Here is a 55,247-nt window from a genome sequence, read left to right as displayed (position 1 = left end):
GTCCGGGAGGCCCTCGGCGTCGGTAACGTGCGGCGACGTGCCGATCTCCATCGACCCGCCGGCCGACGCCGAGGCGCCGCAGAAGCACCCCAAGGCGCCCGGGCCCGGTGAGCGGACGTCCTCGCACTACGCGGGCTGCCGCGGCTGCGGCGACGTCCCGGGCAGCCTGCGCCTGCGCACGTGGGTGGGCGACGACGGTGTGTCCGTGCACAGCCGGTTCGACGTCCTGGAGGAGCACCAGGGAGCGCCGGGGCTGCTGCACGGCGGGATGCTGATGACCGCGTTCGACGACGCCCTCGGCACGGCCTACACGCAGATCGCCCGCTCCGCGGTCACGGCGCGGCTGGAGACCGACTTCCGCCGCCCGATCCCGGTCGGCAGCACGCTCTGGCTGCGCTCGCGCGTCGACGCCGTCGTGGGCCGCAAGATCTACGTCTCGGGGGTCGCCTTCCTCGGCGAGCTCGACGGGGAGCTCGCGGGCACGGCGCGGGCGCTGTTCCTCAAGGTCGGTCCGGAGCACTTCCTCAAGCACGGCAGGCCCGAGGACCTCGAGGCGTTCGGCGCCCCGCGCGAGATGATCGAGGCCGCGCGCGCCGGGAACTAGCGTCCGGCGTGACCGCGTTGTCCCGGGTGGAGACGTCCCCGAGGAGGAGAGCACGGTGCGCAACGGCCTGAAGACCGCGGTGCTGCTGGGTGTGCTCAGCGCGATCGTGCTGGTCATCGGTTCGTTGTTCGGACGCACCGGCCTGCTGATCGCCCTGGTCGTCGCCCTGGGCGTCAACGGCTACTCGTACTTCTTCTCGGACCGGCTCGCGCTGCGGGCGATGCACGCGCGCCCGGTCAGCGAGGCCGAGCAGCCGGTGATGTACCGGATCGTGCGCGAGCTCGCGACCGACGCGCACCAGCCGATGCCGCGCCTGTACGTGAGCCCGACCGAGGCGCCCAACGCCTTCGCCACCGGCCGTAACCCGCGCCACGCCGCGGTGTGCGCCACCGAGGGCATCCTGCGGCTGCTCGACGAGCGCGAGCTGCGCGGCGTGCTGGGCCACGAGCTCTCGCACGTCTACAACCGCGACATCCTCATCTCGTCGGTGGCCGGCGCGCTCTCGAGCGTCGTGACCTACCTCGTCATCGCCGCGCAGATCTTCGGCGGCAACCGGAACTTCCTCGCCGTGCTGGCCGTCGCGATCATCGGCCCGTTCGCGGCGGCGATCATCCAGATGTCGATCAGCCGCTCCCGCGAGTACCAGGCCGACGCCAGCGGCGCGACGCTCACGCACGACCCGCTGGCCCTGGCCTCGGCGCTGCGCAAGCTGGAGTACGGCACCGCGGTCGCCCCGCTGCCCCCGGAGCCGCAGCTCGTCAGCCAGTCGCACCTGATGATCGCCAACCCGTTCCGGCCGGGCGAGGGCCTCTCGCGGATGTTCTCCACCCACCCGCCGCTCTCCGACCGCATCGACCGCCTCGAAGCCATGGCCCGCAACGGCGGCTGAGGTCGTCGAACACGGGGTGTTCGTCGAACACGGGGTGTTCGAGCAATGCGGCTTTCCTGGCGTCTGACGCCAGGATCGCCACATGCTCGCCGCGGCGACACGCCGGCCTTGACGGTCGTGACGGCGGGCGGTCGGATGGCGCCAGCGTCGCGTCCGGGCCGGTGTCAGACCGGCGGACGGCGGTGCCAGGAGATGACACCACCCCATGGCCGTTCGCCTCGACCACCTCGCGCTCGCCGCCCACGACGCCCACACGTCCGCCCAGTTCCTCGCCGACGTCCTCGGCCTGCCCGACCCCTACCCGTCGGGGCCGTTCCTCGCCGTCGACGTCGACGACACCTGCACGATCGACTACGCCGCCCCGCCGTTCGAGTTCCCCGGCCAGCACGTCGCGTTCCACGTCGGCGACGACGACTTCGACGCGATCCTCGCCCGCCTCCGGCAGCGGGACATCCCGTTCTGGGCCAACGTCGGCCAGCGCGGTCCCGGGGAGTTCAACACCCACCACGGCGGGCGCGGGCTGTACTTCGACGACCCCGCCGGCCACCACTTCGAGATCCTCACCCGGCGCTACGGCTCCGATGGGTGAGGTGCGCCGGGCCGGCGCCGACGACGCCGCGGCCGTGGCGGGCCTGCTGCACGACTTCAACACCGAGTTCGACACCCCGACGCCCGGCGTCGCGGTGCTGATGCGGCGGCTGCGCACCCTGCTGGGCGACCGTGACGACGACGACCTCGTCGCCCTCCTGCACGGCGACCCGCCCGACGCCCTCGCCGTTGTGTCGTTCCGCCCCAACGCGTGGTCCGACGCCCCGGTCGCGCTGCTCGACGAGCTCTACGTGCGCCCCGACCGGCGAGGACGCCGGATCGGCCACGCGCTGCTGACGGCGGTCGAGGCCCTCGCCCACGCGCGGGGCGGCCGGCAGCTGGAGATCAACGTCGACGGCGAGGACCACGACACCCGACGGTTCTACGAGGCCCACGGCTACCGCCACACCGAGCCCGGCAACAGCGAGCCGAGCTACTACTACGCCAGACAGTGGTGAGACCCCGAGACGGACCGGGGGCCGACCCCGAGGTGCGGCGGCCACCGGCCCCCGACGGTGGACCGATGAGCCTCACGTCGCGCCAGACCGAGCGGGTCATCCGCGTCTTCCTCCTCGCCGACCGGGAGGCGGCCCGTGCGGGCGAGGCCCGGCTCGGGACCGCCCACCTGCTGCTCGGACTCGCCCTCGACGAGCGCGACCACGGCGGCCGGGTCCTCGCGGCGCTCGACATCGACAGCGCCCGCGAGGAGACCCTCCGCCGGCGGGCCGGGCGGGGCGATCCTCCCGCCGGCCACCGCCCGTACACCCCGGGTGCCGTGATGGCGCTCGAGGCCGCGGGCCGCGCCGCCGACGAGGCCGCCGACCCGGGCCTCGGCGTCCGCCATCTCCTGCTGGGCGTTCTCGCCGACCGCGCCGAGGACGCGGCCCGGACCCTGGCGGCCCTGGACGTCGACCCCGACGTCGTCGTCGCCGACGCCCGCCGCGACCTCGCCGCCGACCGCAGTGCGCGCCCCTACGCCGCGACCGCGCCCCTGATGTCGCAGCTCGACCGCGTCCTGGAGCTGCTGCGCCGGCTCGACCACCGCCTCGACGCCCTCGAGGGCGCGGGCTAGAGCCGGGCGATCGCCTCCCGGACCTGCGTCGGGCCCAGGTAGTCGTCGGTGTGCTCGAACTCCGCGAGGCGTCCGCTCGCGCCGGTGAGGAAGCCCAGCCGGACTGCGCTCGCGCCGTGGAGGGCGCCCAGCACCCAGTTGCTGGCGACGCGCGTCATCGTCGCGGGGGCCCGGATCGCCCACAGGTGGTAGGCCTTCGTCACGGCGGCGGCCACGCCGCCGGACAGGTCGATCCCGAACGGCTTGGCGACGGCGTCGGAGCCGCCGAGGTCGACGACCATCCCGAGGTCGCGGTGGCGGTACTCGCGCGTCGGGCGGCCCGCCAGGCTCGCGGCGACGTTCTCGGCGGCCACCGGCGCCTGGCGCGTGGCGTGCTGCGCCGTCGGCGGGCAGACCGCGCCGTTCCCCGTCGCGAGGTCGGGCGCGGCCGCGGCGTCCCCGAGCGCGAACACCTCGGGACGGCCGGGGACCGACAGGTCGGCGCCCACCACCAGGCGCCCGTGGTCGGTGTCCAGGCCGAGATGGCTCACCAGCGGGCTCGGGGAGACGCCGGCCGTCCAGATCAGGGTCGAGGTGGCGAGGCGACGGCCGTCGGACAGCGTCACCGACTCGTCGTCGGCCGCGGTCAGGCTGATCCCGAGGTCGACGTGCACGCCGCGCGACTCGAGCACGCGCCGCGTGTCCTCGCCGAGCCGCTCGCCCAGCCCGGGCATCAGCCCGTCGTGGTGCTGCACGACGTGCCACTGCACCATCGCCGGGTCGAGCCGCGGGAAGCGGCGGGCGAGCGCCGTCGTCATCAGCTGCAGGTTGGCCGCGGTCTCGACGCCCGCGTAGCCGCCGCCCACGACGACGAAGCGGCAGCGCCGGGCCCGTTCCTCGGGATCGTCGGAGGTGTTGGCGACCTCGAGCTGGGCCAGCACGTGGTCGCGCAGGTACGCGGCCTCGGCGAGCGTCTTGCAGCCCCGCCCGTACTCCCGCAGCCCGGGGATGTCCATGACCTTGGTGACGCTGCCGGGCGCGAGCACCAGCCGGTCGTAGGCGAGCGCCTCGTCGTGGCCGGTGATGCTGCGGACGAGCACCCGGCGGGCGTCGAGGTCGACGCCCGTCGCCCGTCCCGGCACCAGCACCGTGCGCCGCAGCCCGTGCGACAGCGACACCACCGCGGCCGGCGCCGGCAGCAGTCCCGCCGCGACCTGGGGGAGCAGGGGCAGGTAGAGCATGAAGTCGTCGGGGCAGACGAGCCGGATGTCGGCGTCGGGCAGCAGCTTCTCCAGCCGACGCGCCACGCCCGATCCGGAGAAGCCCCCGCCCACGACGACGATCCGCTCGCTCATGCGCCCTGCCTACCCCGCCGGCGCCTCACGGGATACGCCACGGTGGAGTGCTCACCGGAGCTCGACGTAGACGCGCCGCCAGGGTTGGTCGTCGATCAGCTCCCAGCGATGGCCACCGCCGGCGGTGTCCTCGGCGAGCAGGACGTCGCCGGGCCGCAGGACGAAGCTGCTCCCGTCGCGCGTGGTGAACCGCAGCGTGCCGGTGAGGGTGACGACGTACTGGCGGCACGGCGCGTCGTGCCAGTCGAGCGTGCTGCCGGCCGGCGACTCCTCGGCGTGGACGCGACGCGCGTCGGCCGCCGGCGGCAGCCCGTCCTCCTCCCGGAAACGGGACTGCCCGTCCTCGGTCCAGAGCCGGACCAGGCGGCTCACGTGACCACCGACGTCGTGCTGCCCGGGGCGTCGGTGCCGAGCCAGTCCCGGCCGAGCCGGGTGAGGGTGCCGTCGGCGCGCAGGGCGTCGAGGGCTCCGTCGATCTGCTCGGCGAGCGCGGCGTCGTCCCGGCGGACCGCCACGCCGAGGTCCTCGTGGGTGATGCCGGTCGCGACGACGGCCAGCCCGCGGTCGCGGGTGAGCCAGCGCATGACGGGCTCGAGCTTCATGAACGCGTCGATCGTCCCGGCCTCGACGTCGTCCAGGGCCGTGAGAATGGCGCGGTACGCGTAGCGCCGGACGCCGGCGACGCGTCCCGAGCGCGCGAGCTCGTCGGCCACCGGCTCGGAGGTGTTGCCGTGCTGGACGCCGACGGTCCGCCCGGCGAGGTCGTCGACGCCGTGGACCTCGCCCGCGTCCTTCTCGGCGACCACCAGGCTCTGCCCCGACCGGACGGAGGGGCGGCAGAAGCGCGCCAGCGTCCGGCGATGGTCGGTGATCGTCGCGCCCGACGCCACGACGTCGTAGTCGCCGCGGTCGAGCCCGGCGAAGATGCCGTCGAAGTCGTCGGCCTCGTAGCGGACGAGCACGTACTCCCGGCCCAGCTGCTGCGCCACGGCCCGCATCACGGCCGGGTCGAAGCCCTCGACACCGTCGGCGCCCTCGAGCTCGAACGGCGGGTCGGGCAGCGCCGACCCGACGCGCAGCGCCCCGTCGCGATCCACAGCGGCAGTCTGCCGCCGGCGAGGTCGCCTGGCTACGGCCGTGATCCGGCGTCCTCGCAGGAGATCAGGACGCAGGAGCCGGCTCGGGGTTGCGCGGAACGGGCGAAGTACGTCCGCGCGAGTGGTACATGCGGTTGGTCCTAACGAACGCGCACGCCCGGACGACGGTCCTGCCGACACCCCTCGTCGAACCAGGAGACCGAGACCGTGCCCGCTCATCGTGCCACCCGCCGTACCCGCCGCGCCCGTGCCGCCGCCCTCGGGTCGCTGACGCTGCTGAGCGTGGTGGGGCCGGGGACGGGGATGGCCTTCGCGGCCGGCAACGACGTCCACAACTGCGGTGACTTCCGGTACCAGGAGGACGCGCAGGAGGTCTACGACGCCGACACCTCGGACCCGAACCAGCTCGACGACGACAACGATGACGAGGCCTGCGAGAAGCTGCCCCACCGGCCGTCCTCGTCGTCGCCGATCACCGACGTCGACCTCGGCGATGGCTCGTCAACCGGGAGCTCGTCGGGCTCTCGTGCGCACGAGGGCAGCCGTCCCGCGGTCTCGTCGGGGTCCTCGCACCGTGCGGCGTCGGCGACCTCGCCGGTCACCACGGATCGCGACTGCGCCGACTTCGCGTCCCGCGACGACGCCCAGGACGCCCTCGACGCGGACCCGAGCGACCCCGAGCGCCTCGACGCCGACGACGACGGGCAGGCGTGCGAGTCGTTCGACTACGGCGACTCCGACTCCGACGACGAGACCGACACCGACACCGACACCGATCGGGTCGCGTCGGACTCCGACCCCGCGCCGGTCGTGGCCCAGACCGCGTCCGACTACCCCGTGGGCGGCGTGGCCGCCGGCGACGGCAGTGCCCCGTCCGGGGCATCCGACGTCCTGACCTACGGCCTGCTCGGCGCGGCCGCCGTGGCCGGGGCCACCGGCGTGCGCTACGTCGGCCGCCACCGCCGCGCCTGACCCCGGCGCGCGTCGCGGCTCAGCGGTAGTTGACGAACTGCAGCGCGATCTCGAAGTCGCGGTCCTTGAGCAGTGAGATGACGGCCTGGAGGTCGTCCTTCTTCTTGCCCGTGACGCGGAGCTGGTCGTCCTGCATCTGCGCCTGGATCCCCTTCGGGCCCTCGTCGCGGATGACCTTGGAGATCTCCTTGCCCTTGTCCTTGCTGATGCCCTGGACCAGGGAGCCGGTGACCTTGTAGGCCTTCCCCGACAGGGCGGGGTCGCCCACGTCGAAGGCCTTCATGGAGATGCCCCGCTTGATGAGCTTCTCCTTGAAGACGTCGATCGCCGCCTTGCAGCGTTCCTCGGTCTCGGCGCTGATCGTGATCGCCTCCTCGCCGGCCCAGGAGACGTCGGCGCCCGTGCCGCGGAAGTCGAAGCGCTGCGACAGCTCCTTGCCCGCCTGGTTGAGCGCGTTGTCCACCTCCTGGCGGTCGACCTTGCTCACGACGTCGAACGAGGGGTTGGCCATCGTCGTCCTCCCTGACGTGTCGGCCCGGCGATCAACCGGGGCCCCGCCTGCACGGAGGGTAGGCCCCGGTCTGTAGTCTCTCCGACGCCGTCCTGCGGGGTGGCACACGCCCTGGCGGGTTGCCCGAGTGGCCAAAGGGAGCGGACTGTAAATCCGTCGCGCAAGCTTCCCAGGTTCGAATCCTGGACCCGCCACACCGGCCCATCGATTCGCTGACCAGCGACGATGGGCCTTCTTCATGATTGGCACCATGTTCCGCTCCGTCCGGCTGTGACCGGTCGTGCGCCGGTGTCCACGGACGATGCACGGACGAGTTGATCTCCGCACGTGCCCCGGGCGGTCGAAGCGCGACGCCCCGCCACGTAGGGCCGGTGCAAGGTTGAGTCGGGCCGTCGCAACCCCTTGCCGGCTGGACGATGCTGATCCGGTACCGTGAGCACTACATGCTGGAGTTACGCCCGTGTAGTTACCCCACATGTTGGGGTAAGACGGTTGGAGGATGTCATGGGGCCGGTACTCGATCAGCTCAAGACGGCGGGTCCGGTCCTGCTCGCCATCGCCTCTACGATCTACGGAATGCTCCGAAGTGGTCGGAAGTCCGCTCGGCTCAGGCATGACCTCAAGGAGAACCTCGAGCTGGCAAAACTCGCGACCGAGGCCGATGCCGAGGACGCACAGGCGAGGTTGCGCGAGCTCGTGAGCGCCCAGGCCACCGCCCTGGCTGTTCTTGAGGACACAAAGGCCGGTCGCACCCGGGACACGCAATCGCTTGTCACCGTTCTTGTTCTTGTCGTGCTCGGCGGCGCGATCATGGCGTTCTGTTGGTGGATGGACTCGGTGGTCACCGACGTCCTGCTGTGGCTTGTGGTGGCGTTCCTCGCACTGTTCGTCCCGGTCGGTCTCGTCAGCTGGTGGCGGGGCGGCACCGCTGACGGTTCGGAAGTGCATGCGAGAGGTTCGGAAGAGGAGTAGCCCGCTCATCGGCCGCCCTCCGGCTCCCCCTCACCAAGGGCCTCGGCGATCCGGCGTCGGGCGGCGTCCTCTTGGCCGACGATGCACTTCGCGTAAACGCGCAGGAGCACATTCACGCTGTGGCCGGCCCACTCGGCGACCTGCGGTGCCGGCACGCCGGAGTTCAGCCAGGTCGACACGGCGGCGTGCCGGAGGTCGTAGGGCCGGCGGGCGAGCGGTGAGGCGACCTCGGAGGGCCGTCAGGGCCTTCTCGCGGGCGTCGCGCCACACGCGTTGCTAGACGCTGCCGGCCAGCGGGCCGCCCCGAGCACCACGGAACAGCCGGCCCTGCCGGTCGACGCCGAAGCTGTCGAGGTGGTCGCGCAGCAGTCGGACCAACGGCGGGGGACAGGGAACGATCCGCACGTCCTGACGGCCCCGGTGCTTGAGTCCGCGCGGCTCCCGGCGGGTGGCGAGCCCGGTCCACACGCGGCCGGTCTCCGGGGCCGAGCCGGTGAGGTACAGCTCGCCCCAGCCCTCCTCGGGCAGCGTCAGCGCGTCGCGGCGGAGCTCCACGGCCTCGGCCGGGCGAAGGGCTGCGTAGTACATCGCGGCGAAGAACGCGACCAGCGCCGGCCCGGCCTTGCCCTGCACCCTCACCGCCTCGAGCAGCGCGCGCGCCTGCACCGGGTTGACCACCGCCCGCGGGTTGACAGTGTCAGCGAGCTTGGGGGCGCTCCAGCGGATCGTGCGCAGCGGATTGGACGGCAGCAGCTCCCGCTCGACGGCGTACTCGACGATGTTGAACAACGTGGCGCGCTTGCGGGTCACGGTGCTCGCACTGGCCGGCGTCCCGTCGAGCCGCACCGTGAAGCGGTCCAGCACCGCACGCACGAGCACGGTGTCGGACAGCGCCGCCGCCGGCACCGTGTGCTGAGCGAGCCAGCGAGCCGCCGCGGCCATGTCGTCGTCAGCGGGCGGGCCGGCGGCGCGCACCGGCGCGTTGAAGGCCCAGGCGTAGAGCGTGGCGCGGAGGACGTCGTCGTCCGGTCGGCCGCGGTCGGTGGTCAGGAGCACCGGGGTCGTGGTGGTCAGCGACTCCGCGATGCCGCGCCGGCTCTTACCGGCCTGCCGGGACCACTTCATGTCGACGTAGTCGCACGCCAGCTCGAACCACGTCACCGCCGCGACCTCGGGTGTCGACGAGACGGGCCGGCCGGTCGCCAGATCGAACGGCTCCCCGCGCCGGATCGCACCCACCAGCTCGGAGCGGAACCCGTCGGCCTGCCGGCGGTGCGGGAACGAGTCGTGCCACTCGTGACCGGCCACGATCCACCGCACCCGGTACGTCGTGCCCCGCGCGCCCCCGCGCTTCGTCACACCCCAGACCCGCACGTCGAGCGTCGTCTCCCGCTCGGGCGCCATCAGGCCGGGACCTCGCAGCCGTCCGGCCACGCGTCGAGATCGGCCCGCCGGACACGGATCGCGCCGTTCGGAAGCCGGATGCACTTGGGCGCTTTCCCGAGCTGGCGCCACTGGTAGAACGTCGAGCGCGCGACCTGCAACTCGTCACAGACCTGCTCGACGGTCAGCTTCTCCACCGGCCGCCGCGGTGCCGGAACCCGGGCGCTCACGCCGCCGCCCCGCTCGTTGCCGAACACGGGAGGTCCCCCGAGGCCGCGAGCTGGGCCGCGGTGTACTCCGCGCGCCATCGCTGGCGTTCGGCGATCGCGGCTCGCGGCTCGCGGCTCGCGGCTCGCGGCATTGAGCCATGCGCAGGGTCCGGGCCTTCACCGCGCACGGGCCGCAGACGTCCTGTCGCGTCGACCCGCACGCGACGGGCACGACCTCGGTGCGGCCGGTCTCGGTGTCGATCCGCCGCAGCGCCACCGGCCGGATGCAGACGCCGTGCTCGGTGGCCATCGCCCGGGCCACGTCGGCGGTCATCGGGAGCGCGGACCGCTTGGCACGAGACGTCGAAAATCGCGCTTCGTCGAACCGCTCGTCCACGTCACCCGAATGGTGTGCACTCGTCGAGGCTGGGGAGCGCTCGACGAGCCTGGCGTCGGGTGACCCGGCGGGGGGCCACGGGTCCCTGACGCCGCCCTCTGGGGTCCTTCCCGCCTCAGCCGGCGGGCTCACGGCCCCGTCGGCGTAGCGTGGACGTTCGGCTCCGGGAGCGCATCCCCCCGTGCTCCCGGAGCCCCCAGCTGGCGTCACCGCCTCAGCGCTCACGAGGACTCACCGCCCTTCGTCGGAGCGCTCTTGGCCTTCTTGCGTGGAGTCGGCTCGTCGCGCTGGACCGGGATCACCGACCCGACGTCCTCACGGGTCGGGCTGGGGTAGGTGCGGGCGAGCCAGCGCATCTGCTCGTCGTCCACGTAGACCGACCGGACCTTGGTCAGGGTCTGGTCCTCGTCGTCGACCACATAGCCGATGCCCGGAGTGAGCGCGCTGATCTGGTCGCACCGCGCACCGCGATCCCGGGCGCCGTCCCCGAGGACCATCGCGACCTCGGTCTTCTCCGTCATCCGCAGGCCGACGCGCGTGGTGAACAGCCCGCGGAGGTCGACGACCTCCTTGCGCGGGTCCTGCACACACCCGACCACCGAGACGCCCGGAGCGCGGCCCTTGGTGAGCAGCTGCCCGAGCGCGGCCTGAGCACGGCTGCGCAGCGCGCGATCGGCGATGTAGGTGGTCAGAGAGGCCACCTCGTCGACGAGGACGACGTAGAACGGCTCGGCGGTCGTCGGCACGTGCTGACGAGTTCGGGAGCGCAGTTCGCGGGTGCGCTGCGCGGTGAGCGCGGCCGCGGCCTCCAGACCGACGACGAGGTGTTCGTCGCTGTCGGCGGCCAGAAGGTGGAACAGCTCGGCGCACATGCCGAACTCCATGCCGCCCTTCGGGTCGATCCCGATGACGCGCGCCAGGTCCTCGCGGATCGCCGGGGCGAGCGCCAACAGCAGACCGGCGACCATCGACGACTTGCCCGAGCCGGAGGCGCCGGCCATCAGGACGTGCCGCCCGAGCAGCCGCAGCCGCCACGGCGAGCCGTCCTCCCGGCCCGAGCGGGAGCGCTTCGAGATCGACGGCGTGCGCCGAGCTCGGCGGCGCGGTGGGCTCCATCAGCGTGTCCGCGCAGATCACGCGCAACCACACCCAGCCGCGGCGCCGGTGGGCGAGCACCCGGACGTCGAGGGCCCGGAACTCGGAGCGCAGCTCGTCCGACCGCTCCTCGAGGTCCTCCCGCGTCACGCCGGGGCAGAGCTGGACGGTCAGCAGATCGGCGTGCGGGCCGAGGCGGCACCACAGCAGCCGGGGCACGACGAGACGGGCGGAGGCGTCGCGTGCCTGGAGGCCGGCCGACGCCATGAGATCGGCGAAGCCGCTCCGGTACCGGATGCGCCGGCCGAAGCGGAACACCCGCGAGGAGATCAGGCGCTCGAACGAGGAGCCGTGCGACCACCGCCACGTGACGCCGGCCTCACGTTCTCGATGGTGCGCTGCCGCTGTCCGCGACGATGTTCGCGGGGAGCTCGCCGGGTCGGTAGTCGGGCAGGCGGCTGGCGGGCAGGATCGCGAGGGCGCTGACCCCGGCGAGGACCAGCAGTCCGAGCCGCAATGCACGCAGGCGCGCTTCCTCGTTGAGGGCGACGGCGGCGTCGATCTGGGCGGGGGTGGCGGTGGTGCCGGCGAGCACGGTCTGGAGGCGTTCATTGCTGATGAAGTTGGTGTTGTCGAGATCGACCTGGGCGACGAGCTCGGGTGGGAGCTCGACGGTGCGGGCGAGGGCGGTGGCGACGTTGGCGCTGAGGATGCCCACGAGCAGCGCCCCGGCCACGGCGGTACCGACGGCGGAAGCGAGGTTCTGCACGGTGCCGCGCACCGAGCCGACGTCACCGGAGAGCTCCTTGGGCGAGGCCGTGACCAGCACATTGAACACGAGCGTGACCAGGGCGCCCTGCCCGACGCCGAACACGAAGAGCCCGAGAATGGTGGGCAGGGTCTCCCAGTTGTTGGTGACGACGAACGAGAGCCATGTCAGCGCGACGGTGGTGAGCCCGAAGCACGCCATGCCGATGGTGCGTGGGCTGAACCGCCCGTAGACCCGGACGACCAAGATCGCGGTGACGAACACGGTCAGGTTGAACGGCAGCATCGCCAGCGAGGTGTCGAAGGCCGTACGGCCCTGCACGATCTGGATGTAGAGCGGCACCGTGAAGTTCAGGGCCGCCTCGAGGGCGACCACGACGAACATCGCGTAGACGGCGGCGCGTTCGCGGCCGGAGCCGAGCACCGACAGGCTCACCAGCGGCACCCGGCCGGCCTCGGTGCGGCGCCGGGTCCACAGGAAGAAGCCCTGGACCAGCACGATCCCCAGTACGATGAGGACCGGAGCGGGGGAGACCCCGAGGACGGTGAACGGGGCGTCGGGTTCGGCGAGTAGCAGGCCCCAGCTGTTGAGGTTGTTCACCCCGAGGGTCAGCATGACGATCGCGGCGCCGATCAGGACGGCAGCTACGACGTCGATGCTGATCTCGGGGTTGCCGCGGTCGGAGCGCAGCCGGAAACTCAGTACGAACACCGCGACGGCGATGACGAGCACGACGACGAAGACCTGTCGCCACCCGACGTAGGTGGCCAGGGTGCCGCCGATGAGGAACGCGCTGACCCCGGCCAGGGCACGTGCTGATCCGAGGGAGCCGATGGCGGTGGCCTGCTGGTCGCCGTGGTAGTTCTCGGCAATCAGCGCCACGAGCGACGGCACGATGATCGCGGCTGACGCGCCGGCGAGTGCTTGGGCGAGGATCACCCAGCCCACCGACGGCGCCAGGATCATGGTGAGCGCGGAGAGCGCGAACAGCACCACCACGGCCCGGAACACCACGACCCAGCCGACCCGTTGGCCGATCTTCGCGCCGACCATCACCAGGGCGGCGACGACCAGACCGTAGGTGACGATCGCGGTGCTGACCTCGGTCGGCGCGACCTCGAAGGTGTCGACCATGCCGCCGAGGGAGACCGGCAGCGCGGCCACGTTGTAGGACATGAGGATCTGGGCCAGGAACAGACCCACCATCGGTGTCCACGACGCCCGCACCGCTGCACCCGGATCGGGGGTGTCGGTGATGTCGGTAGCGTCGGTCATCGCGGTCTCTCCTCGACGTGCGGGTTTGAAGCGAACACGTGGAGCCCGAGCGCGCGGGACAGGTGCGCGGTGGCGATCTGACCGCGCACGCTGTTGCCGGCCGCGTCGAGGCGAGGGGCGTAGCAACCGATACCGGCCTTGCCCGGGGCGACGGTGACCAGGCCGCCGGCAACCCCGGACTTGCCCGGCAGCCCGATCTCGAACAGCCATTCCCCGGAGCGCTCGTAGAGCCCGGACGCAGCCAGGACGGCCAGGGTGTCGCGAGCGACGGTGGCGGCCACGACCCGTTGCCCGGTGACGGGGTTGACCCCGCCGTCGGCCAGGGTCGCGCCCATGACCGCCAGGTCGTGGGCGTCGACGCTCAGCGAGCACTGACGGGTGTAGACCTCGACCACCCCGCCCGGGTCGCGCTCGATGCGCCCGTAGCTCTCCAGCAGCTGCGCGATCGCCCGGTTGCGATGGTTGGTCGTCGACTCCGACCGGTAGACCTCGTCGTCTACCTCGAGCGCGCGCCCGGCGAACCGTGACAACCCCTCACGGATCACCGCCCAGCGGTCCTCGGTGGTCTCACCGGGAATCAGGGCGGTGGTCGCGAGCGCGCCCGCGTTGACCATTGGGTTGCGCGGGTGGCCGTCGTTGAGCTCGATCGCCACCACCGAGTTGAACGCCAGCCCCGTGTTGTTGACCCCGACCATCTCGAACGCCCGCTCGTGCCCGAGCGCGTCGCACAGCAGGGCGTACACGAACGCCTTGGAGATGGACTGGATCGAGAACGGCACCCGGGTGTCTCCGACCTCGTGCAGACCCCCCTCGACATCGGCCAGGCACACCCCGAACACCTCCGGGTCGGCGGCGGCCAAGATCGGGATGTAGTCGGCCACCGCCCCCTCAGCGTGGCGGGAGGCGTGCTCATGGGCTTCGGTCAACAGCCGATCGGTGTCTGGACCCGACGGCACTGCCCCGGTGACCGCGACCTGGGGCACCCCGGACGCGTCAACGTCCATCCCCCACCCCCTTCGGACCCCGACCCGGCGTGGCAGTTCGGGCACGCATCATGGTCCACGCGGCCTCGCCCGAGGAAGTCTCTCGGGCACAGTGAGTGCCTCGACTTCCTCCCATCCGTGATGTCTTGGGACCGCTGCCGAATCGTCCTCTAGAGGATCAAGCGCGCCGCCTGCGGCGGCGCGGTGCTGCCCCGGTTGGGCGGCCGAGGCACGGCGGGATCGCAGGGCCGGGCTCGTGGCGCTGCGCGCGGCTGGCGCCGTGCTCGACCACGGCCCGTCCCCGCTTCCGCCGGCCTCCGCCGCCGGTCCGGAACGCAGGCGCCGCCGCGGGCGCGTTCGATCTCCGGGAGGACTACTCAGCCGACGGACCCGCAGCCCAGCCGGACGAGATTGCCGCTCGGGTCGGTGACACGGAACTCGCGCATGCCCCACGGTTCGTCCACGACCTCGGAGGCGGGGACGCCGGCATGCACGAACTCCCGCCGGAGGTCGTCGACCGCGGTGACGTGCAGGTAGCAGCCGGCCCGGTTCGTCGACGGATCGACGTCCGGAAAGTGCCCCAGGTGGATCACCTCGGCGCCCTGATGACGAACGAACGCGTAGCCGCCCCCGGCGTACTCGTCGACCGTGAGGTGCGGGACTCGGGACCAGAACTCGACGACCTCCGCCATGTCCCGCGCCGGCAGGATCGGCACCGCCACCACGTGATCGGCCATGGGCCTACCTTGCACCCGCCGTCAGACCTCACGCGAGCAGGAATGAGCGGGGCGCTCGCCGCCCCCGCACCCCAGGCGACCTCCGGGGAGGGGTGGGTCTCCCCGCCGGCCACCGCGAGGGCGTAGCACACCAGGGGCCGGGGCCCAGGTCGTTCAGCGCGTCGGGTGCTCCACCTGGACCCCGGCCCCTGGCGCGCTCCGGGAGGACCTGGCCGACGGGGAGACCAGGGACCCGGCTGCGCGTACGCGGACTATTCACGGGCGAGCGCCAAGATCGCTGACGTCGTGGCAGGTCAGGCCCACAACGGGCGCGCACTGTGAATCCGTCGCGCAAGCTTCCCAGGTTCGAGTCCTGGACCCGCCACACCAGGCCCGTTCCCTCGCTGACCAGCGAGAACGGGCCTTCTTCATGATCTGGGTCATGTTCTGATCCCAATCGAGGCGGTGCTCGGGGTTGCCACGAGGGGCCCGGGACGAGGACAGTCACGGGGCAGCTGGATCGCCGCCGTCGGTCATGCGGACCTTCGGCTTCAGTGCACGACCCGATCAGGGGCTTGGGCACTCCTAGGAATGCGACCTGCACACCCATCCGGCTCCACCGCGACACCGCGCTGAGCCGTGCACCCAGTCGCCGTCACGACGTTGCTCCTCGGCGCGTCGGGACGGTTTCCCGAGCGTGTGGCATCGACCGCGACGCTCGGGACCGTCGTGCCCACCACTGCCCGCAGGGGGATCGGTGGTGGGCACGACCGGGCAGGCCCCACGAAGGCAGGACACCATCACCTCTCCCGCACCCGAGCCCACACTTTCCGAGCACGTCGATCGCCAGTGGCTCGACCGACTCGTCGACCTCCAGGTGCTCGCCACCCACGGCGACACGGCCGCGGCGCTCCACCTGGAGAGTTGGCTTGCGCACGACCAGGAAGCGCGCGAGTTGTGGAACAGCATCGCGCAGGTCTGCCAGCAGCTCCGTCCCGACGGCGGAGCGGCCTGATCGCGGTGGACGGCCGACACGTCGCCGCCGACCTCCTCGATCTCGTCGGTGAAGGAGTCGGTGCGCTGCTCATCTCGTCGGTCGCGCTCCTGGACACCGCTCTCGGTGGACACCGGGGAGGTCCGCAGCTGCGGGCGGTTTCCTCACGGGGGGACGGCGAGACGTCCGGTTCCCGCCGCTCGCGCCGGGAATGCTCCGTCCCGTGCCCTGCGTGGCGAGACCCGGCGACGTCGTGGCGATCGAGCAGCTGATCGCCCTGCACGGACACCTCGTCGACGACCGCGAGCTGCACCGGCTCGGCGAGCTCTTCACGAACGACGCGGTCTACGACGTGTCGGCGCTCCGCGCTGACTCACCGCGCGCCGCGACGGGGTGCCGTGGCTCGTAGAGCCCCAGCGATGCTCCGCTGGGCAGGCGGATGGTCGTGAGCAGCCCCCAGCCCTGGTCGCTCACGCCACCCTCGACCGCGATGCCGCGCCCGCCGAGGTCGGCGACGGTGGCCTCGATGTCGTCGCACATCAGGTACAGCTCGTGCTGCGGCGCACCGTCGGTGGGGTGCACCGCCACCTCTGCCGGCGGCAGCCCGAGGATCAGCCAGCCGCCCCCGGCGTCGACGGACGGCGCTCCGCGCAGGATCTCGGCGAGCGCCGCCCGGTCCGCCTCGGCGTCGGCGGTGTAGAGGATCGCGTGCGCACCGATGATCATCGCGGGAGCTCGGTGAGCGAAAGGTTGTTGCGGTCCGGGTCGAGGAACCACGCGATCTTCGCGCCGCCGGGCGCGATCCACACGCCGCGCTCGTCCTGGCCCATGCCCTCGTAGCGGGTGAACGCCACGCCGCGGGCGGCGAGCTCGTCGACCGTCGCGGCGATGTCGTCGACCGCCCAGCCGAGCACGGTGTAGGGCGCAGCGGCCGGCTCGCCGACCGCGGTGATCCGCAGCATGGTGCCGCCGACGTCGGCGACCAGGGCGAACGGGCGCTCGTCGACGAGCTCGAGGCCGAGGACCTCGCCGTAGAAGCGGTGGGCGGCGTCGAGGTCGGCGACCCCGACGAAGCCCATGAGCCGGCCCGATGCCGACAGCGTGGTCATCGGGTCAGCATGCTCGGCGGCGCAAGCGGGTCTTCGTGATCTCGGCCGGACGGTCCAGCCCAAAGGTGACGTGCGGGGAGGAACCGCTCGGATCACGGAGGATCTCTGGTCGGCGGTGTCCGGCGCTCGCATACTCCCCGTCATGACGCCGGGGGAAGCTCGCTGGTTCGAGCTGCCGGTGTCGCGCTGGTCCGATCATGTCGCCGCGGCCAACCTGCAGGTCAGGGCACGGTCGACGCGGCGGGAACTGGTCCTCGCGGCCGCCCGCCGGTTCGCCACGCAGGGCTACCACCTGACCACGCTTGCGCAGATCGTCGCCGATGGCGGGCGCACGAAGGGCGCCCTGTTCTTCCACTTCGAGTCCAAGGCCGCCCTGGGCCGGGCCGTCGTGGACGAGACCCTCGCGTCCTGGGACGACATCGCCGAGCGCATCGCGGCCCGCGATCTCGACCCGCTGCGCGCGCTGCTCGTCGTCTACGACGCCCAGATCGCGCGCCTCATGCACGACCCCGTGGTCCAGGGCGGTGTGCGCGTGCTGCGGGAGGACCCGGGCCTGCAGACCGACCGCCACAAGTGGGTCGAGGTGTGGCGCGCCGAGAGCGAGGTCCTGCTCGAGCGCGCCCGCGCCGCCGGGCTGCTCATCGAGGGCGCCGACCCGGCGGCGACCAGCGCGACGCTGCTCTCGACGATCGTCGGGCACCACCTGCTCGCCGAGGCCCAGCCCGACGGGCCGACGGTCTGGGAGCGCATGTCGGCGACCTGGCTCGGACTCCTGCCGACCATCGCCGCGGGTTCCTGGCTCGGGCGCTGGGTGACGTCGGGGTGGACGGAGCGCCCCGGACCGGACGGCGACGCCTACGCGCGGGCGCGGCGCCCCGCGGGCTAGCTCCGGGCGTCTCAGGTCGCGGCGAGGCGCGTCGCCATCTCGTCGACGGCCGAGCCCTCGAGGGCCGCGAGGCCGCTGGCGCGCCCGGTGGTGACCAGGAGCAGGTCGCCGGACGGTCCGCGCAGCTCGCGGTCGCCCGCGCCGGAGGACCAGTCGGCGTCCGTGGCGACCAGACGCAGGCCCTCGAGGCGCTTCGGCGCGCCGTAGAAGGAGGCCCCGACGGCGTACTCGAGGGCCGGCACCACGTGCGCGGGCGGCATGGGGTGCGCGATGGCGAGCGGTCGGGTCAGGTCCTGCCCGTGGACGAGGATGTCGACCAGCGGATCGCGCGGCTTCGCGCCGAACGGCCGCCGCGTCCAGTCGGCCGACTCGCGGAACTGGGCCGCGAGCTCGGCGGGGGAGTAGCGCGCGGCGTGCGCCCGTGCGGCACGGTCGATCATCTTGTTGATGTCGAAGCCCGCGGTGACGACACCCCACATCGCCTGGATCGGGGTGATGCGCGAGGTCAGCGCGAGATGTGCCACGAGGATCTTCACGGTCCAGCCCGTGCACAGCGACGGCTCCCGCCACTGTTCGGGCTGCAACGCGTCGATGACGTCGGCGAGCCCGCGGCGCTCGGCGGTGATGTCGGCCTGCAGCTCGGCGGCGTCCACGACGTGCTCCCGGGGGTCGGCGGGAGTCGCCGACAGTAGCGCTACCGGTGGTCCAGGTACATCGTCATCCGGACCGTCGTCCCGCCGTCCCGCGTGCTCTGCATCCGGACCAGGTCGCAGAGCCGGTGGGTGAGGAACAGGCCGTACCCCCGGCCGTCCTCCGGCCCGGGCGGGTGGCGGCCGACGAGCGGGTCCGCGATGTAGCCGGAGTCCTGGACCTCGACGACCACGCGGTCATCGGTGTGCCAGAGGGAGAGGATGCCGGGCCCCTCGGTGTGCACGACCGTGTTGACGGCGACCTCGTGCACGGCCAGGCACAGGTCGGCGAGACGGTCGGCCCCCAGCCCGGCGGCGGCGGCGTGCTCGGCGACGGCCCGCCGGACGGTCCGAGGCCCGTGCGGGGCGGTGTAGACGAGGGTCTCGCCCATGTCGGGCGCGTCGGGGAAGGGGCCGGCCACGGCCTCGGCCAGCTTGAGCGGGTCGGCGAACGTCGCGTTCGGCACCGTGTCGCCGGCCTCGACGAGCAGCGGGTGCGCGGCGCGCACGTCGGCCGCGGTGTCGGTGTCGAGGCGGCGCGTGTCGTAGGGACAGAGCATCGTGACCGGACGGTCGGCGAAGGCCACGTTGGTCAGCGCGTCGTGCTGGAGGTGCGCCGCGAGCTCGTCCTCCGGCCGGCCGGGCCACAGGCCCTCGCCGACGGCGCGGATACGGCGGCCGGGATACTGGTCGGCGAACCCGTGCAACGCCGGCACCAGCCGGGCCGGGTTGCGCCCGAGACGCCGGGCCTCCTGCAGGACGACACCGGGGGCGTCCCCGCCGAGCCCGTCACGGACGAGGTCGAGGTGCGCATCGGGCAGGACCACCACGACGACGTCCTCGGCCTCGAGGCCCGCGCGCACGTGGTTCACCACACCGGCGACGAGTCCCTCGTCGTCGTCGTAGAGCAGCGCCGCGTGCTCGAAGCCGGACTCCGTGGAGCCACGGCGGTGACGCCCGATCGTGTCCGACGACCTCACCCCCACCACCACCCGTACCGATGGTGTCTCACCCCGCGACAGATCGATCCTGTCCTGGCGGTGCGCTCGCGGGACAGCGGGTTCCGCCGAGCGGGGCGGGGTGTGCGGCGGGCGGTCGAACGAGGTGTGGGCGAGGGGTCACTCTGCGTGGACGACGGTGTCAGACGGCGTCCTCGCCGCGTTCTCCCGTCCGGACGCGGGTGACGAGTTCCAGCGGAGCGACCCACAGACGCCCCTCAGGGTGGACGGCCGTCGCGACCTCGGTGAGGACCCGTTCCACGAGATCGTCGTGGACGATCGTCTCGATCCGCAGGCAGGGTGCCAGGTCGTCGAGGACCACGGCGCCGCGATGCACCTCGCGGTGACCGTCCGTACTCGGACCGCGGACCTCCGAGATCGTCATCCCCAGCACCGCGTGCCGCTCGAGGGCCCGGCGCACGCCGTCGATCGCGTGGGCCGGCACCATCGCGTGCACCATCTTCACGGCGTGCGCTCCCTCGTCCGGGTCGGCGTGACGCTACGGCCCCGCGAGCTCCGGGGCGAGCGCTCCCTAGGCTGCCGCGGTGCCTGCGCAGAGCTCCCCGGTCGTCCTCGTCCTCGGCGGTCGCAGCGAGATCGGGGTGGCGCTCGCGTGCCGGCTCGCGACGACCGGCCGCGCCGGCACGGTCGTGCTCGCCGCCCGCCGCGCCGACGACCTGGCGGCCGAGACCGCGGCGGTGCGCAGCAGCGGCGCCACGGTGGCGACCGTCGAGTTCGACGCCGACGACCTCGCCGCCCAGGGCGCCGTGCTGGACGCCGTCGAGGCCGAGCACGGAGCGCCGGACACGGTGGTCGTCGCGTTCGGCGTGCTCGGCGACCAGGCCCGGGCCGAGCGCGACCCGGCCCACGCCGCGGCGGTCGTGCACACCGACTACGTCGCGCAGGTCGCGGTGCTCACCGACGTCGCGGCGCGGATGCGGGCCCGGGGGCGTGGCGAGATCGTCGTGTTCTCGTCGGTGGCCGGGGTGCGAGTCCGTCGAGCCAATTATGTCTACGGTTCGGCGAAAGCGGGCTTGGACGGCTTCGCCTCCGGGCTGGCCGACGCCCTGCACGGCAGCGGGGTGCACCTCACGCTCGTGCGCCCGGGGTTCGTCGTCGGGCGGATGACGGCCGACAGCGGGCTCGACCCGGCGCCGCTGTCGTCGACGCCGGGTCAGGTCGCCGACGCCACCGCCGACGCCCTGACCGCGGGCCGCGACGTCGTCTGGGTGCCCGGCGCCCTGCGCGTGCTCTTCACCGGGATGCGCCTGCTGCCCCGCTGGGCCTGGCGCCGCCTGCCGCGGTAGCGCACCTCAGCGGTGGGTGATCCCCGCCGAGGCGCCGGGGGCGAGCCGGGGGCCGGTGGCCGGGACGTCGCCCAGCGCGTCGTCGATCGCGGCGAGGGTGTCGGCCGAGAGCTCGATGCCGGCGGCCGCGGCGTTGGCGTGCACCTGCTCGGGGCGGGACGCGCCCACGATCGCCGACGCGAGCTCGGGGCGCCGCAGCACCCACGCCAGCGCCATCTCGGCCATCGACAGCCCCGCGCCCTCGGCGACCGGGACCAGCCGCTGCACGGCCTCGAGCGTGTGGTCGGTGAGCTTCTGGCGGATGAAGCCGTTCATCTCGTCGCTGGCCGCCCGCGAGTCGACGGGGACCGGCTCGCCCGGGCGATACTTCCCGGTGAGCACGCCCTCCGCGATCGGCGACCAGACGATGTTCGAGATGCGGTGCTCGGCGGTCACGCCGAAGACCTCGGCCTCCGGTGCGCGCCAGAGCATCGAGTACTGGGGCTGCGATGACACGATGGTCACGTCGTCGGGGCACGCCTCGAGGCCGGCGCGGATCTGGTCCGGGGTCCACTCGCTGACGCCGAGGTAGCGGGCCTTGCCGGAGCGCACGACCTCGGCGAGGGCCTCCATCGTGTCCTCGATCGGCGTCTCGGCGTCGAAGCGGTGGCACTGGTAGAGGTCGACGTGGTCGGTGCGCAGGCGGGCGAGCGACGCGTCGATCTGCTTGCGGATCTGCGCCGGCGACAGGCCCCGGTCGGTGTCCGACATCGGGAAGTAGACCTTCGTCGCGAGCACGTAGTCCTCGCGCCGGTAGTCGGCCAGGATGCGGCCCCAGGCCTCCTCGGCGGCGCCGCGGCCGTAGACGTTGGCGGTGTCGAAGAACGTGATGCCGGCGTCGAACGCGGCCCGCGTGCACGCCGCGGTCGCGTCGGCCTCGACGCCGCCGGAGTAGGTCAGCCAGGAGCCGAGGGAGATCTCGGAGACCTGGAGGTCGCTCGAACCGAGCTGGCGGAAACGCACGTCCGCCACCGTAGGCGCCGACGTCGGTGACGGCGTGCGCAGAGATCGACACTACCGGTGACCGGAAGCGCAGATCCGATCGGCGCACCGCATCGACCGGTCGAAGCACGTTCCTGTGGCCGGCGTGTGAATTCCTGCGACACCGGGTTCCGCCGGTCGGTACCACTGGCACGATGGTGGCACGAGCTTGCGAGAGGCCCCGACGCCGGACGGCACTGCTGCCGCGGACGTCGTGCGGGTCCTCGCCGTGTGTGAGCCATGCCGACCGCCGTAGGGGTTCCGTGAACGTGTTGCTGGCGCCGTTGCGCCCACTGGCCGACGTTCTCGACCTGACCGCGGAGGCCGTCGCCGCCGTGGGCACGGTCTCGGTGACCGCCCTGGGGCTCGCCCTGGCGCGGCACAGCGAGACGTCGGAGCAGCGCCAACGCCTGCAGGTCGTGGCCCGGCCCGGGGAGCGCTGAGGGCGCTCAGGAGTCGCGGCGCGCGCGCAACGCCTCGTTGAGCGAGCGGAGCTCGTCGCGGATCTCGGTGAGCAGCCCGGGGATCTCGTGGCTGCGCTCCCAGTGCGGGGTGACGTCGATGCCCAGATCGCTGATCTCGCGCTCGTAGAGCTCCGCGAGCAGTGTGCGGTACGGCTCGTCCGGCACGGTGCCGTTCTCCCAGCGCGAGAGCTGGCTCTTGAGACTCGAGGCGCTGGCGACGTCGACGTTCCCCTGGTGCGCGAGCTCCTTCAGCCGCGCGACGGCCGTGGTCTGTGACCAGCCTCGATCACGGCGGGCCTCGCGGAGTGAAACCACGTCGTCACAGTAGACGACCGCCCCATCGCACGGGCCTCGTCGACGCAGGTCTCAGCGTTGCCGCGGCGAGCGCGACGCCCGTTTGGGGGCCGGCAGCCGGGACGAGCGGCGGACGGGACGCGGCGTCGCGGCGCCGCCGGCCTCGGGAGCGGGCTGGTCCGCGACCGCCTCGGCTTCGACCCCCTCCACCACCGCCTCGTTCCGGGGGCGCGCCTCCTCGCGGGGTGCCGACACGAGCGGGCGGATCGGCTCGACGGTCGCCCGGGCGCTCGACCGCGCCGGGCGCAGGACGCGGCGGCTGCCCGGCGAGCTGCCCTCGACCGTCGCGGGGGCGTCGTGACGGTCGAGGAACGCGCACAGCCGCGCCCACGTCGTGTCCTTCGCGGACCGTCCGGTGAGGACGCCAAGGTGGCCGCCCGGCGCGGTCGTCAGGCGCGTCTCCGTGCCCCGCAGGCGCCGCGCCCCCGCCCGCACGGCGCGGGGCGGCACGACCCGGTCGCTCTCACCGGCCACGAGCAGGACGGGGCGGTGCACGTCGGCGAGATCGACCACGCGGTGCCCGACGGGGATCCGGCCCGCCGCGAGGTCCTCCGGCGCGACCATGGCGCGGAAGAACGTGCCGACGAGGCGGGCCTGGTCGCCGATGAGCGCGCGGAGGTCGTCGACCGCCTCGAGCTGGGCCAGGAACTCGCGGTCGTCGAGCCGGACCACCATGGTCAACGGCGCGGTCAGCAGCTCGTCGAGTGACCCGAGACCCAGGGCCTTCAGCAGGCGCGGCAGCGGCATGAGCGCGAGCAGGGTCTGCGCCGTCGCGAGCACCGGTCCGCCGGCGGCCACCGCCAGCGGGCGCGCCCGCACCACCGGGGGCACCTCGTCGAGCTCGAACGGTGTCGCGATCGCCGTCACCGAGCCCAGCGGCAGGCGCGGGTGCGCGGCGGCCGCGAGCACCGCGTGCAGCCCACCCATCGACCAGCCCACGAGGTGCACGGGCGCGCCGTCGTGGTGCTCGCTGACGGTGCGCACGACGTGCGGGAGGATCTCGTCGACCCAGCGCTCGAGGTCGGCGGGCCCGGGCGAGATCGAGCCGCCGTGGCCGACGAGATCCTCGTCGTCGATCTGGTAGACCGACCGCCCTTCCCCGACGAGGTGCTCGACCAGGCTGTTGCCGCGCCGCAGGTCGAAGCCGACGCCGCACGCGCCCAGCGGTGAGACCAGCACGACCGGCGAGCCCCGCAGCCGCGCGCTCGGGTGCACGGCGTAGCGGTAGGTGCTGACCGACCCGGCCCGCACGAGGCCGTGCGCCCGGCCCAGGTCGCCGCCGGGGTCGCCGGGACCGGTGTCGAACGCCGAGCGGGGCATGCGCCGCAGGTCGGCGAGCGGCCCCTCGAGGACCCGGGCGCGCATGTTGCCGACAGCGCGCCACGCCCCGGCCGGGGTCAGGATCACGGGCCCTCCTCGTGCGTCCGCCGAGCGCTCGTGAGCCTAGGTCTGGTGGACGACGCCCGCCTCCTGCAGCTTCGCGATCCGGTCGCGGTCGAGGCCCCAGTCGGCGAGCGCCTCGGCGGAGTGCTGGCCCGGCGACGCGGGCGGGTTCGGCGTGCCGCTGGGCGTGCGGCTGAACCGCGGCGCCGGGGCCGGCTGCCGCACGCCGAACGCGTCGACGTGCAGGCCGCGCGCCACGTTGTGCGGGTGCGCGGCGGACTCCTCCATCTCGAGCACGGCCGCGACGCACGCGTCGGTCGGCTCGAGGTCGGCGGCCCACTCGTCGCGGGTGCGCGTCGCGAACACCTCGGTGAGCCGCGCCCGGAACTCCGGCCAGCGCGCCATGTCCCACTGGTGCGCGGCGATGTCCTCGCCGTCGAGCCCGAGGCCGCTCATGAGCGCGGCGTAGAACTGCGGCTCCAGCGCGCCCACCGCGACCCATCCGCCGTCCGAGCAGCGGTAGCTCTGGTAGAACGGCGCGCCGCCGTCGAGGATGTTGCCGCCGCGGGGGTTCGGCCAGGCCCCGCCCGCGCGCAGCCCGTAGACCATGGCCATCTGGATCGCGGCGCCGTCCACGATCGCGGCGTCGACGACCTGGCCCCGGCCCGAGATGCCCCGCTCCACGAGCGCGCCCAGCACGCCGACCACCAGCAGCATCCCGCCGCCACCGAAGTCGCCGACGAGGTTGATCGGGATGGCGGGCGCGCCGTCCGGTCCGGCCATGTGCGCGACGACCCCGGCCGTCGAGAGGTAGGTCAGGTCGTGCCCGGCGCGCGAGGCCTGCGGGCCGTCCTGGCCCCAGCCGGTCATGCGGCCGTAGACGAGGCGCTCATTGCGCGCGTGGCAGTCGTCGGGCCCGAAGCCGAGCCGCTCGGCTACCCCGGGCCGGTAGCCCTCGAGGAGCACGTCGGCGCCCTCGACGAGGTCGAGCAGCACCGCGAGGCCCTCGTCGCTCTTGAGGTCCAGGGCCACCGACCGCCGGCCCCGTCCGAGGACGTCCTTGCGCGGGTCGCCCAGCGAGAGCCCGCCGCCGGAGGGCCGGTCGACGCGCAGCACCTCGGCGCCCATGTCCGCGAGCATCATCGCCGCGAACGGCCCGGGGCCGATCCCGGCCACCTCGATGACCTTGACGCCGTCCAGCACACCCATGGGGCCCTCGTCCTCCAAGTCGTCTCGGGATCGACGGCGAGCCTACGAGACAGTCAGGGCTGACGGTATGGGTGCGCGCGGGTTGGGGGCGGCGAGGCCGTCCGCCCCGGCCCCGGAAACACGAACGGCGCTCTCGCTGCTTCGCAAGCAGCGAGAGCGCCGTTCGTTCCGAACAGGCACGCGCAGCCGGACGCGCCGGCTACGCCAGCGGGGTCACTCGCCGCGCAGCGACTGCCCCTTCTCGGCCTTCTCGACGAGCGAGGCCGGCGGCTGGAAGCGGTCGCCGTAGGCCTTGGCCAGGATGCGGGCGCGCTCGACGAACCCGGGCAGGCCGCCGGGGTAGCCGTCGATGTACTGCGCGACGCCGCCGGTCCAGGCCGGGTAGCCGATGCCCATGATCGAGCCGATGTTGGCGTCGGCGATGGTGTGCAGGACACCTTCGTCGAAGCACTTCACGGTCTCGAGGGCCTCGGCGAAGAGCATGCGCTCCTGCATGTCCTCGAACGGCAGGTCGCCCTTCGCGGCGCCGAACTCCTCGGTCAGGCCGGGCCACAGGCGGGTGCGCTTGCCCGACTCGTCGTAGGAGTAGAACCCGGCGCCCGAGGAGCGGCCCTTGCGGCCGAGCTCGACCATCCGGTCGACGATGGCGTCGGACGGGTGCCCGACCCACGTGCCGCCGGACGCCTCGACGCCCTTGCGGGTCTCCTCGCGGATGTGCTGCGGCAGCGTCAGCGTGAGCTCGTCCATCAGCTGCAGCGGCGGGGCCGGGTAGCCGGCCTGCGACCCGGCCTGCTCGATCGACGACGGCGCGGCGCCCTCGCCCAGCATCGCCACGGCCTCGTTGATGAACGTGCCGATGACGCGGCTGGTGAAGAACCCGCGGCTGTCGGAGACGACGATCGGGGTCTTCTTGATCTGCAGGGCGATGTCGATCGCCTTGGCCAGTGTCGCGTCGCTGGTCTTCTCGCCCTTGATGATCTCCAGGAGCGGCATCTTGTCGACCGGCGAGAAGAAGTGCAGGCCGACGAAGTCCTCGGGCCGGTCGACGCCGGTCGCGAGATCGGTGATCGGCAGCGTCGAGGTGTTCGAGCCCAGCACCGCGTCCGGCGCGAGGTGCGGCATGATCTCCGCGAAGACCTGCTTCTTGAGGTCCGGGCTCTCGAACACGGCCTCGATGACGAGGTCGGCGCCCGCGGCGTCCTCGGGCTTCTCGGTGGGCGTGATGCGGGCGAGGACCTCGTCGGCCTTCTCCTGCGTCGACTTCCCGCGCGAGACGGCCTTGTCGAGGATCTTCTTCGAGTAGTCCTTGCCCTTGTCGGCGTTGGCCTGGGCGACGTCCTTGAGGACGACCTCGAGGCCCGCCATCGCGCACGAGTACGCGATGCCCGCGCCCATCATCCCGGCGCCGAGCACGACGACCTTGCGGGCGCTGTGCAACTCATAGCCGTCGGGGCGCGAGGCGCCCTTGTTGATGGCCTGCAGGTCGAAGAAGAACGCGCGGGTCATGTTCGTCGACACCTGGCCGCAGGCGAGCTCGGCGAAGTAGCGCGACTCGATCTTGCCGGCGTTGTCGATGTCGACCTGCGAGCCCTCGACGGCCGCGTCCATGATCAGGTACGGCGCGGGCATCGGGGCGTTCTTGAGCTGCTTGCGCAGGTTGGCCGGGAATGCCGGGAGGTTCGCGGCGAAGCTCGGCGTCGACGGCGTGCCGCCGGGGATCTTGTACTTCTTCTCGTCCCAGGGCTGGATCGCCTCGGGGTTGTCCTTCACCCACTGCTTGGCGCGGGCGATCAGCTCGTCGGGGCTGTCGACGACCTCGTGCACCAGGCCGGCCTCGAGGGCGGCCTTCGGGGCGCGCTGCTGACCCTGCAGCAGCACGTTCATGAGGCCGTCGGCCAGGCCGAGCAGGCGCACGACGCGCACGACGCCGCCACCGCCGGGCAGCAGGCCGAGCGTGACCTCGGGCAGCCCGATCTTCGAGCCCTTGGCGTCGAGGGCGATGCGGTGGTGGCAGGCCAGCGCGATCTCGAGGCCGCCGCCCAGCGCCGCGCCGTTGATCGCCGCGACGACCGGCTTGCCGAGGGTCTCGAGGCGGCGCAACAGGCCCTTGATCTGCTGCGACTGGTCGAAGACCTTCTGCGCGTCGGCCGTCGTGTACTTCACGAGATCGTCGAGGTTGCCGCCCGCGAAGAAGGTCTTCTTCGCCGAGGTCAGCACGACGCCGGTGATCGAGTCCTTCTCGGCCTCGAGACGCTTCAGCGTCTCGGCGAAGTCCTCGCCCCACTTGGCGCTCATCGTGTTGGCCGAGGCGGTCGGGTCGTCCATCGTCAGCGTGACGATGCCGTCCCCGTCGGCCTCCCACCGGAACATGTTCTCGGACACTGCGCTACTGACTCCTTGATCGCTGGTCGATGACGTTCCGGGGGTGGCTCAGACCCGCTCGATGATGGTCGCGACGCCCATGCCGCCGCCAATGCACAGCGTGACGAGGGCGCGGCGCAGGTCGCGGCGCTCGAGCTCGTCGACCATGGTGCCGACCAGCATCGCGCCGGTGGCGCCCAGCGGGTGGCCCAGCGCGATGGCGCCGCCCGCGACGTTGGTGCGCTCGTGCGGGAAGTCGAGGTCCTTCATGAGCTTCATCGGCACGGCCGCGAACGCCTCGTTGATCTCGAGGAGGTCGATGTCGGCCATGGTCATCCCGGCCTTGGCCAGGACCTTCTCGCAGGCCGGCGTCGGGCCGGTGAGCATGATCGTCGGGTCGGCGCCGGAGACGGCCGTGCCGACGATGCGGGCGCGCGGGGTGAGGCCGTTCTGCTTGCCGGCTTCCTCGGTGCCGAGCAGCACCAGCGCGGCGCCGTCGACGATCCCGGAGCTGTTGCCGGGGTGGTGCACGTGGTTGATCGCCTCGACCCAGTGGTACTTCTGCAGCGCCACCGCGTCGAAGCCGCCCATCTCGCCGATGCCGGCGAACGACGGCTTGAGGCCCGACAGGCCCTCGAACGTGGTCTCGCGGACGTGCTCGTCGTGGTCGAGCACCACGAGTCCGTTGCGGTCGACGACCGGGACGATCGAGCGCTCGAAGGCGCCGTCGGCCCAGGACTTCGCGGCGCGGGTCTGCGACTCGAGCGCGTACGCGTCGACGTCCTCCCGGCTGAAGCCCTCGAGCGTGGCGATGAGGTCGGCGCCGATGCCCTGCGGCACGAACGAGGTCTCGAAGTTGGTCTCCGGGTCCATCGCCCAGGCGCCGCCGTCGGAGCCCATGGCCACGCGGGACATCGACTCGACGCCACCGGCGACGATCATGTCCTCGAAGCCGGAGCGCACGCGCTGGCCGGCCTGGTTCACGGCCTCGAGGCCGGACGCGCAGAAGCGGTTGAGCTGGACGCCGCCGACGTGGTCGGGCAGGCCCGCGGCGATCGCGGCGGTCTTCGCGATGTCGCCGCCCTGGTCGCCGATCGGGCTGACGCAGCCCAGGACGACGTCCTCGATGCGGTCGGGGTCGAGGTCCGGGTTGCGCTTGCGCAGCTCGTCGATCAGCCCGACGACCAGGGACACCGGCTTGGTCGCGTGCAGCGACCCGGCGGCCTTGCCCCTGCCGCGCGGGGTGCGGAGGGCGTCGTAGATGTATGCCTCGGTCACGGAATGGGTCCCTTCGCGGGGGCGACTGCTCTCAACAGTCAAAGTAGACTGTTTGGCTCTCGTGTCAACGTGCGCGTCGGCGCCTGTTACTGGCGAGTAGGGTCACACGGGTCTCGTTGACAGCCTGCCAACGACTCGCGAGGGTGACGGGGTGATACTCCCGCGCCCCGACGACCAGGACCCCGACTACGACGTGCTCGTGGTCGGCTCCGGCTTCGGCGGGTCGGTCACCGCGCTGCGTCTGACCGAGAAGGGTTACCGGGTCGGGGTGCTCGAGGCGGGTCGCCGCTTCGCCGATCACGAGTTCCCGGCGACGTCCTGGCAGCTGCGCGACTACCTGTGGGCGCCGTGGGTCCGCTGCTTCGGCATCTTCCGGGCGACCCCGCTGCGCGACGTCCTCGTGCTCTCCGGCGCGGGCGTCGGGGGCGGCTCGCTGGTCTATGCCAACACCCTCTACCGGCCGCCGCCGGCGTTCTACGACGACCCGCAGTGGGCCGGCGTCACGGACTGGGCCGACGAGCTCGATGCCCCGTACGACCAGGCAGCCCGCATGCTCGGCGCCACCACCTATCCCCGCGTCTCCCCGTCCGACGCCGTCATGCGCGACGTCGCCGAGGAGATGGGTGTCGGCCACACCTACCGGGCCGCCGACGTCGGCGTGTTCTTCGGCGCGGCTCCGGGCGACGAGGTGCCCGACCCGTTCTTCGGCGGCGCCGGGCCCGCCCGCCACGGGTGCCTGCACTGCGGCGAGTGCATGACCGGCTGCCGCCACGACGTCAAGAACACGCTGGTCAAGAACTACCTGCACCTCGCCGAGGCGGCGGGTGCGCGGGTGCACCCGATGACCACGGTGACGCGCATCCGCCCGCACGACGGCGACGGGTCCGGCGCTTCGGGCTACGACGTGGAGGTCCGGCGGACGGGACGCCCCGGCGGGCGGCGGACCCTGCGCGCGCAGCAGGTCGTGGTCGCGGCGTCGGCGCTCGGCAGCCAGCGCCTGCTGCACCGGCTCCGCCGCGCCGGTGACCTGCCGCGCATCTCCGCGCGGCTCGGCGAGCTCTCGCGCACCAACTCCGAGGCGATCCTCGCCGCGCGCACCGAGGCCCCGGGCGCCGACTACACCCGCGGCGTCTCGATCACGTCCTCGATCCACCCCGACGCGCACACCCACGTCGAGCCGGTGCGCTACGGCCGCGGATCGAACCTGCTGGCGCTGCTCTCGGCCGTGCTCGTCGACGGGACGACGGCGCCCGGGGACGCGACGCTCGGCGTCCGCGGGCCCAGCTGGCGGCGGATCGCGGGTGAGGTGCTGCGGTCCCGGACGACGTTGCGCGCCTTGCACCGCCCGCGGCGCTGGGCCGAGCAGTCGATCGTGCTGCTCGTGATGCAGACGCTCGACAACTCGCTGACGCTGACGCCCCGGCGGTTCCTCGGCGGGCTGCGCTCGCGTCCCGGCGACGGTACGCCGAACCCCGCCTGGATCCCCGCCGGCCACGAGGTCGCCCGCCGAGTGGCCCGCCGGATGCGCGGCTTCCCCGTCGGCGCGAGCTCGACGTTGGTGAACCTGCCGGTCACCGGCCACTTCCTCGGCGGCGCGGTGATCTCCGAGACCGCCGACACCGGGGTCGTCGACCCCTACCACCGCCTGCACGGCCACCCCGGGGTGCACGTCGTCGACGGGTCGACGGTGCCGGCGAACCTCGGGGTGAACCCGTCGCTGACCATCACCGCGCTGGCCGAGCGGGCGATGTCGCTGTGGCCCAACCGCGGCGAGCCCGACCCCCGCCCGGCGCCGGGTGCGGGCTACCGCCGCGTCGCGCCCGTCGCCCCGCACCACCCCGCCGTGCCGGCCGACGCCCCCGGGGGCCTGAGGATCGATCTCCCGACCCCGACGATCGGAGTGCCGACGTGAGCACCTACCCGCCCGAGCCGTGGACGCTCGTCGGCCGCATGGACCTGTCGACCTTCCTCGTCCCCACCGCGGACCTGCCGACCGCCACCTGGCCCGACGGCTGGCGGCCGCTCTCGCCGGGCGGGCACACGCCGGTCGGCGCCGCGTGGGTGGACTACGCCCCGGGCGGGGCCATGAGCTACCGCGAGCTGCTCGTGGCCGTCGCCGGGCGCGTGGGCGTCCGGGTCCGCCCGCACATCGTCGCGATCTGGGTCGACAGCCCGGCGTCCCGCGACGGCGGCCGCGAGCTCTGGGGCATCCCGAAGGGGCTCGCGTCCTTCGTCGGGTTCGACGAGGGCGCGCCGTCGATGACCGTCGAGGGCGCCGAGCGCCCCGCGGCCCGCGCGCGCCTGCGTCGCGGCCCGGTCCTCCCCGGCCGCCCGCGGACCGCCTTCACCCTCGCCCAGGACCTCGACGGCCGCCGCCGCGAGAGCCCGGTGAGCAGCCGCGCCGGCCTCGGGTCGCTGCACGCCGACTGGACCTTCGACGTCGAAGGGCCCCTGCAGTTCCTCGCCGGGCGGCGCCCCGTCGTCTCGGCGACCCTCCACGACTTCGCCATGCTCTTCGGGATGACGCCGGCGGACCGTGCCGTGTCCGAGGAATGCGGCTTTCCTGGCGTCTCACGCCAGGATCGCCACACGCTCGGTTCCGCGACACGCCGATGAGCGCGCCCGCCCGCGGCCGGCGCCTCGACCCCGACGCGCGCCGTGAGGAGATCGTCGCCGGCGCCCTGCGGCTGTTCGCCGAGCAGCCCTACGCGGCGGTCTCGACCACCGACCTCGCCCGCGAGGCCGGCGTCGCGCGCGGGCTGATCAACCACTACTTCGGCACCAAGCGCGACCTCTACCTCGAGGTGGTGCGCCGGTTGACGACGATCCCCGAGGTCGCGGTGGCCGGGCTGCCGACGGGCCCGGTCGACGTCCGCGCCGGCGCGGCCGTGGACTGGTTCCTCGACGCCGTCGACCGCCACCGCGGGCTCTGGCTCTCGGTGGGGACGGGCGCGGCGGGGGACGTCGACGTCGACGCGATCCTCGCCGAGGCCGACGAGATCGCCGCCGACCGCGTGCTCGCGGCCCTGGCGCCGGACGCCCCCGACGACCCGTACCGCGCCCGCGTCCGCTCGTTCTTCGGCCTGGTCCGGTCGGCGTCCCGGGAGTGGCTGGTGCGGGGCACGCTGGACCGCGCCGGGACGCGCGCCCTGCTCGTCGACGTCCTGCTGACGGTCCTGGACCACCCTGCCCGCCCAGACAGTCAGGTTTGACCGTTCGCGTCCGCGGCGGCACGATCGTCGGCGACACGGTGACCGGGAGGACGACGGGAGGGCCCGGATCGTGAGCACCCGTTCGACCACGGAGCCGGAGCGCCGGTCCCGCGAGCAGCGGACGTCCGACAGCCGCACCCGCATCCTGGACGCCGCCGTGGCCTGCCTCGTCGAGTCGGGCTACGCGGGCACCACCACGCTGACGATCCAGAATCGCGCGGGCGTCTCGCGTGGTCGCCTGCTGCACCACTTCCCGTCGAAGGAGAACCTCCTCGTCGCCGCGGCGCAGCACCTGGCGACCAGCCGGTTCGCCGCCGACGGCCTCGCCCGCGTCGACCTGCCGACGGCCGACGTCGACGCCGGCGCGCGGCTCGACCGCGCCGTCGAGGTCATGTGGTGGACCTACCAGCAGGCGTACTTCTGGGCCTCGGTCGAGCTCTGGACCGCGGCGCGCACCGACAAGGCGCTGGCCGAGGCGCTGCTGCCCGCCGAGCGCCGCCTGGGGGCGGCGATCCGCCAGACGACCGACGCGTTCTTCGAGGACTACGCCGATCCCGAGCAGGCCGCGCTGCTGCGCGAGACGCTGCTGACCAGCATGCGCGGGGTGGCCCTGACCTACGGCTTCGACCCGCGCGACCCGCAGACGGACCCGCACCTCGAGCAGTGGAAGCAGCTCGCCCGGATGATGCTGCTGCCCGAGGGCGGGCCGGCCGCTACAGCAGGGACTTGAGCGTCCCCAGCGACGCCTTCACGGTGTCGTGGTCGGGGTCGAGGGGCTGGATGTTGAGCTGGGTGACCCCGGCCGCGGCGAACTCGCGGACCTGGGCGGCGACCTCGTCCTCGCTGCCGATCAGCGACACGGCGTGGACCAGCTCCTCGGGCACCTTCTCGGCCGCCTCCTCCTTGCGGCCGGACAGGTAGAGGTCCTGGATCTCCGCCGCCTCGGCCTCGAACCCGTAGCGGGCGGCGAGGTCGTTGTAGAAGTTCTTGCCCTTGGCGCCCATGCCGCCGACGTAGAGCGCGAGCTGCGGACGGACGTGCTCGCGCAGCTTGCCCGCCCCGGGCCCGACGGCGAAGGGCACGTTGACCGAGGTCTGCAGCTCGCCCAGCGCTGGGTCGCGGCGGGCCTTGCCGGCCTCCAGCGAGGAGCCCCAGACCTCGTGCGCCCGTCCCGGGTGGAACCAGATCGGCTCCCAGACCTCGGCCAGTTCGGCGGCCAGCTCGACGTTCTTCGGCCCGATCGCGGCGAGCATGACCGGGATCTGCGCGCGCACCGGGTGGTTGATGATCTTCAGCGGCTTGCCGAGTCCGGTGCCCTGCTCCGGGGGCAGCGGGATCGTGTAGTGCTTGCCGGCGTACTGCACCTTCTCGCGGCGCCACACCTGCCGGCAGATCTCGATGATCTCGCGTGTGCGCCCGACCGGGGCGTCGTAGCGGACGCCGTGGAAGCCCTCGATGACCTGCGGCCCCGACGCGCCCATCCCGAGCACGAAGCGGCCGTCGGAGACGTAGTCCAGCCCGGCCGCGGTCATCGCGGTCAGCGACGGGGTCCGCGTGTAGATCTGGACGATCCCCGACTCGATGTGCAGCCGCGACGTGCGCGCCGCGAGGTACCCGAGCTGGCTCACCGCGTCGAAGCTGTAGAGCTCGGCGACGCTGACGGCGTCCAGCCCGATCTCCTCGAGCTCGACGAGCTTGTCGACCGTCTCGTGGAAGCCGCCCTGCGCGTACGCCAGGCCCATCCCGATCCTCATCCGAGCACCACCCGCCCGATGATCTCCTTCATGATCTCGGTGGTGCCGCCGTAGATCGTCTGGACGCGGGTGTCGAGGTAGGCCTTCGCGACCGGGTACTCCTTCATGTAGCCGTAGCCGCCGTGCAGCTGCAGGCAGGAGTCGATGACCTCCTTGGCCGTCTCGCTCGACCAGTACTTGGCCATCGAGGCGTCCGCGGGCCCGAGCTTGCCCTCGTTCAGCTCGGTGATGCAGCGGTCGACGAAGGCGCGGGTGACGGCGAGCTTGGTCGCCATCTCGGCGGCCGAGAAACGCACCGTCTGGAGCTTCGCGAGCGGCTTGCCGAACGCGGTCCGCTCCTTGACGTACTTGACGGTCTCCTCGAGCACCTTCTCCGCGCCCGCGATGGCGCCGACGGCGATCGAGAGCCGCTCGCGGGGGAGGTTCTGCATGAGGTAGATGAAGCCCTTGCCCTCCTCGCCGAGGAGGTTCGTCGCGGGCACGCGCACGTCGGTGAACGCCAGTTCGGCGGTGTCCTGGGCGGACATGCCGATCTTCTCGAGGTTGCGGCCACGCTCGAAGCCGGGCGTGTCGCGCTCGACGACGATGAGGCTGAAGCCGTGGGCGCCGGCCTCGGGGTCGGTCTTGCAGACCACGATCACCAGGTCGGACATGATGCCGTTGGTGATGAACGTCTTCTGCCCGTTGATCACCCACTCGTCGCCGTCGCGGACGGCGCGGGTCTGGATGCCCTGCAGGTCCGAACCGGTCCCGGGCTCGGTCATCGCGATCGCCGAGATCAGCTCGCCGGTGCAGAACCGCGGCAGCCAGCGCTGCTTCTGCTCCTCGTTCGCGAGCTCGATGAGGTACGGCGCGACGACGTCGTTGTGGAGCGAGAAGCCCAGGCCGCTCGTGCCGGCCCGCGCGACCTCCTCGGTGACGATCCACTGGAAGCGCAGGTCGGGAGTGCCCCCGCCGCCGGACTCCTCCGGGACGTCCATCGCCAGCAGGCCGGTCTTCCCGGCCGCCTGCCAGACCTCCCGGCTGACGTGGCCTTGCTTCTCCCAGTCCGCGTGGTGGGGCGCCGCCTCCTTCTCGAGGAAGTCCCGCACCATCTCGCGGAAGTCGTTGTGCTCGTCGGAGAAGATCGTGCGCTCCACCGGCTGGCCCCTCCTCGTGAAACGTCGGGACGCCGTCGTGCGCCCGCGGCCCTGCTGGTCCGGCCAGCGTGGCCGGACCGACCGGTAACAGTCAAGCCTGACTCTTCCGTGATTCCGTACCACCGGTTACGGTCGCGCCTGCCCTGTGGCGGGCGTCACCGATCGTCCGTTTCTTCCGGTTCCCCTGTGGAGGTCCCCCGTGCCGTTCCGCCTGACCGACGTCGTCCGCCAGTACGTGAGCACGCCGGATCTGGTCGCGATGACGTTCGAGGGGCAGAACACCACCTACGCCGAGCTCGACCGGCGTGGCGGGCTCGCCGCCCGGGCGATGGCCGCCGACGGCGTCGGCGCCGGGGCGCGGGTCGTCTGGCTGGGCAAGAACCGCCCGGAGTTCTTCGACCTGCTCTTCGGCGCCCCGCGCGTGCGGGCCGGCACGGCGCCGCTGAACAACCGGCTCACCCAGGACGAGCTGATCGCGATCATCGAGGACTCGGCCGCGCCGCTGGTCGTGCTCGGACCGGACTTCGCGGGGATGCGCGACGACGTCGGGAAGGTCCACGCCGTGCAGCGCGTGCTCGTCGTCGGCGAGGACTACGAGGACTGGCTCGCCGCGTCCGGCGAGGTGCTGGACCCGCCCGACGACGCGCAGGACGACGACTGCGTCCTGCAGCTCTACACCTCGGGCACCACGGGCCTGCCCAAGGGCGTCGTGCTGACCCACACCCAGTTCGCCGCCCTGCTCTCCGTCGGCGACCACTGGGGCTTCGACACCGAGTCGGTCGGGCTCGTCGCGATGCCGCTGTTCCACATCGGCGGCTCGGGCTTCGCGCTGGTCTGCCTGTCGTTCGGGGCGCGGTGCGTGCTGATCGCCGACATCGTCCCCGACCAGCTGCTCGCCACGATGGCCGACGAGGGCGTCACCAACGCCTTCCTCGTGCCCGCCGTGCTGCAGTTCCTCACCCAGGTCCCCGGCGCCGCGGACAAGGACTGGTCGAAGCTGCGCGCCATCGCCTACGGCGCCTCGCCGATCACGAGTGCGGTCCTCCAGCGCGTGCTCGACACGTTCCGGGCCCCGCTGTTCCAGGTCTACGGCTCGACCGAGACGACCGGTGCGATCTGCCAGCTCGACCCCGACGACCACGACCCGGACGGCCCGCGCGCCCACCTCATGCGCTCGGCGGGCAAGGCCTACCCGTGGGTCGAGCTCAAGGCCGTCGACCCGGCCTCCGGCGAGGACGTCCCGCAGGGCACGGTCGGTGAGATCTGGATCCGGTCCTCGCAGGTCACGCCCGGGTACTGGGCGCGCCCGGAAGAGACCGCGCAGGCGCTGGAGGGCGGCTGGTTCCACACCGGCGACGCGGGCTACCTCGACGAGGAGGGCTTCCTCTTCCTCACCGACCGCATCAAGGACATGATCGTCACCGGGGCGGAGAACGTGTACCCCATCGAGGTCGAGAACGTCCTCTCGGAGCACCCCGACCTCGCCGACGTCGCCGTCATCGGCGTGCCCGACGAGCGGTGGGGCGAGACCGTCAAGGCGGTCGTCGTCGCGCGGGAGGGCGCCGAGATCGACACCGACGCGCTGCTCGAGTGGGCCAAGGAGCGCATCGCCGGGTTCAAGCGGCCTCGGTCGGTCGACGTCGTCGACGCGCTGCCCCGCAACCCCTCCGGGAAGATCCTCAAGAAGGACCTCCGCAAGCCCTACTGGGAGAACGCCGAGGGCCGCCACATCGGCTGAGACCGGCGCCCGCGACCGGAGCAGCAACCGCTTTCGTCCACACGCGCGTCGCGTCGCGTGCCCTCGCTGAGGTGGCTCCCGGGCCCGACAGCGTGCACGCTCTCGTGCCGTGGTCGACACACCGGAGGCAGAGCGGGCTCGGGAAACGCACGACGCCGTCGCCGCCCGAGCCGAGGTCCACCTCGACGCGACCTACGACAACGCCGCCCTCACGGTCTTCCGGACGGCCGAGTGGGTCCCCCTCGCCTACCGCCAGGCCTATCTCGAGGGCGCGGCGAGCGTCCTCGGCGACGCCTCCCTCACCGAGTCCTGAGCCGCCGCCGGCCCACGCCGGCGAGGGCGCCCGATCGAGGACCGACGGCAGTGCCGCGCGCCGCCGCCGTCCCGAACTCAGGGTTCATCCGCACAGCGAACCGCAGGTACGATCCGCGACACTGGTCGACCAGACGGCCCGGTTCGCGGGCTGTGCTGCCTGCGGAGGTCCGCCGCCGCGCACGCCGCCGCTGCCTGCAACCTGCCCCACGAGGCGAGGAGGGCGCGGTGCGCTCCTGTGATGCGCAACTGGTCGCGGCGCTGCGCACCACGGCCGACGAGCTGGCCCAGACCCGTAGCGTGCGCGACCCCGACCGGACGCTCGCGCACATCGTGCTGGCGGCCGTCCGCGCCGTGCCCGGCGCCGACGACGGCGGCATCAGCGTCCGGCGGGGAGACACGGTGGTGGCGTGCCACCCGACAGCGCCGCACGTCGCCGAGCTCGACCGGTTGCAGGGCGAGCTGGACGAGGGACCCTGCATCACGGCCCTCGAGGACGCCTCGCCGGAGGGGGTCGTCGTCGCCGCGGACCTCGACGGTGTGGACGCCGGGCGCTGGCCCCGCTTCGCGTCGGCGGCGGTGGCCGCCGGCGTCCGCGCGATGCTGTCCACCCGGGTGTCCATGGACGGCGACGCGGTGGCGAGCGTCAACCTCTACGCCTCGCGACCCGGGGTGTTCGACGACGCCGCGCAGCTCCTCGCCGGCCTGGTGGCGGCCCAGGGTGCCCTGCTGCTCCACGGCAGCCACCACGCGGCGCTGCTGACGGAGGCCGTCGAGAACCGCGACGTCATCGGGCAGGCCAAAGGACTGCTCATGGAGCGCTTCCATGTCGACGACGAGGAGGCCTTCCGCATGCTCAAGTCGTCGTCGCAGGAGACGAACCTCAAGCTCGTCGACGTCGCGCGGTGGATGCAGCAGGAAGCGCGTGACGCCGCAAGGACGTCCCGGGCGAGCCACAGCACGTCCGCCTGAGCCGCCGTGCGCGCGGATCTCCCGTGCTGAACCGATCCAAGAGCCCGCCGGGTGTTTCCGCACCTCGGAGCCGGGGCACGCTGGTGTCAACCGGCCGCGCGGACGGAGCTTCGGGGGCTCCGGCGCAGCCTTTCCGAGAGGCCGGTCCCACCCCTGGCGCTGGGGAGCCGACCGGGGGTGGGGCCAGGCCCCACCATCACGCCGGGTTCTCTCGGCGTCTCCGAACCGCCGTCCGGAGCAGCTCGTTCGATCCGTTGCGTCGTCCGCTCGGCGGGCGGGTACAGCGTCGTCGTGACGGTTGAGAACACAGGCGTCGCGCTCGCCCGCCAGGCCTCCGAGGCGCTCCGGCGTCTCGACCACCAGGGCCGAGCGCTCCGACCCGACGGCGTCGACCGGTTCAGCTGGTCCGCGGACGTCCTCGACGAGCTCGCGCGGCTGGCCGAGACCCTCGGTGCCGCCGTGGAGCACGTGTCGGGCGAGACCGCGCCGGGCGCCGAGTCCCACGCCCGGGCCCTCGCGACCGCGATCGTGGCGCACCGCAACTCGCTGCTGCGCCACCGCGACGGCGACCACCCTTTCCCCCGTGGCGATGACCCCGTGGTCCCCCCGGCCATCGCCCCGACGTCCACCGGGGCCACGGAGCCGATCACGCTCGCGGGATGACCCCCGTCCCCGCCACCGCGGTGTGAGCTGAACGGGTGTTCAGGATCGCACCGGAGGTACCTGGCGGGCGAGCAATGGCGACGTAACATGAGGTCGTCGGCCGCGCCCCCCTCGGCCGACCATGGTTCCGGGAGCGCATCCCCCCGCGCTCCCGGAACCCCCAACCTCACCGGTCGCCGACGTGCTCCAGCACGAGGTCCGCGAGCCGGTCGGGCGTCTCGTCCGGGACCCAGTGACTGACGCCGGGGAGCACCTCCAGGCGGTACGGGCCGGTGACCCAGCGCGGAGTGCCGTCCACGGCGGCCCGTGAGATGGCCACGTCACCGTCACTCCAGACCATGAGGGTCGGCGTGCCGACCGTGAGCCGCAGCCCGCGGTGCTCCCAGAACGGCATCGCCCGGTACCAGTTGATCGCGCCGGTCAGCGCCGCGGACAGGCCGCCCTTCGCGGCGAGCGCCGTCTCGTCGCGCCGGGCGTTCTCCGGGCTCTGGCCCGCGCGACGGACCGCGGCCGCGAGCCCGCCCGGACGCCGCAGGACGCGCTCGGCGACGCCCGGGAGCTGGAAGGCGTACATGTACCAGGACAGCGCCGCCTGTCGGCTGGACACGATCGCCCGGGTGAACGCCGCCGGGTGCGGCACCGAGACGGCGGTGAGCGTGCGGACCCGTTCGGGGCGCAGCGCCGCGAACGCCCAGGCCACCACCGCGCCCCAGTCGTGGCCCACGACGTGCACCGGTCCGCCGCCGATCTCCCCGACGAGCGCGTCGACGTCGCCGACCAGCTCCTCGACGCGGTACGCGCGCCGACCGGCGGGACGCGCGCCGGGCGAGTAGCCGCGCTGGTCGGGCGCGACGACGCGGTGCCCGGCCGCGGCGAGCCGGCGGGCGACGGGCTCCCAGCTCGCCGCCGTCTGCGGGAACCCGTGGAGCAGGACGACGGGCGTGCCCCCGGTGGTCGAGCCCGAGCCCCACTCGGTGACGTCGAAGGTCAGGTCGCCGCGCGTGAACGAGTCCATCCGGGGGATCGTGCCGGGCCCGGGTCGTTCCGTCGATCTTGCGAACCCGATCTCGCCGGAGACGTCGCGACACTCCGTCGAAGTGGCACCCGTGTACGGGAGGGTCGCGTTACGGTCGGTGCACGCTGCGCCCACCCACGGACGTGGCGCGCGGGGCCGGGAGGACGGGAGCGGCACGAGCGCATGTCCAAGGGATTGAGACGGTTCCTGATCGTCGTCGTCGTGGCTGTCGTGCTCTATTTCGTCATCGCCCAGCCCGTGGGCGCCGCCGACGTCGTCCGCTCGATCCTGGCCATCATCGGCAACGCGCTGTCGTCGATCGCGACGTTCTTCCGCTCGCTCTTCTAGACGACGGCGAACTCCCCGGCGGCGTACCGCTCGCGGAGGCGGTGCTTGACGAGCTTGCCGGTCGGGGTGCGCGGCAGGTCGTCGGTGAACACCAGCCGGCGGGGCGTCTTGTACCGCGCGATCCGGCCGCGCACGTGCTCGAGCAGCTCCTCGGCCAGCGCCTCCGACGGCTCGCGGCCGGGGGCGGGCCGGACGACGGCGAAGACCGACTCGCCCATCTCCGCGTCGGGCACGCCGATCACCGCGACGTCGTCCACGGCCTCGTGGAGGGTGAGGACGTCCTCGATCTCCTGCGGGTAGATGTTCACGCCGCCCGAGATGATCATGAAGCTCTTGCGGTCGGTGAGGTAGAGGAAGCCGTCGGCGTCGACGTAGCCGAGGTCGCCGGTCGTCGTCCACGTCTCGTGCTCGGGGTGCTGGGAGCCGCGGGTCTTCTCGGGGTCGTTGTGGTACTCGAACGGCACCCGGTCGCGCTCGAAGTAGACGGTGCCGACCTCGTTCGCCGCGAGCTCGCGTCCTTCGTCGTCGCAGACGTGGATCGTGCCGAGGCCGGCCAGACCCACCGAGCCGGGACGCTCGAGCCACTGCCGCGAGTCGATGAACGTGATCCCGTTCGCCTCGCTCGAGCTGTAGTACTCGTAGAGCACCGGGCCCCACCAGTCGATCATCGCCCGCTTGACGTCCACCGGGCACGGCGCCGCGGCGTGGATCGCCACGCGCAAGCTGGAGACGTCGTAGCGGGTCCTGGTCTCCTCGGGCAGCTTGAGCATGCGCACGAACATCGTCGGCACCCACTGGCTGTGGGTCACGCGGTAGCGCTCGATCGCGGCCAGCGCCTGCTCCGGGTCGAACCGGTGCATCATCACGACGGTGCCGCCGCTGGACTGGATCGTGGCGCCGAAGCGCAGCGGCGCCGCGTGGTACACGGGCGCCGGGGAGAGGTAGACCGTGTCCTCGCCGAAGCCGTACATCGGCACGAACACCGCGAGGTACAGGTCGCCCGGCTCGTCGATCTGGCGGTCGACGAGGTTCGGCTTGATGCCCTTGGGGCGGCCGGTGGTGCCGGAGCTGTAGAGCATGTCGCCGCCGCGGGGCTGGTCGGCCATCGGCTCGGGGCTCTGCGGGCCGACGACCTCGTCGTAGTCGCGGTGCCCCGCCACGCTGCCGCCGAACGCGAGCCGCAGCGTCACCCGCGGGGTCGTCCCGACGATCGCCTCGGCCAGCTCGTCCTTCGCGGCCGAGACGACGAGGGCCCGCGCGCCGCAGTCGTCGACGATGTACGAGGCCTCGTCCGCGGAGAGGTGGTGGTTCACGGCGGTCACGAGCAGCCCCGCGCGCTGCGCGGCCCAGTAGACCTCGAAGACGCGCGGGTGGTTGTCCGAGAGCAGGGCGACGACGTCGCCGCGGCGCAGGCCGTGCTCGTGCAGCGTGCGCGCGAGGCGCACCGAGCCGTCCTCGAGCTGGCGATAGGTCAGCCCCTCGCCGGTCTCGGCCATGATGACGGCCGGGCGGTCGGGGGCGGTGGCGGCGAAGGTGCCGGGGTACATCGTCGTCTCCCTGGGATCGGCCTGCCTAGTCGCGGTAGCGGGGCGCGCGGCGCTCGGTGAAGGCGGTGACGGCCTCGGTGAGGTCGTCGGAGATCAGCGCCGAGGCGTTCCACGTCGCGATCTGGTCGAGGCCATCGGCGATCGTGTGGTCGCGGGCGTAGGTGATCGCGTGCTTGGTGCCGCGCAGCGCCAGCGGCGACTTCGCGGCGAGGCCCCGGGCGACCTCGGTGACGTGGGGGAGCAGGTCGTCGTCCTCGACGCACGCGTTGGCCAGGCCCGTGGTCGCGGCCTCGGCGCCGCCGACGTCGCGGCAGGTGTAGGCCATCTCGCGGGCCCGGCCCTCGCCGACGATGCGGGGCAGGCGCTGGAGGACGCCGACGTCGGCGGCGAGGCCCATGTCGACCTCCTTGAGCGAGAACCTCGTCCGCGGGGTGGCGTAGCGCAGGTCGCACGCGACGGCGAGGTCGAGCCCCGCCCCGACGCACGCGCCCTGGATCGCGGCGAGCACGGGGACCCGGCAGCGCTCCACGGTCGTGAGGACGTCCTGCAGGTCGAGGATCAGGCGGCGCAGGCCCTCCCGGGCCCGGCCGGGGTCGGCGCCTACCGGGGCCATGCCCTGGATCTCGGCGAGCATCGACAGGTCGATCCCGGCGCAGAAGTGCCTGCCCTCGCCGGTGAGCACGGCGACGCGCACGGCCGGGTCGGCGTCGAGGGCGCGGAACGTCGCGCGGATCTCCTGCCAGAGCGTGCGGTCGAGCGCGTTGGCGGCCTCGGGCCGTGCCAGGCGCACCGTCGCGACACCGTCGTCGCGGGTGACCGACAGCGCCGTCGGGGTTGGTGCGTCGACGTCGAGCGTGCTCACGTCGCCGTTCTCCCTTCGTCGTCCTGCGCGCACCGTCTCACGTGGCGCGCCCGTCGCGCGGAGTGATCGAGTGGTGACGCAGGTCTCGCGCCGCCACCATGACGCACGTTATGGTCCGTGCCGCGCGCCCGTCCCTCGGGCGCTGCCGAGGTGGGAGGTCACGCATGAGGATCGTCGTCGACTGGGACCGGTGCACCGGGATGGGCATGTGCGAGTCCCTCGCCCCCGACGTGTTCGAGGTGGACGACGACGGGTCGCTGATCGTGCACAGCGAGGAGGTGCCCGAGGGGCAGGAGGGCGAGGTCCGCGAGGCCGTCGCCAGCTGCCCGACCGAGGCGCTCTCGCTCGAGGGCGAGTAGGGGCGTGCCGCGGCTGGTGGTGGTCGGCGCCTCGCTGGCGGGGCTGCGCGCGGTGGAGGCGGTCCGGCGCGACGGGTTCGACGGCGACGTGACGCTGATCGGGGCCGAGGAGCACCTGCCCTACGACCGGCCCCCGCTGTCCAAGGAGTACCTCTCGGCCGACGAGTGCCCCGACCCGCGCTACCGCGAGGAGGAGACCTTCGCCGGCGACCTCGAGGTCGAGCTGCTGCTCGGCACGCCGGCCTCCGCACTCGACACCACCGGGCGCACGGTCACCGTCGCCCACCGCGCGGTGCCCTACGACGGGCTCGTCATCGCCACCGGCGCGCACGCGCGGACGCTGCCGGGCACCGAGGGGATCGCGGGCGTGCACACGGTGCGCACCCTCGACGACGCCCAGGCGCTGCGGGCGGCGCTGCGCGGCGGCGCGCGGCGGCTCACGGTCGTCGGCGCGGGTTTCATCGGCTCCGAGGTGGCCGCCGTGGGGCGCAAGCTCGGCCTCGAGGTGACGATCCTCGAGGCGCTCGAGACCCCGCTCGCCCGGGCGGTCGGCGAGCGCATGGGCCGCGCGCTGACCCACCTGCACCGCGCGCAGGGCACCGACGTCCGCACCGGGGTGGCGGTCTCCGAGGTGCTCGCGGAGGCGGGAGACGCAGCGGAGCGGAGCTCGACCCATGGGCGGGGTCGGGTGACCGGCGTGCGTCTCGGCGACGGCACCGAGGTCGCGACCGACGTGCTCGTCGTCGGCATCGGGGCACGGCCCACGACCGACTGGCTCGAGGGCTCCGGGCTGACGCTCGACGACGGCGTCGTGGCCGACGAGACCCTGGCCGCCGCGGACGGCGTCTACGTCGCGGGCGACGTCGCGCGCTGGCCGAACGGGCTGTTCTCCGGCGTCGTCGACGGCCCGATGCGCCTGGAGCACTGGACGTCGGCGGCCGACCAGGGCGGGCGCGCGGCCCGCAACGCCGTCGACCCGGCCTCGGCGACCGCGTACGAGACCGTCCCGTACTTCTGGTCGGACTGGTACGACGGCCGCGTCCAGTTCGTCGGCGTCGCCCCCGAGGACGGAGCCGACCACATCGAGGTCGTGGCCGGCGACGACACCGAGGGCGGGCCGTTCACGGCGATCTACCGGGCGGGCGAGCGGATCGTCGGCGCGCTCGCCGTCGACATGCCCGCCGAGGTCATGAAGTACCGGCGCCTCATCGGCGGCCGGAAGAGCTGGGACGACGCCCTGGAGCTGGCCGAGCAGCGCCGGGCGGCCCGGGCGCAGAAGGCCGCCGAGAAGCAGCGGGAAGCGAGCTCGTGACCGGCACGCCGGATCTCGACCCGCTCGACCTCTCGAGCCTCGACTTCTGGGGCCGGCCGATGGCCGAGCGCGATGCGACGTTCCGGGAGCTGCGCGAGCAGCGCCCGATCTCCTGGCACCGCCCGCCCGAGGGCATGCTCATGCCGGGCGAGGGGGACGCCGGGTTCTGGGCGGTCGTGCGCCACGCCGACATCGGCCACGTCAGCAAGAACCCGAAGATCTTCTGCTCGGGGCAGGGCGTGCAGTTCCAGGACGCGCCGCCCGAGCTGCTCGAGGCCTCCCAGTCGTTCCTCGCGATGGACGCGCCGCGGCACACCCAGCTCCGCAAGATCGTCAGTGCCGCGTTCACCCCCAAGCAGGTCCGGACGATCGAGAGCCGCATCGCCGAGCGTGCCGAGCGGATCGTCGACGACCTCCTCGACCACGGTGACGGAGACTTCGTCGCGCTGGTGGCCAAGCAGCTGCCGATGGGCACCATCTACGACCTCATGGGCGCACCCGTGGAGTACCAGGACCCGCTCGCCGAGGCGGCGGACCTCCTGGTGGCCACCAACGACCCCGACGTCCTCGAGAACCTCGGGCTCGAGGATCCGCTGCAGGCGGCGGGCCAGGCCCTGGCGGGCCTGCTGGGCCCGGCGCTCGAACTCGCGGAGGCCCGGCGGCGGGACCCGCGGGACGACCTCATGACCAACCTCGTGGCGGCCGAGGTCGACGGCCAGCGGCTCACCGACGACGAGATCGGCGCGTTCTTCGTGCTCCTGTCGGTCGCGGGCAACGACACGACCCGCAACACGATCGCCCACGCGATGCGCGGGCTCACCGAGAACCCCGACCAGCGCGCCTGGCTCGTCGAGGACCTCGAGGGCCGCGTCGGCGGCGCGGTGGAGGAGTTCGTGCGCCACGGGAGCCCGGTGCTCACGTTCCGCCGGACCGCGACCCAGGACACCGAGCTGCGCGGGCAGGACATCGCGGCGGGCGACAAGGTCGTCATGTTCTACGAGTCGGGCAATCGGGACGCGGACGTCTTCGCGGACCCGCTGCGCCTCGACCTCGCGCGCGACCCCAACCCGCACGTCGGGTTCGGGGGTGGCGGACCCCACTTCTGCATGGGCAACATGCTCGCGCGCACGCAGTTGCGGCAGATCTTCTCGCAGCTCCTGACCCGGGTCTCGGACCTGACCGTCGGCGAGCCCGAGACGCTGCGCAGCAACTTCGTGCACGCGGTCAAGACGATGCCCTGCTCGCTCGGGGGCTGACGCCGTCCCGACCCGGGACCGGACGCAGGGAGCACGACGTGGTGCAGACGCTGGTGCTCTCCGGAGCCCGGTCGCGGACCGAGCGCGAGCTGGTCCGCCGCTGGGCCGAGGAGACCTACGGCGACGACCTGGTCCAGGTCGTGCCCGACGGCGGGCGCGAGCTCGCCGGGGCCCTCGACGGGTCCGGGGCCGAGACGACCGTGGTGCCGGTCCGGGTCGTGTGGCCGCCCGACGAGCGCGAGTCCTCGGCGGCCCCGGCCTGGGGCGACCTGCTCTCCCTGACCCCGCGGCGCCGCGGGCTGCGGCACACCTACGCCCGCGTGCGCGGGTGGTCCGAGGAGAAGGCGCGGGTCGTCGCCGGTGACGCGGCGACGGTGGCCCAGCTGCGCACCGAGGGCGACCGCGAGCTCGGCGAGCCGGACGGCGAGGGCTTCGTGGCGTTCGTGCGCCGCCGCGCCACGCTCGCGTGCGACCGCGCCGAGCGCCGGGTCACCGGTGACCGGTACAAGGTCCCGCGGCTGATGGCCGAGCAGATCGTCGCCTCGGCCGCGGTGCGCCGGCGGGCCGAGGCCCTGGCGGCGGACCTCGACCTGTCGGTCGACGAGGTCCTCGAGCGCACGTCGAGCTGCCTGACCGAGATGGCGGCCGTGCAGAGCCCGCCGGCGATCGAGGCGTTCCGCACGGTGATGAGCCCGCTGCACCGCAAGGCCTGGGACGTCGACGTCGACACCACGAGCCTGGAGAGCCTGCGCGAGCAGGGTCGCGCCCGGCCGCTGGTGTTCCTGCCCTCCCACCGCAGCTACGCCGACCCGCTGGTGCTCGCCGAGGTGCTGCACGCCCACGACTTCCCCCGCAACCACGTGCTCGGCGGCAACAACCTCGCGTTCTGGCCGCTGGGCACGCTGGGGCGCCGCGCGGGCATCGTGTTCATCCGCCGCAGCTTCGGCGACGACGCGGTCTACAAGTTCGCGGTGCGCGAGTACTTCGGTCACCTGCTCGACAAGCGCTTCAACCTCGAGTGGTACATCGAGGGCGGCCGCACCCGCACCGGGAAGCTGCGCCCGCCGAAGTACGGGCTGCTGCGCTACCTCGTCGACGCCGCCGACCAGCTCCCGGAGGGATCGCCCGGCGCGGACCCGCTGCTGGTGCCCGTGTCGATCCACTACGACCAGCTCCACGAGGTGGGTGCGCTGGCCGCGGAGCAGGGCGGTGCCGGCAAGAAGGCCGAGGGCCTCGGCTGGCTCGCGGGCTACATGCGCGACCAGCAGCGCCGCATCGGGTCCGCCCGCATCCGCTTCGGCGAGCCACTGGCCCTGCGCGCCGCCCTCGCCGAGGCCGGCAAGGGGCGCTCGCAGCTCGAGAAGGTCGCCTTCCGGATCTGCGTCGGCATCAACCGGGCCACGCCCGTGACGCCGACCTCGGTCGTCACGTTCGCGCTGCTCGGCGCGGGCGGGCGCGCGCTGACGTTCGAGCAGGTGCGGGCGATCGTGGAGCCCGTCCGCCGGCTCCTGGAGCGACACCCCGCGATCGGGGACCTCTCCTCCGACGAGAGCCTCGACGAGACGCTCGGGCGGCTGGTGTCGGTGGGCGTCGTCGAACGGTTCGACGGCGGGCCGCAGACCGTCTGGTCGATCGGCTCCGACCGCCACCACGTCGCCGCGTTCTACCGCAACGGCGTCCTGCACCACCTGCTGAACCGCGCCGTGCTCGAGATGGGGCTCCTCGCCGCCGTCGACGCCGCCGGCGCGCGCGGGAGCGAGCTGCCCCAGGAGGAGATTCTCGAGGTGTGCTGGGAGGCGGCGCTGCAGCTGCGCGACCTGCTCAAGTTCGAGTTCTTCTTCTCCCGCAAGCGCGAGTACCGCGACGAGCTGCTGGGCGAGCTGCGGCGCCTCGCGCCGGACCGGACCGATGCGCCCGCCTCGGGGCACGGGGCCGCGGCGCTGCTCGGCCGGGCCGAGCTGCTCGTCGCGCCGCGGACCCTGCTCCCGTTCGTCGAGGCCCAGTGGGTGGCGGCGACCGTCCTCGCCGAGCAGGAGGGCGCCGTCGACGACCGCGACGCCTTCCTCGACGCCTGCACCGGCCTCGGGCAGCAGTGGTGGCGCCAGCAGCTGCTGCACGGCGCCGACGTCGTCTCGCGCGAACTGTTCTCCTCGGCGCTGCGGGCGGCGGACAATCGCGAGCTCCTCGGTGCGGACGCCGGCCCGGGGTCGCGTGCCGCGTGGCGCGACGAGGTCGCCGCCGTCCGCGACCGCCTGCGCCGCGCCGGGGAGCGGGAGCATGAACTGCGGGAGGAGGCCCTCGGTGCCGGCGGACAGCAGTGAGCTCGCGGCCCGGCGCGCGGCGATCCGGGCCGCGCCCGCGGACAGCGTCGCCGTGGTCGACGAGACGGCCCTGCTCGCGACATCGGCGGTCGCGGCGCACGCGGGGGAGGCCCTGCGCGCCGGGCGCACCGCCTGGCGCGCGCTGCCCGGCGACGTCGCGCTGATCGCGAGCGGCGGGGACGACGAGGACGCGGTGCGCCGGCTCGTGGCGAGCTGGGCGGGCCACGGCGAGGACGCCGTCGCCCGGCGGGCCCGCGCCGTGCTGCGCGACGACCTCGGCGCGGCCGTGCGGCCCGAGACGTGGGCGCTGGTCGCCGAGCACCGCCGCGCCGGCCACCACGTCGTGCTCTGCGGGCACGCCCCGCGCCCGGTGCTCGCCCCGCTGGCCGAGGACCTCGGGGCGGACGAGCTGGTCGCCACCGAGGTCGTCGTGCGCGACCGGGTGCTCACCGGCGAGGTCGAGGGCCCCGTGCTGCTCGACGACGCGGGGAAGGAGAAGGCGCAGGCGGTGGCCGCGGCGCTCGCCGGGCGGCCGGCGGCGTTCGCCTACGCCGGCGGCGGCGCGGAGGCGCTGCTGACCGCCGCCGAGCACCCGATGCTCGTGGGCCCGGCACCCGACGACCTCGACGTCCCGGTGCTGCCCGTCGCGCCCCGCGGCGGCACGCTGGCGACGCCGGGCGACGTGCTGCGCACCGCCGGCTTCTACGGCGCCTTCCTCGGGGCGGCGGGCACCGCGGCCGCCGTCGGGCTCGCCCGCGGGTCGCGGCGCCACATGGTCGACCTGGCGTGCTCGGTGACCGGCGACCTGGGCCTCGCCCTGGCCGGGATCGACGTCGAGGTCACCGGCGCGGAGCACCTGTGGTCCGCGCGCCCCTGCGTGTTCGTCTTCAACCACCAGTCGAAGATCGACGTCGCGCTACTGATGAAGCTCCTGCGCGGCGGGTTCACCGGCGTGGCCAAGGCGGAGGCGGCGTCGATCCCGCTCTGGGGCGCGATGTTCAGCCTGGCCGGGGTGGCGTTCGTCGACCGCGGCAACACCGCGCAGGCGAGGGAGGCCCTCGAGCCCGCGGTCCGCAAGCTGCGCGACGAGGGCTGGTCGCTGGCCATCGCCCCCGAGGGCACCCGCTCGCCCACGCCGCGGCTGGGGCGCTTCAAGAAGGGCGCCTTCCACATCGCGATGCAGGCCGGCGTGCCGATGGTGCCGATCGTGATCCACGACGCCGGCGAGGTCATGTGGCGCGGGCACCAGACGCTGCGCGGCGGCACCGTGCACGTCGACGTGCTGCCGCCCGTGGACACGTCCACGTGGACCCTGGCCACGATGAACGACCACGTCGAGGACGTCCGCGCCCGCTTCGTCGAGGCCCTGGAGGGCGCCCGGTGAGTCTCGATCCCACGCCGCCGCGCAGCGACGACGGCCGCCTGCTCTGGTCCCGCTCGGAGGAGCTGACGGGGTTCGAGGCGCTGATGTGGCGGGTCGAGGCCGACCCGCGGATGCGCTCGACCGTCGTCATCGTCGAGATCCTCGACCTCGAGCCCGACTGGGACCGCTTCCTCGCCGCCACCGACTGGGCGTCCCGGGTCGTCCCGCGGTTCCGCGAGCGGATCGTGACGCCGTTCCTCGGAGCCGGGACGCCGCACTGGGCGCTCGACCCCGACTTCGACCTGCACTACCACGTGCGCCGCCTCCGGCTGCCCGACGGCGAGGACCGGGCGGGCCTGCTCACCCTCGCCGAGCAGATCGCGATGACGCCGCTCGACCCGTCCCGCCCGCTGTGGGAGGCGACGCTCGTCGGCGGGCTGCCCGACGGCGGGGCCGCGCTGGTGTTCAAGCTGTCGCACGTCCTCTCCGACGGGATGGGACTGGCGCAGCTGCTGGCCGGGCTGCACTCGCGCTCCCGCGCGCCGATGACCGACAAGCCCCAGCCCCCGCCGCCGTCGGGGCCGCCCGCGACGCTGGGCCACGAGGTGGTGCGCCAGGTGCGCAGCGACCTCGGGCTCGTCGGCGGAGCCGTGCGCGGCGTGGTGGGTGCCGCGGCGTCGCTGATCCGGCCCGACCGTGCCGTCCGCGACGCCGTCGCCTACGTCGTTTCGGCGCGCCGGGTCCTCTCGCCGCCGCCGGCGCCGCCCCTGCCCGCGCTGGAGCTGCGCAGCCCGTCCTGGCGCTTTCGGACGATCGACGTCCCGTTCGCCGACCTGCGTGCTGCCGGGAAGTCGGTCGGCGGATCGGTGAACGACGCCTACGTCGCCGGCCTGCTCGGCGCGTTCCGCCGGTACTCGCAGCGCCGGGGGGACCCGCTGCCGCCGGACCGGCTCATGCCGGTGACGCTGCCGGTGTCGATCCGCCGGGAGGAGCACGAGCCCGGCGGCAACCACTTCGCCCCGGCCCGGCTCTCGGCGCCGGTCGGGATCGTCGACCCGGCCGCCCGCGTCGTCGACGTCCGGCGGCGGATGAAGATCGCGCTCGGTGAGCCGGCGCTGGAGAGCGTCGAGATCGTCAGCGCCTGGCTCGCCCGGCTGCCCGGGCCGGTCGTCGCCGGGTTCGGGGGCGGCGCGACGAAGAGCAACGACCTGCAGGCCAGCAACATCCCCGGGCTGCGGGAGGACGCGTTCCTCGCCGGCGCGCGGATCGTGCGCTCCTACCCGTTCGCGCCTCTGCCCGGCTGCGCGGCGATGATCGCGATGGTGACCCACGGACAGACGTGCTGCGTCGCCGCGAACCTCGACGCCGCGTCCTTCACCGACCTGCCGGGCTTCGAGCAGGACCTCGCCGACGGCTTCGCCGAGGTGCTGGCCCTGGTCCCGGGCACGACCCGCACCGAGGAGAGGACGTCATGATCGGCACCGAGACGGACCTGGAGATCGACGGCACCCGCGGGCGCGTCTACGTGCGCCGGCGCGACCCCGACGGTCCGCCCCGGCACATCGTGGTCCTCGCCCACGGCTACGGCGAGCACTCCGGGCGCTACGCCCACGTCCTCGACCGCCTCGCCCGCGACGGGGGCGTCGTCTACGCGCCGGATCACCTGGGCCACGGGCGCTCCGAGGGCGACCGGGTGGTCGTCGAGGACGTCGAGGACATGGTCACCGACGTCGACCGGGTCCGGCTCCTGGCCCTGGAGGAGCACCCCGGCCTGCCGGTCGTGCTGCTCGGGCACTCGATGGGCGGGCTGCTCGCGACGCGCTACGCCCAGCGGTTCCCCGACGCCCTCACGGGCCTCGTCCTCACCGGCCCGGTCAGCGGCGGCAGCCCGGGGATCTTCGGGCTGCTCGAGTACGACCCGATCCCCGAGGTCCCGATCGATCCCGCGGTGCTCTCCCGCGACCCCGCGGTCGGCGAGGCCTACGCCGCCGACCCGCTCGTCTGGCACGGCCCGTTCAAGCGCCCGACCCTCGAGGCGTTCGTCGCGTCGGTGCAGGCGATCGCGGACGGCCCGGGCTTCGGCGACCTGCCGGTGCTCTGGGTCCACGGCGAGGACGACCAGCTCGTCCCGCTCGACTCCACCCGGCCGGTGATGGAGAAGCTCGGCGGCAGCGACGTCACCAGCCGCATCGAACCCGGCGCCCGGCACGAGGTCCTCAACGAGACGACCAACGACGCCATCCTCGACGACATCTCCGCCTTCATCGCCCGGGTCGCCTGAGGTTGTCAGCGAAGTGCCGTCACAGACGCTGAGCGTCCGTATCGGTACTTCGATCACTCGCGTCAGACGGGTGCCGGCTCGCCCTCCCCGGTGAGCACGCGCCGCATCAGGTGCATCGCGAGCACGACCGAGCGCTCCCGGACGTCGCCGCGCTCACCCGGCAGCACGGGGTCGCGGGACAGGGTGCGACCGTCGCTGGTGCGCACGCAGAAGCACACGTAGCCGACCGGCTTGGCCTCGGTGCCGCCGCCCGGTCCGGCGACGCCGGTGATCGCGACCGCGATCGTCGCGCCGAAGCGGGCGAGCGCCCCGTCGGCCATGGCCTCGGCGACCTGCGGCGAGACGGCGCCGTGGGTGTCGATGAGCTCCCGGGGCACGCCGAGCACATCGGCCTTGGCGTCGTTGGAGTACGAGACGACGCCGCCGGCGACGTGCGCCGAGGCGCCGGCCGGCGCGGTGAGGCGCCCGGCGAGCAGGCCCCCGGTGCACGACTCCGCCGTCGCCACGACCTGGCCGTCGAGCAGGTCGAACAGCAGCTCGTCGATCGACTGCCCGGTGCGCGAGAACACCGCCTTCCCGTGCCGGCGGTCGATCTCGGCCACCACGGCGTCACGCGCTCTCGCGGCCGGGGCCGACGCCGGAGCGTGGCGGAGGTCGACCTCGAGGGTGAAGTCCCGCAGGCAGGTGGTGATCTCGAGCGGCGCGAGATCGACCTCGGCGCCGACGTCGCGCAGGGTCGCGGCGATCTCCGACTCGGGCACGCCGAACAGGCGCAGGTGGGTCTCGGCGTAGGGCGCGGTGCGGGCGAGGACCGCGCGGACCGGCTCCGTGGCCAGCGCGTCCTCCCACATCGCGCGGACCTCGCGCGGCGGGCCGGGCAGCACCAGCACCGTGGGGCCGCCGCGCTCGGGGTGTGGCGGCACGGCGAGCCCGGGTGCGGTGCCGGCGGGGTGGATGGGCGTCGCGCCGCGCGGCACCATCGCCTGCTTGCGGTTGGCGGCCGCCAGGGCATCGGCGTCCCAGCGCAGCCGGTCGGCGAACTTCGCGATGATGTCGCCGACGACCTTCTCCATGCGCTCGTCGAGCTCGAGCGGGCGGTCGGTCTCCTCGGCGACGACCTCGGCGGTCAGGTCGTCGGCGGTGGGCCCGAGACCGCCGGTGGTGACGACGAGGTCGATGCCGTCGCCGGCGAGGAACCGCAGTGCCGCGGCCATGTCCTCACCGCGGTCGCCGACGAGCACCAGGTGCGACACCTCGACGCCCAGCTCGCCCAGGCGCTCGGCGACCCAGGGGCCGTTCCGATCGGTGATCCGCCCGGTCAGCAGCTCGCTGCCGGTCGCGACGATCCCCGCCCGCACCCCGTCGACGGCACTGCCCGCGTCGGCCACCTCTGCACCCCTGTCCCGAGTCCGTTCCCGCCATCCCACCAGAACCCACGGTTCCCGGCCGGACGACCGGCGCGGAGATCCGGCGTAGCCCGGTCGGGACACGGACGGGGTGCCTCGCCGGTCGCATCTGCACCGGTGGGTCATCGTTGGGGAAAGCGCAGGGTGCATGATGGGCCGGAGGAGTGAATTACTCGTCGGTCGCCCGAGCACGATTTGTTGCACAGGGTGAACGGAGCGACGATATGTGCTCGGAACGACAGCAGAGGACACGCGGCGGCTGTCGGCCGACCATCGTCGAGGCGAGCGGGAAGGGTGGGGTGCCGTGACGACCGCTCGTGTCGCGTCGGCCGCAGCTCTCACCGCCACCTCCACCCCGTCCGCCGGGGGCCCGTCCACCACCGGCGTCGTCGTCCTGTCGGTGCTGCTCGTGCTGGTGCTCGCGACCGCGGTCGCGGTGCTGCTCGTCCAGCGGATCCGCCGTCGCCGGCACGACGCCGAGGCCGCCGACCTGGCCGAACGCCTGCGCCGCGACGCCCACCACGACCCGCTGACGGGCCTGCTCAACCGCGAGGGCTTCCTGCACGCCGCGTTCACCACCCGCGGGGACGGCGGCGCCGGCGCGGTCGCCGTGGTCGACCTCGTCCTGCTCGGCCAGGTCAACGACACCCTCGGGCACGCGCGCGGCGAGGTCTTCGTCCGCCTCGCCTCCGAGCGCCTGGTCAGCGTGCGTTTCCCGTCCCTCGACGAGCAGGGCCCGGTGATTGCCCGCCTCGAGGGCGACACGTTCGCCGTGCTCCTGCCGCACGTCGACGGGCACGACGCCCACGTCGCGGCCGAGGCGCTGCGCGAGCGTCTCCTCGCGCCCTACCTCGTCGAGGGCGTCCGGTTCGAGCCGCCGGTGGTCATCGGCGTCGCCGCCGACGGACCCTGGCTCGCCGACGTCCCGGCCGGGCCCGACCGCGTCGCCGCTTTGCTGCGTCGCGCCGACGTCGCGCTCGCCGCGACCCGCGACGGCGCGGAGCCGGTGCGTTGCTACGAGCCGAGCATGGGCGAGCGGGCGGCCCGGCGGCTGCGCCTGATCCGCGGCTTCTCGGCGGCCGTGGCCCGCCGCGACGTCCGGGTCGACTTCCAGCCCGTGGTCTCGCTGGGGGAGCGCACCGTCGTCGGGGTGGAGGCGCTCGCGCGCTGGGACCACCCGGAGCTCGGCCTGCTGCTGCCCGACGAGTTCGTCCCGGTCCTCGAGGCCACCGGCCAGATCGCGGAGCTGACGTCGTTCGTGCTCGACGAGTCGCTCGCCGCGGCCCGGCGCTGGCTCGACCGCGGGATGCGGCTGTCGGTAGCGGTCAACGTCTCGGTCGGCAACCTCGGCACCACCGACAGCATCACCGGCGCCGGCTTCGCCGACGAGGTCGCGGGCCTGCTCGCGCGCCACCGCGTGCCGCCCGAGCTGCTCACGCTCGAGCTCACCGAGTCCGGGGTGTCCTCCGAGCGCGACGTGGCGCTGCCGGTACTGCGCCGGCTCAACGCGCTGGGCTGCCACCTCGCGGTCGACGACTTCGGCACCGGGCAGTCGTCGCTCGCTCACCTGCGCCGGCTGCCCGTCGACCAGGTCAAGATCGACAAGAGCTTCGTGCTCGGCATGGGCACCGAGTACGGCGACGTCGCCGTCGTCCGCGCGATCGTCGAGATGGGCCACACGCTGGGCCTCACGGTCGTCGCCGAGGGCGTCGAGCAGGCGGCGGTCCGCGTGGCGCTCGCGGAGATGGGCTGCGACGTCGCCCAGGGCTATCTCGTCTCGCGCCCGCTGCCCGCGCGGTGCTTCGACACCTGGCTCGACTCCCTCGACGAACGGCCCGACTCACACGGCACCGTGCCGGGACCCCGCACGCTCATCGCGTGAGCGCAGGCGGTAGTCTAGTGGTCGCCCCCCGGGGCAGGCCCCTTTAGCTCAGTCGGCAGAGCGTCTCCATGGTAAGGAGAAGGTCTACGGTTCGATTCCGTAAAGGGGCTCTCGGTGAGCAGCCGGCGGACCTGGGTTCGCCGGCTTCGTCATGCGACGGAGAGCTCATCGCGGCGGTGTAGCTCAGTCGGTAGAGCAAACGGCTCATAATCGTTGTGTCGCCGGTTCAAGTCCGGCCACCGCTACCAGCCCGGCCCCGCGGGCCCGTCCCGCGGCTGCAGCATCGACAGTGAGAGGAAGCTCCGTGGCCACCACCGACATCCGTCCGAAGATCACGCTGGCCTGCGAGGAGTGCAAGAACCGCAACTACATCACGCGGAAGAACCGGCGGAACGACCCCGATCGCCTGACGATCAAGAAGTTCTGCCCGCACTGCGGCACCCACCGCGGTCACCGCGAGACCCGCTGACGCGTGCCGCTCGACGCCTCGTTCGTCGGCCGGACCTGGCCCGCCGAGACCTACGAGGTTTCGCTGGCGAAGATCCGGGAGTTCGCCGCGGCGATCGGCGCCGACGACCCCGTGCACC

General features: G+C 73.3%; 60 protein-coding genes and 4 tRNA genes (1 of these 64 cut by a window edge). 35 read left to right on the top strand and 29 right to left on the bottom strand.

The window, feature by feature from the left end; translation table 11 throughout:
* Positions 1-37: 37 nt before the first annotated feature.
* From QSK03_RS04595 to QSK03_RS04575, 5 genes are all read left to right on the top strand, one after another.
* Positions 38-604 (top strand): PaaI family thioesterase, encoded by a 567-nt coding sequence (locus QSK03_RS04595; protein WP_285648782.1) that lies wholly within the window; start codon positions 38-40, stop codon positions 602-604.
* Positions 605-659: 55 nt separating this feature from the next.
* Positions 660-1,493, top strand: coding sequence for a zinc metalloprotease HtpX (gene htpX / locus QSK03_RS04590; RefSeq protein ID WP_285648781.1), 834 nt, complete (start codon positions 660-662; stop codon positions 1,491-1,493).
* 205 nt (positions 1,494-1,698) lie between these two features.
* The gene (locus QSK03_RS04585) at positions 1,699-2,082 is read left to right on the top strand and encodes a VOC family protein (RefSeq protein ID WP_285648780.1); all 384 of its coding nucleotides are present in this window, start codon (positions 1,699-1,701) and stop codon (positions 2,080-2,082) included.
* Positions 2,075-2,539, top strand: a complete 465-nt coding sequence (locus tag QSK03_RS04580) for a GNAT family N-acetyltransferase (protein ID WP_285648779.1) — start codon at positions 2,075-2,077, stop codon at positions 2,537-2,539. The genes QSK03_RS04585 and QSK03_RS04580 overlap by 8 nt, the downstream gene beginning before the upstream one ends.
* A gap of 65 nt (positions 2,540-2,604) precedes the next feature.
* Entirely contained in the window at positions 2,605-3,153 is a 549-nt protein-coding gene (locus QSK03_RS04575) for a Clp protease N-terminal domain-containing protein (RefSeq protein ID WP_285648778.1), read from the top strand.
* Here the strand turns inward: QSK03_RS04575 and QSK03_RS04570 are convergent.
* From QSK03_RS04570 to QSK03_RS04560, 3 genes are read right to left on the bottom strand one after another with little or no spacing between them, the layout of a single operon-like run.
* Entirely contained in the window at positions 3,150-4,487 is a 1,338-nt protein-coding gene (locus QSK03_RS04570) for an NAD(P)/FAD-dependent oxidoreductase (protein ID WP_285648777.1), read from the bottom strand. The genes QSK03_RS04575 and QSK03_RS04570 overlap by 4 nt on opposite strands.
* 51 nt (positions 4,488-4,538) lie before the next feature.
* Entirely contained in the window at positions 4,539-4,859 is a 321-nt protein-coding gene (locus QSK03_RS04565) for a cupin domain-containing protein (RefSeq protein WP_285648776.1), read from the bottom strand.
* Positions 4,856-5,584: an ABC transporter substrate-binding protein gene (locus tag QSK03_RS04560; RefSeq protein ID WP_285648775.1), complete on the bottom strand. Its 729-nt coding sequence runs from the start codon at positions 5,582-5,584 to the stop codon at positions 4,856-4,858. Before QSK03_RS04560 ends, QSK03_RS04565 begins: the two co-directional genes overlap by 4 nt.
* A gap of 207 nt (positions 5,585-5,791) precedes the next feature.
* On the opposite strand from QSK03_RS04560, the gene QSK03_RS04555 reads away from it, so the two are divergent.
* The gene (locus tag QSK03_RS04555; protein WP_285648774.1) at positions 5,792-6,556 is read left to right on the top strand and encodes a hypothetical protein; all 765 of its coding nucleotides are present in this window, start codon (positions 5,792-5,794) and stop codon (positions 6,554-6,556) included.
* A 19-nt stretch (positions 6,557-6,575) separates the two neighbouring features.
* Here the strand turns inward: QSK03_RS04555 and QSK03_RS04550 are convergent, their stop codons facing one another.
* A complete protein-coding gene (locus QSK03_RS04550; RefSeq protein WP_285648773.1) occupies positions 6,576-7,067 on the bottom strand; it encodes a YajQ family cyclic di-GMP-binding protein in 492 nt (163 codons plus the stop codon).
* Positions 7,068-7,180: 113 nt separating this feature from the next.
* On the opposite strand from QSK03_RS04550, the gene QSK03_RS04545 reads away from it, so the two are divergent.
* Positions 7,181-7,261, top strand: a tRNA-Tyr gene (locus QSK03_RS04545).
* A gap of 310 nt (positions 7,262-7,571) precedes the next feature.
* The gene (locus QSK03_RS04540; RefSeq protein ID WP_285648772.1) at positions 7,572-8,039 is read left to right on the top strand and encodes a hypothetical protein; all 468 of its coding nucleotides are present in this window, start codon (positions 7,572-7,574) and stop codon (positions 8,037-8,039) included.
* Between the two features lie 5 nt (positions 8,040-8,044).
* Here the strand turns inward: QSK03_RS04540 and QSK03_RS04535 are convergent, their stop codons facing one another.
* The 8 genes from QSK03_RS04535 to QSK03_RS04505 all read right to left on the bottom strand — a co-directional run bounded on the left by QSK03_RS04535 (position 8,045) and on the right by QSK03_RS04505 (position 14,887).
* Positions 8,045-8,218, bottom strand: coding sequence for a site-specific integrase (locus QSK03_RS04535; RefSeq protein WP_285648771.1), 174 nt, complete (start codon positions 8,216-8,218; stop codon positions 8,045-8,047).
* 97 nt (positions 8,219-8,315) lie between these two features.
* Positions 8,316-9,443, bottom strand: coding sequence for a site-specific integrase (locus tag QSK03_RS04530; protein ID WP_285648770.1), 1,128 nt, complete (start codon positions 9,441-9,443; stop codon positions 8,316-8,318).
* On the bottom strand, positions 9,443-9,652 hold the full coding sequence (locus QSK03_RS04525) for a helix-turn-helix transcriptional regulator (RefSeq protein ID WP_502872126.1): 210 nt from the start codon (positions 9,650-9,652) through the stop codon (positions 9,443-9,445). Before QSK03_RS04525 ends, QSK03_RS04530 begins: the two co-directional genes overlap by 1 nt.
* The gene (locus QSK03_RS33105; protein ID WP_352231944.1) at positions 9,588-9,965 is read right to left on the bottom strand and encodes a replication initiator; all 378 of its coding nucleotides are present in this window, start codon (positions 9,963-9,965) and stop codon (positions 9,588-9,590) included. Before QSK03_RS33105 ends, QSK03_RS04525 begins: the two co-directional genes overlap by 65 nt.
* Before the next feature lie 284 nt (positions 9,966-10,249).
* Positions 10,250-11,029: an FtsK/SpoIIIE domain-containing protein gene (locus tag QSK03_RS04520; protein WP_285648769.1), complete on the bottom strand. Its 780-nt coding sequence runs from the start codon at positions 11,027-11,029 to the stop codon at positions 10,250-10,252.
* Between the two features lie 473 nt (positions 11,030-11,502).
* Positions 11,503-13,167 carry an MFS transporter gene (locus QSK03_RS04515; protein ID WP_285648768.1) on the bottom strand — a complete coding sequence of 555 codons (1,665 nt, stop codon included), beginning with the start codon at positions 13,165-13,167 and terminating at the stop codon, positions 11,503-11,505.
* Positions 13,164-14,171 (bottom strand): glutaminase A, encoded by a 1,008-nt coding sequence (gene glsA, locus QSK03_RS04510; RefSeq protein WP_285648767.1) that lies wholly within the window; start codon positions 14,169-14,171, stop codon positions 13,164-13,166. The genes QSK03_RS04515 and glsA overlap by 4 nt, the downstream gene beginning before the upstream one ends.
* Positions 14,172-14,527: 356 nt before the next feature.
* The gene (locus QSK03_RS04505) at positions 14,528-14,887 is read right to left on the bottom strand and encodes a bleomycin resistance protein (protein ID WP_285648766.1); all 360 of its coding nucleotides are present in this window, start codon (positions 14,885-14,887) and stop codon (positions 14,528-14,530) included.
* 285 nt (positions 14,888-15,172) lie between these two features.
* Between QSK03_RS04505 and QSK03_RS04500 the strand changes: the two genes are divergently transcribed.
* The 3 genes from QSK03_RS04500 to QSK03_RS33100 all read left to right on the top strand — a co-directional run bounded on the left by QSK03_RS04500 (position 15,173) and on the right by QSK03_RS33100 (position 16,269).
* Positions 15,173-15,256 (top strand) — tRNA-His (locus tag QSK03_RS04500).
* A gap of 370 nt (positions 15,257-15,626) precedes the next feature.
* Positions 15,627-15,881: a hypothetical protein gene (locus QSK03_RS04495; RefSeq protein ID WP_285648765.1), complete on the top strand. Its 255-nt coding sequence runs from the start codon at positions 15,627-15,629 to the stop codon at positions 15,879-15,881.
* 190 nt (positions 15,882-16,071) lie between these two features.
* Positions 16,072-16,269, top strand: coding sequence for a nuclear transport factor 2 family protein (locus tag QSK03_RS33100; RefSeq protein ID WP_352231943.1), 198 nt, complete (start codon positions 16,072-16,074; stop codon positions 16,267-16,269).
* Here the strand turns inward: QSK03_RS33100 and QSK03_RS04490 are convergent.
* Both QSK03_RS04490 and QSK03_RS04485 read right to left on the bottom strand, forming a co-directional pair.
* Positions 16,206-16,586, bottom strand: coding sequence for a VOC family protein (locus tag QSK03_RS04490; protein ID WP_285648764.1), 381 nt, complete (start codon positions 16,584-16,586; stop codon positions 16,206-16,208). The two genes, QSK03_RS33100 and QSK03_RS04490, sit on opposite strands and share 64 nt — an antisense overlap.
* On the bottom strand, positions 16,583-16,969 hold the full coding sequence (locus QSK03_RS04485; RefSeq protein WP_285648763.1) for a VOC family protein: 387 nt from the start codon (positions 16,967-16,969) through the stop codon (positions 16,583-16,585). The genes QSK03_RS04490 and QSK03_RS04485 overlap by 4 nt, the downstream gene beginning before the upstream one ends.
* Positions 16,970-17,111: 142 nt before the next feature.
* On the opposite strand from QSK03_RS04485, the gene QSK03_RS04480 reads away from it, so the two are divergent.
* Positions 17,112-17,855, top strand: coding sequence for a TetR family transcriptional regulator (locus QSK03_RS04480; protein WP_285648762.1), 744 nt, complete (start codon positions 17,112-17,114; stop codon positions 17,853-17,855).
* 11 nt (positions 17,856-17,866) lie between these two features.
* Here QSK03_RS04480 and QSK03_RS04475 read toward each other — a convergent pair whose 3' ends face one another.
* The 3 genes from QSK03_RS04475 to QSK03_RS04465 form a co-directional block, all read right to left on the bottom strand.
* On the bottom strand, positions 17,867-18,508 hold the full coding sequence (locus QSK03_RS04475; protein WP_285648761.1) for a maleylpyruvate isomerase family mycothiol-dependent enzyme: 642 nt from the start codon (positions 18,506-18,508) through the stop codon (positions 17,867-17,869).
* A gap of 41 nt (positions 18,509-18,549) precedes the next feature.
* A complete protein-coding gene (locus tag QSK03_RS04470; RefSeq protein WP_285648760.1) occupies positions 18,550-19,524 on the bottom strand; it encodes an anti-sigma factor RsbA family regulatory protein in 975 nt (324 codons plus the stop codon).
* A gap of 160 nt (positions 19,525-19,684) precedes the next feature.
* A complete protein-coding gene (locus QSK03_RS04465) occupies positions 19,685-20,002 on the bottom strand; it encodes a P-II family nitrogen regulator (protein WP_285649240.1) in 318 nt (105 codons plus the stop codon).
* Between the two features lie 85 nt (positions 20,003-20,087).
* Between QSK03_RS04465 and dprE2 the strand changes: the two genes are divergently transcribed.
* Positions 20,088-20,849: a decaprenylphospho-beta-D-erythro-pentofuranosid-2-ulose 2-reductase gene (gene dprE2, locus QSK03_RS04460; protein ID WP_285648759.1), complete on the top strand. Its 762-nt coding sequence runs from the start codon at positions 20,088-20,090 to the stop codon at positions 20,847-20,849.
* Positions 20,850-20,855: 6 nt separating this feature from the next.
* Here dprE2 and QSK03_RS04455 read toward each other — a convergent pair whose 3' ends face one another.
* Positions 20,856-21,851: an aldo/keto reductase family protein gene (locus QSK03_RS04455; protein WP_285648758.1), complete on the bottom strand. Its 996-nt coding sequence runs from the start codon at positions 21,849-21,851 to the stop codon at positions 20,856-20,858.
* 281 nt (positions 21,852-22,132) lie between these two features.
* Here QSK03_RS04455 and QSK03_RS04450 point away from each other — a divergent pair, with 281 nt between their 5' ends.
* Positions 22,133-22,312, top strand: coding sequence for a hypothetical protein (locus QSK03_RS04450; RefSeq protein ID WP_285648757.1), 180 nt, complete (start codon positions 22,133-22,135; stop codon positions 22,310-22,312).
* A gap of 6 nt (positions 22,313-22,318) precedes the next feature.
* Here the strand turns inward: QSK03_RS04450 and QSK03_RS04445 are convergent, their stop codons facing one another.
* From QSK03_RS04445 to QSK03_RS04425, 5 genes are all read right to left on the bottom strand, one after another.
* Entirely contained in the window at positions 22,319-22,648 is a 330-nt protein-coding gene (locus QSK03_RS04445) for a helix-turn-helix domain-containing protein (RefSeq protein ID WP_285648756.1), read from the bottom strand.
* Positions 22,649-22,699: 51 nt separating this feature from the next.
* Positions 22,700-24,094 (bottom strand): alpha/beta fold hydrolase, encoded by a 1,395-nt coding sequence (locus QSK03_RS04440; protein ID WP_285648755.1) that lies wholly within the window; start codon positions 24,092-24,094, stop codon positions 22,700-22,702.
* Positions 24,095-24,130: 36 nt separating this feature from the next.
* A complete protein-coding gene (locus tag QSK03_RS04435) occupies positions 24,131-25,279 on the bottom strand; it encodes a CaiB/BaiF CoA transferase family protein (protein ID WP_285648754.1) in 1,149 nt (382 codons plus the stop codon).
* Positions 25,280-25,492: 213 nt separating this feature from the next.
* Positions 25,493-27,649: a 3-hydroxyacyl-CoA dehydrogenase NAD-binding domain-containing protein gene (locus QSK03_RS04430; RefSeq protein ID WP_285649238.1), complete on the bottom strand. Its 2,157-nt coding sequence runs from the start codon at positions 27,647-27,649 to the stop codon at positions 25,493-25,495.
* A gap of 60 nt (positions 27,650-27,709) precedes the next feature.
* Positions 27,710-28,918, bottom strand: coding sequence for an acetyl-CoA C-acetyltransferase (locus tag QSK03_RS04425; RefSeq protein WP_285648753.1), 1,209 nt, complete (start codon positions 28,916-28,918; stop codon positions 27,710-27,712).
* A 154-nt stretch (positions 28,919-29,072) separates the two neighbouring features.
* On the opposite strand from QSK03_RS04425, the gene QSK03_RS04420 reads away from it, so the two are divergent.
* The 4 genes from QSK03_RS04420 (at position 29,073) to QSK03_RS04405 (ending at position 32,860) form a co-directional block, all read left to right on the top strand.
* Positions 29,073-30,830 (top strand): GMC family oxidoreductase N-terminal domain-containing protein, encoded by a 1,758-nt coding sequence (locus QSK03_RS04420; protein WP_502872135.1) that lies wholly within the window; start codon positions 29,073-29,075, stop codon positions 30,828-30,830.
* Positions 30,827-31,534: an acetoacetate decarboxylase family protein gene (locus QSK03_RS04415; RefSeq protein ID WP_285648751.1), complete on the top strand. Its 708-nt coding sequence runs from the start codon at positions 30,827-30,829 to the stop codon at positions 31,532-31,534. Before QSK03_RS04420 ends, QSK03_RS04415 begins: the two co-directional genes overlap by 4 nt.
* Positions 31,531-32,130 (top strand): TetR/AcrR family transcriptional regulator, encoded by a 600-nt coding sequence (locus QSK03_RS04410; RefSeq protein ID WP_285648750.1) that lies wholly within the window; start codon positions 31,531-31,533, stop codon positions 32,128-32,130. Before QSK03_RS04415 ends, QSK03_RS04410 begins: the two co-directional genes overlap by 4 nt.
* A 70-nt stretch (positions 32,131-32,200) precedes the next feature.
* Positions 32,201-32,860, top strand: coding sequence for a TetR/AcrR family transcriptional regulator (locus QSK03_RS04405; protein WP_285648749.1), 660 nt, complete (start codon positions 32,201-32,203; stop codon positions 32,858-32,860).
* Here QSK03_RS04405 and QSK03_RS04400 read toward each other — a convergent pair.
* Together QSK03_RS04400 and QSK03_RS04395 are read right to left on the bottom strand one after the other, a co-directional pair.
* Complete coding sequence (locus QSK03_RS04400) at positions 32,844-33,884, bottom strand: LLM class F420-dependent oxidoreductase (RefSeq protein WP_285648748.1); 1,041 nt, start codon at positions 33,882-33,884, stop codon at positions 32,844-32,846. The two genes, QSK03_RS04405 and QSK03_RS04400, sit on opposite strands and share 17 nt — an antisense overlap.
* Positions 33,881-35,023 (bottom strand): acyl-CoA dehydrogenase family protein, encoded by a 1,143-nt coding sequence (locus QSK03_RS04395; RefSeq protein WP_285648747.1) that lies wholly within the window; start codon positions 35,021-35,023, stop codon positions 33,881-33,883. The genes QSK03_RS04400 and QSK03_RS04395 overlap by 4 nt, the downstream gene beginning before the upstream one ends.
* A 199-nt stretch (positions 35,024-35,222) precedes the next feature.
* Here QSK03_RS04395 and QSK03_RS04390 point away from each other — a divergent pair, with 199 nt between their 5' ends.
* From QSK03_RS04390 to QSK03_RS04375, 4 genes are all read left to right on the top strand, one after another.
* A complete protein-coding gene (locus QSK03_RS04390) occupies positions 35,223-36,761 on the top strand; it encodes a long-chain-fatty-acid--CoA ligase (protein WP_285648746.1) in 1,539 nt (512 codons plus the stop codon).
* A gap of 109 nt (positions 36,762-36,870) precedes the next feature.
* A complete protein-coding gene (locus tag QSK03_RS04385; RefSeq protein ID WP_285648745.1) occupies positions 36,871-37,074 on the top strand; it encodes a hypothetical protein in 204 nt (67 codons plus the stop codon).
* 227 nt (positions 37,075-37,301) lie between these two features.
* Positions 37,302-38,045: a GAF and ANTAR domain-containing protein gene (locus QSK03_RS04380; protein ID WP_285648744.1), complete on the top strand. Its 744-nt coding sequence runs from the start codon at positions 37,302-37,304 to the stop codon at positions 38,043-38,045.
* A gap of 291 nt (positions 38,046-38,336) precedes the next feature.
* Entirely contained in the window at positions 38,337-38,708 is a 372-nt protein-coding gene (locus QSK03_RS04375; RefSeq protein ID WP_285648743.1) for a hypothetical protein, read from the top strand.
* A gap of 166 nt (positions 38,709-38,874) precedes the next feature.
* Here the strand turns inward: QSK03_RS04375 and QSK03_RS04370 are convergent, their stop codons facing one another.
* Positions 38,875-39,723: an alpha/beta fold hydrolase gene (locus QSK03_RS04370; RefSeq protein ID WP_285648742.1), complete on the bottom strand. Its 849-nt coding sequence runs from the start codon at positions 39,721-39,723 to the stop codon at positions 38,875-38,877.
* Positions 39,724-39,945: 222 nt separating this feature from the next.
* Here QSK03_RS04370 and QSK03_RS04365 point away from each other — a divergent pair, with 222 nt between their 5' ends.
* Positions 39,946-40,071: a hypothetical protein gene (locus QSK03_RS04365; RefSeq protein WP_285648741.1), complete on the top strand. Its 126-nt coding sequence runs from the start codon at positions 39,946-39,948 to the stop codon at positions 40,069-40,071.
* On the opposite strand, the gene QSK03_RS04360 is transcribed toward QSK03_RS04365, so the two are convergent.
* Together QSK03_RS04360 and QSK03_RS04355 are read right to left on the bottom strand one after the other, a co-directional pair.
* Positions 40,068-41,618, bottom strand: a complete 1,551-nt coding sequence (locus QSK03_RS04360) for an acyl-CoA synthetase (RefSeq protein ID WP_285648740.1) — start codon at positions 41,616-41,618, stop codon at positions 40,068-40,070. The genes QSK03_RS04365 and QSK03_RS04360 overlap by 4 nt on opposite strands.
* A 25-nt stretch (positions 41,619-41,643) precedes the next feature.
* Positions 41,644-42,480: a crotonase/enoyl-CoA hydratase family protein gene (locus tag QSK03_RS04355; protein ID WP_285648739.1), complete on the bottom strand. Its 837-nt coding sequence runs from the start codon at positions 42,478-42,480 to the stop codon at positions 41,644-41,646.
* A gap of 164 nt (positions 42,481-42,644) precedes the next feature.
* On the opposite strand from QSK03_RS04355, the gene QSK03_RS04350 reads away from it, so the two are divergent.
* Genes QSK03_RS04350 through QSK03_RS04320 form a run of 7 tightly spaced genes read left to right on the top strand, consistent with a single transcriptional unit; the run spans position 42,645 to position 51,372 of the window.
* Positions 42,645-42,839: a ferredoxin gene (locus tag QSK03_RS04350; protein WP_285648738.1), complete on the top strand. Its 195-nt coding sequence runs from the start codon at positions 42,645-42,647 to the stop codon at positions 42,837-42,839.
* A 4-nt stretch (positions 42,840-42,843) separates the two neighbouring features.
* Positions 42,844-44,151 (top strand): NAD(P)/FAD-dependent oxidoreductase, encoded by a 1,308-nt coding sequence (locus tag QSK03_RS04345; protein WP_285648737.1) that lies wholly within the window; start codon positions 42,844-42,846, stop codon positions 44,149-44,151.
* Positions 44,148-45,407, top strand: a complete 1,260-nt coding sequence (locus QSK03_RS04340; RefSeq protein ID WP_285648736.1) for a cytochrome P450 — start codon at positions 44,148-44,150, stop codon at positions 45,405-45,407. The genes QSK03_RS04345 and QSK03_RS04340 overlap by 4 nt, the downstream gene beginning before the upstream one ends.
* Before the next feature lie 38 nt (positions 45,408-45,445).
* Entirely contained in the window at positions 45,446-47,728 is a 2,283-nt protein-coding gene (locus QSK03_RS04335) for a glycerol-3-phosphate 1-O-acyltransferase (RefSeq protein WP_285648735.1), read from the top strand.
* Entirely contained in the window at positions 47,709-49,112 is a 1,404-nt protein-coding gene (locus QSK03_RS04330) for a 1-acylglycerol-3-phosphate O-acyltransferase (protein WP_285648734.1), read from the top strand. Before QSK03_RS04335 ends, QSK03_RS04330 begins: the two co-directional genes overlap by 20 nt.
* Entirely contained in the window at positions 49,109-50,566 is a 1,458-nt protein-coding gene (locus tag QSK03_RS04325) for a wax ester/triacylglycerol synthase domain-containing protein (RefSeq protein ID WP_285648733.1), read from the top strand. The genes QSK03_RS04330 and QSK03_RS04325 overlap by 4 nt, the downstream gene beginning before the upstream one ends.
* Positions 50,563-51,372, top strand: a complete 810-nt coding sequence (locus QSK03_RS04320) for an alpha/beta hydrolase (protein ID WP_285648732.1) — start codon at positions 50,563-50,565, stop codon at positions 51,370-51,372. Before QSK03_RS04325 ends, QSK03_RS04320 begins: the two co-directional genes overlap by 4 nt.
* A gap of 62 nt (positions 51,373-51,434) precedes the next feature.
* Here QSK03_RS04320 and QSK03_RS04315 read toward each other — a convergent pair whose 3' ends face one another.
* A complete protein-coding gene (locus tag QSK03_RS04315; RefSeq protein ID WP_285648731.1) occupies positions 51,435-52,760 on the bottom strand; it encodes a competence/damage-inducible protein A in 1,326 nt (441 codons plus the stop codon).
* A 322-nt stretch (positions 52,761-53,082) separates the two neighbouring features.
* On the opposite strand from QSK03_RS04315, the gene QSK03_RS04310 reads away from it, so the two are divergent.
* From QSK03_RS04310 to QSK03_RS04290, 5 genes are all read left to right on the top strand, one after another.
* Positions 53,083-54,660, top strand: coding sequence for a putative bifunctional diguanylate cyclase/phosphodiesterase (locus tag QSK03_RS04310; RefSeq protein ID WP_285648730.1), 1,578 nt, complete (start codon positions 53,083-53,085; stop codon positions 54,658-54,660).
* A gap of 37 nt (positions 54,661-54,697) precedes the next feature.
* Positions 54,698-54,770, top strand: a tRNA-Thr gene (locus QSK03_RS04305).
* A 62-nt stretch (positions 54,771-54,832) separates the two neighbouring features.
* A tRNA-Met gene (locus tag QSK03_RS04300) sits at positions 54,833-54,908 on the top strand.
* A gap of 56 nt (positions 54,909-54,964) precedes the next feature.
* The gene (rpmG, locus tag QSK03_RS04295; protein WP_116708438.1) at positions 54,965-55,129 is read left to right on the top strand and encodes a 50S ribosomal protein L33; all 165 of its coding nucleotides are present in this window, start codon (positions 54,965-54,967) and stop codon (positions 55,127-55,129) included.
* A gap of 3 nt (positions 55,130-55,132) precedes the next feature.
* Positions 55,133-55,247, top strand: partial view of an FAS1-like dehydratase domain-containing protein gene (locus QSK03_RS04290; RefSeq protein WP_285648729.1) — the 5' end (the start) only. It continues 335 nt past the right edge of the window; 115 of the gene's 450 nt are visible here — the first part of the coding sequence; its start codon is at positions 55,133-55,135; its stop codon lies off the right edge, out of view.

Origin of the sequence: Actinomycetospora sp. NBRC 106375, from assembly GCF_030269665.1 — a bacterium.
Taxonomy (GTDB): Bacteria; Actinomycetota; Actinomycetes; order Mycobacteriales; family Pseudonocardiaceae; genus Actinomycetospora.
This window is presented reverse-complemented; position numbering and strand designations above follow the sequence as displayed.

Coding starts and splice junctions, on each gene's coding strand:
- QSK03_RS04585 (WP_285648780.1), top strand. CDS start 1,699: ATGGCCGTTCGCCTCGACCACCTCGCGCTCGCCGCCCACGACGCCCAC.
- QSK03_RS04580 (WP_285648779.1), top strand. CDS start 2,075: ATGGGTGAGGTGCGCCGGGCCGGCGCCGACGACGCCGCGGCCGTGGCG.
- QSK03_RS04575 (WP_285648778.1), top strand. CDS start 2,605: ATGAGCCTCACGTCGCGCCAGACCGAGCGGGTCATCCGCGTCTTCCTC.
- QSK03_RS04570 (WP_285648777.1), bottom strand. CDS start 4,487: ATGAGCGAGCGGATCGTCGTCGTGGGCGGGGGCTTCTCCGGATCGGGC.
- QSK03_RS04550 (WP_285648773.1), bottom strand. CDS start 7,067: ATGGCCAACCCCTCGTTCGACGTCGTGAGCAAGGTCGACCGCCAGGAG.
- QSK03_RS04540 (WP_285648772.1), top strand. CDS start 7,572: ATGGGGCCGGTACTCGATCAGCTCAAGACGGCGGGTCCGGTCCTGCTC.
- QSK03_RS04530 (WP_285648770.1), bottom strand. CDS start 9,443: ATGGCGCCCGAGCGGGAGACGACGCTCGACGTGCGGGTCTGGGGTGTG.
- QSK03_RS33105 (WP_352231944.1), bottom strand. CDS start 9,965: ATGACCGCCGACGTGGCCCGGGCGATGGCCACCGAGCACGGCGTCTGC.
- QSK03_RS04520 (WP_285648769.1), bottom strand. CDS start 11,029: ATGGCCGGCGCCTCCGGCTCGGGCAAGTCGTCGATGGTCGCCGGTCTG.
- QSK03_RS04515 (WP_285648768.1), bottom strand. CDS start 13,167: ATGACCGACGCTACCGACATCACCGACACCCCCGATCCGGGTGCAGCG.
- glsA (WP_285648767.1), bottom strand. CDS start 14,171: ATGGACGTTGACGCGTCCGGGGTGCCCCAGGTCGCGGTCACCGGGGCA.
- QSK03_RS04505 (WP_285648766.1), bottom strand. CDS start 14,887: ATGGCCGATCACGTGGTGGCGGTGCCGATCCTGCCGGCGCGGGACATG.
- QSK03_RS33100 (WP_352231943.1), top strand. CDS start 16,072: ATGCTCCGTCCCGTGCCCTGCGTGGCGAGACCCGGCGACGTCGTGGCG.
- QSK03_RS04490 (WP_285648764.1), bottom strand. CDS start 16,586: ATGATCATCGGTGCGCACGCGATCCTCTACACCGCCGACGCCGAGGCG.
- QSK03_RS04485 (WP_285648763.1), bottom strand. CDS start 16,969: ATGACCACGCTGTCGGCATCGGGCCGGCTCATGGGCTTCGTCGGGGTC.
- QSK03_RS04480 (WP_285648762.1), top strand. CDS start 17,112: ATGACGCCGGGGGAAGCTCGCTGGTTCGAGCTGCCGGTGTCGCGCTGG.
- QSK03_RS04465 (WP_285649240.1), bottom strand. CDS start 20,002: ATGGTGCACGCGATGGTGCCGGCCCACGCGATCGACGGCGTGCGCCGG.
- QSK03_RS04435 (WP_285648754.1), bottom strand. CDS start 25,279: ATGGGTGTGCTGGACGGCGTCAAGGTCATCGAGGTGGCCGGGATCGGC.
- QSK03_RS04430 (WP_285649238.1), bottom strand. CDS start 27,649: ATGTTCCGGTGGGAGGCCGACGGGGACGGCATCGTCACGCTGACGATG.
- QSK03_RS04410 (WP_285648750.1), top strand. CDS start 31,531: ATGAGCGCGCCCGCCCGCGGCCGGCGCCTCGACCCCGACGCGCGCCGT.
- QSK03_RS04400 (WP_285648748.1), bottom strand. CDS start 33,884: ATGAGGATCGGGATGGGCCTGGCGTACGCGCAGGGCGGCTTCCACGAG.
- QSK03_RS04370 (WP_285648742.1), bottom strand. CDS start 39,723: ATGGACTCGTTCACGCGCGGCGACCTGACCTTCGACGTCACCGAGTGG.
- QSK03_RS04360 (WP_285648740.1), bottom strand. CDS start 41,618: ATGTACCCCGGCACCTTCGCCGCCACCGCCCCCGACCGCCCGGCCGTC.
- QSK03_RS04350 (WP_285648738.1), top strand. CDS start 42,645: ATGAGGATCGTCGTCGACTGGGACCGGTGCACCGGGATGGGCATGTGC.
- QSK03_RS04320 (WP_285648732.1), top strand. CDS start 50,563: ATGATCGGCACCGAGACGGACCTGGAGATCGACGGCACCCGCGGGCGC.